This window comes from Enterococcus columbae DSM 7374 = ATCC 51263 (genome assembly GCF_000406925.1).
Lineage (GTDB): Bacteria > Bacillota > Bacilli > Lactobacillales > Enterococcaceae > Enterococcus_E > Enterococcus_E columbae.
The window spans coordinates 794,913-852,583 of record NZ_KE136347.1; the positions used below are offsets into that span (position 1 = coordinate 794,913).

General features: G+C 36.7%; 53 protein-coding genes and 1 pseudogene (1 of these 54 only partly in view). 10 read left to right on the plus strand and 44 right to left on the minus strand.

Annotated features, from left to right (window positions below; all coding sequences use genetic code 11):
* The 7 genes from RK02_RS12435 to RK02_RS03795 all read right to left on the minus strand — a co-directional run.
* A partial coding sequence (locus RK02_RS12435; RefSeq protein ID WP_211211262.1) for a hypothetical protein occupies positions 1–205 on the minus strand: 205 nt, incomplete at its 3' end.
* Between the two features lie 154 nt (positions 206–359).
* A complete protein-coding gene (locus RK02_RS03775; RefSeq protein WP_016182926.1) occupies positions 360–947 on the minus strand; it encodes a hypothetical protein in 588 nt (195 codons plus the stop codon).
* Between the two features lie 11 nt (positions 948–958).
* Positions 959–1,450: a hypothetical protein gene (locus RK02_RS03780; RefSeq protein ID WP_016182927.1), complete on the minus strand. Its 492-nt coding sequence runs from the start codon at positions 1,448–1,450 to the stop codon at positions 959–961.
* A gap of 185 nt (positions 1,451–1,635) precedes the next feature.
* Positions 1,636–2,373 carry an exonuclease/endonuclease/phosphatase family protein gene (locus RK02_RS03785; RefSeq protein WP_016182928.1) on the minus strand — a complete coding sequence of 246 codons (738 nt, stop codon included), beginning with the start codon at positions 2,371–2,373 and terminating at the stop codon, positions 1,636–1,638.
* Between the two features lie 71 nt (positions 2,374–2,444).
* Positions 2,445–2,570 carry a hypothetical protein gene (locus RK02_RS12490; RefSeq protein ID WP_016182929.1) on the minus strand — a complete coding sequence of 42 codons (126 nt, stop codon included), beginning with the start codon at positions 2,568–2,570 and terminating at the stop codon, positions 2,445–2,447.
* 18 nt (positions 2,571–2,588) lie between these two features.
* Positions 2,589–3,041 (minus strand): hypothetical protein, encoded by a 453-nt coding sequence (locus RK02_RS03790; protein WP_016182930.1) that lies wholly within the window; start codon positions 3,039–3,041, stop codon positions 2,589–2,591.
* Between the two features lie 59 nt (positions 3,042–3,100).
* Positions 3,101–3,283 (minus strand): hypothetical protein, encoded by a 183-nt coding sequence (locus tag RK02_RS03795; RefSeq protein WP_016182931.1) that lies wholly within the window; start codon positions 3,281–3,283, stop codon positions 3,101–3,103.
* Positions 3,284–3,468: 185 nt separating this feature from the next.
* Here RK02_RS03795 and RK02_RS03800 point away from each other — a divergent pair, with 185 nt between their 5' ends.
* Together RK02_RS03800 and RK02_RS03805 are read left to right on the plus strand one after the other, a co-directional pair.
* The gene (locus RK02_RS03800) at positions 3,469–3,891 is read left to right on the plus strand and encodes a hypothetical protein (RefSeq protein ID WP_016182932.1); all 423 of its coding nucleotides are present in this window, start codon (positions 3,469–3,471) and stop codon (positions 3,889–3,891) included.
* A 171-nt stretch (positions 3,892–4,062) separates the two neighbouring features.
* Positions 4,063–5,422, plus strand: a pseudogene (locus RK02_RS03805) (ISL3 family transposase).
* A gap of 336 nt (positions 5,423–5,758) precedes the next feature.
* On the opposite strand, the gene RK02_RS03810 reads toward RK02_RS03805, so the two are convergent.
* The 14 genes from RK02_RS03810 to pcrA all read right to left on the minus strand — a co-directional run bounded on the left by RK02_RS03810 (position 5,759) and on the right by pcrA (position 22,081).
* A complete protein-coding gene (locus tag RK02_RS03810; RefSeq protein WP_016182935.1) occupies positions 5,759–6,256 on the minus strand; it encodes a TIR domain-containing protein in 498 nt (165 codons plus the stop codon).
* Entirely contained in the window at positions 6,257–7,678 is a 1,422-nt protein-coding gene (locus RK02_RS03815; protein WP_016182936.1) for an SIR2 family protein, read from the minus strand.
* A gap of 8 nt (positions 7,679–7,686) precedes the next feature.
* Entirely contained in the window at positions 7,687–8,022 is a 336-nt protein-coding gene (locus RK02_RS03820) for a BsuBI/PstI family type II restriction endonuclease (RefSeq protein ID WP_016182937.1), read from the minus strand.
* A 479-nt stretch (positions 8,023–8,501) separates the two neighbouring features.
* Entirely contained in the window at positions 8,502–8,804 is a 303-nt protein-coding gene (locus RK02_RS03825) for a hypothetical protein (protein WP_245555649.1), read from the minus strand.
* 373 nt (positions 8,805–9,177) lie between these two features.
* On the minus strand, positions 9,178–10,545 hold the full coding sequence (gene rlmD, locus RK02_RS03830; RefSeq protein WP_016182939.1) for a 23S rRNA (uracil(1939)-C(5))-methyltransferase RlmD: 1,368 nt from the start codon (positions 10,543–10,545) through the stop codon (positions 9,178–9,180).
* 129 nt (positions 10,546–10,674) lie between these two features.
* On the minus strand, positions 10,675–11,433 hold the full coding sequence (locus RK02_RS03835) for a hypothetical protein (protein ID WP_016182940.1): 759 nt from the start codon (positions 11,431–11,433) through the stop codon (positions 10,675–10,677).
* Between the two features lie 90 nt (positions 11,434–11,523).
* Positions 11,524–12,294: a hypothetical protein gene (locus RK02_RS03840; protein WP_016182941.1), complete on the minus strand. Its 771-nt coding sequence runs from the start codon at positions 12,292–12,294 to the stop codon at positions 11,524–11,526.
* 2 nt (positions 12,295–12,296) lie between these two features.
* The gene (locus tag RK02_RS03845) at positions 12,297–12,950 is read right to left on the minus strand and encodes a GntR family transcriptional regulator (protein ID WP_016182942.1); all 654 of its coding nucleotides are present in this window, start codon (positions 12,948–12,950) and stop codon (positions 12,297–12,299) included.
* 325 nt (positions 12,951–13,275) lie between these two features.
* Positions 13,276–14,298 (minus strand): diacylglycerol kinase, encoded by a 1,023-nt coding sequence (locus RK02_RS03850; protein ID WP_016182943.1) that lies wholly within the window; start codon positions 14,296–14,298, stop codon positions 13,276–13,278.
* 16 nt (positions 14,299–14,314) lie between these two features.
* Positions 14,315–15,745: an Asp-tRNA(Asn)/Glu-tRNA(Gln) amidotransferase subunit GatB gene (gene gatB / locus RK02_RS03855; protein ID WP_016182944.1), complete on the minus strand. Its 1,431-nt coding sequence runs from the start codon at positions 15,743–15,745 to the stop codon at positions 14,315–14,317.
* The gene (gatA, locus tag RK02_RS03860) at positions 15,745–17,214 is read right to left on the minus strand and encodes an Asp-tRNA(Asn)/Glu-tRNA(Gln) amidotransferase subunit GatA (protein ID WP_016182945.1); all 1,470 of its coding nucleotides are present in this window, start codon (positions 17,212–17,214) and stop codon (positions 15,745–15,747) included. Before gatA ends, gatB begins: the two co-directional genes overlap by 1 nt.
* Entirely contained in the window at positions 17,214–17,519 is a 306-nt protein-coding gene (gene gatC, locus RK02_RS03865) for an Asp-tRNA(Asn)/Glu-tRNA(Gln) amidotransferase subunit GatC (RefSeq protein WP_016182946.1), read from the minus strand. Before gatC ends, gatA begins: the two co-directional genes overlap by 1 nt.
* Before the next feature lie 155 nt (positions 17,520–17,674).
* On the minus strand, positions 17,675–19,690 hold the full coding sequence (gene ligA, locus RK02_RS03870) for an NAD-dependent DNA ligase LigA (RefSeq protein ID WP_016182947.1): 2,016 nt from the start codon (positions 19,688–19,690) through the stop codon (positions 17,675–17,677).
* Positions 19,691–19,714: 24 nt separating this feature from the next.
* Positions 19,715–22,081 (minus strand): DNA helicase PcrA, encoded by a 2,367-nt coding sequence (gene pcrA, locus RK02_RS03875; RefSeq protein WP_016182948.1) that lies wholly within the window; start codon positions 22,079–22,081, stop codon positions 19,715–19,717.
* Between the two features lie 334 nt (positions 22,082–22,415).
* Between pcrA and RK02_RS03880 the strand changes: the two genes are divergently transcribed.
* Complete coding sequence (locus RK02_RS03880; protein WP_016182949.1) at positions 22,416–23,228, plus strand: hypothetical protein; 813 nt, start codon at positions 22,416–22,418, stop codon at positions 23,226–23,228.
* A gap of 51 nt (positions 23,229–23,279) precedes the next feature.
* On the opposite strand, the gene RK02_RS03885 is transcribed toward RK02_RS03880, so the two are convergent.
* Entirely contained in the window at positions 23,280–25,046 is a 1,767-nt protein-coding gene (locus RK02_RS03885; protein ID WP_016182950.1) for a DUF2075 domain-containing protein, read from the minus strand.
* A 294-nt stretch (positions 25,047–25,340) separates the two neighbouring features.
* Between RK02_RS03885 and RK02_RS03890 the strand changes: the two genes are divergently transcribed.
* The 5 genes from RK02_RS03890 to RK02_RS12325 all read left to right on the plus strand — a co-directional run bounded on the left by RK02_RS03890 (position 25,341) and on the right by RK02_RS12325 (position 30,287).
* Positions 25,341–26,090, plus strand: a complete 750-nt coding sequence (locus tag RK02_RS03890; protein ID WP_016182951.1) for a DeoR/GlpR family DNA-binding transcription regulator — start codon at positions 25,341–25,343, stop codon at positions 26,088–26,090.
* Positions 26,091–26,098: 8 nt separating this feature from the next.
* The gene (pfkB, locus tag RK02_RS03895; protein WP_016182952.1) at positions 26,099–27,010 is read left to right on the plus strand and encodes a 1-phosphofructokinase; all 912 of its coding nucleotides are present in this window, start codon (positions 26,099–26,101) and stop codon (positions 27,008–27,010) included.
* Between the two features lie 45 nt (positions 27,011–27,055).
* Entirely contained in the window at positions 27,056–29,011 is a 1,956-nt protein-coding gene (locus RK02_RS03900; protein ID WP_016182953.1) for a PTS fructose transporter subunit IIABC, read from the plus strand.
* Positions 29,012–29,144: 133 nt separating this feature from the next.
* Complete coding sequence (locus RK02_RS03905) at positions 29,145–30,062, plus strand: magnesium transporter CorA family protein (RefSeq protein WP_016182954.1); 918 nt, start codon at positions 29,145–29,147, stop codon at positions 30,060–30,062.
* 63 nt (positions 30,063–30,125) lie between these two features.
* Entirely contained in the window at positions 30,126–30,287 is a 162-nt protein-coding gene (locus RK02_RS12325) for an SPJ_0845 family protein (RefSeq protein ID WP_016182955.1), read from the plus strand.
* A 59-nt stretch (positions 30,288–30,346) separates the two neighbouring features.
* Here RK02_RS12325 and yihA read toward each other — a convergent pair whose 3' ends face one another.
* The 10 genes from yihA to RK02_RS03955 all read right to left on the minus strand — a co-directional run bounded on the left by yihA (position 30,347) and on the right by RK02_RS03955 (position 39,651).
* Entirely contained in the window at positions 30,347–30,934 is a 588-nt protein-coding gene (yihA, locus tag RK02_RS03910; RefSeq protein ID WP_016182956.1) for a ribosome biogenesis GTP-binding protein YihA/YsxC, read from the minus strand.
* 73 nt (positions 30,935–31,007) lie between these two features.
* Positions 31,008–32,249, minus strand: coding sequence for an ATP-dependent Clp protease ATP-binding subunit ClpX (gene clpX, locus RK02_RS03915; protein ID WP_016182957.1), 1,242 nt, complete (start codon positions 32,247–32,249; stop codon positions 31,008–31,010).
* 548 nt (positions 32,250–32,797) lie between these two features.
* Entirely contained in the window at positions 32,798–33,301 is a 504-nt protein-coding gene (locus tag RK02_RS03920) for a COG2426 family protein (protein ID WP_016182958.1), read from the minus strand.
* 240 nt (positions 33,302–33,541) lie between these two features.
* Positions 33,542–34,684: an IS200/IS605 family element RNA-guided endonuclease TnpB gene (gene tnpB, locus RK02_RS03925; RefSeq protein WP_016182959.1), complete on the minus strand. Its 1,143-nt coding sequence runs from the start codon at positions 34,682–34,684 to the stop codon at positions 33,542–33,544.
* 16 nt (positions 34,685–34,700) lie between these two features.
* A complete protein-coding gene (tnpA, locus tag RK02_RS03930; RefSeq protein WP_016182587.1) occupies positions 34,701–35,105 on the minus strand; it encodes an IS200/IS605 family transposase in 405 nt (134 codons plus the stop codon).
* A 268-nt stretch (positions 35,106–35,373) separates the two neighbouring features.
* Positions 35,374–36,654 (minus strand): trigger factor, encoded by a 1,281-nt coding sequence (gene tig / locus RK02_RS03935; RefSeq protein WP_016182960.1) that lies wholly within the window; start codon positions 36,652–36,654, stop codon positions 35,374–35,376.
* Positions 36,655–36,830: 176 nt separating this feature from the next.
* Positions 36,831–37,766, minus strand: a complete 936-nt coding sequence (locus RK02_RS03940; protein WP_016182961.1) for a hypothetical protein — start codon at positions 37,764–37,766, stop codon at positions 36,831–36,833.
* The gene (locus RK02_RS03945; RefSeq protein ID WP_016182962.1) at positions 37,759–38,334 is read right to left on the minus strand and encodes an RDD family protein; all 576 of its coding nucleotides are present in this window, start codon (positions 38,332–38,334) and stop codon (positions 37,759–37,761) included. Before RK02_RS03945 ends, RK02_RS03940 begins: the two co-directional genes overlap by 8 nt.
* A gap of 4 nt (positions 38,335–38,338) precedes the next feature.
* Entirely contained in the window at positions 38,339–39,358 is a 1,020-nt protein-coding gene (gene sppA, locus RK02_RS03950; RefSeq protein WP_016182963.1) for a signal peptide peptidase SppA, read from the minus strand.
* A 20-nt stretch (positions 39,359–39,378) separates the two neighbouring features.
* Positions 39,379–39,651 (minus strand): hypothetical protein, encoded by a 273-nt coding sequence (locus RK02_RS03955; RefSeq protein WP_016182964.1) that lies wholly within the window; start codon positions 39,649–39,651, stop codon positions 39,379–39,381.
* 253 nt (positions 39,652–39,904) lie between these two features.
* Between RK02_RS03955 and glmS the strand changes: the two genes are divergently transcribed.
* On the plus strand, positions 39,905–41,716 hold the full coding sequence (gene glmS / locus RK02_RS03960; protein ID WP_016182965.1) for a glutamine--fructose-6-phosphate transaminase (isomerizing): 1,812 nt from the start codon (positions 39,905–39,907) through the stop codon (positions 41,714–41,716).
* 59 nt (positions 41,717–41,775) lie between these two features.
* Here glmS and lplA read toward each other — a convergent pair whose 3' ends face one another.
* From lplA to nifJ, 7 genes are all read right to left on the minus strand, one after another.
* A complete protein-coding gene (gene lplA / locus RK02_RS03965; protein WP_016182966.1) occupies positions 41,776–42,756 on the minus strand; it encodes a lipoate--protein ligase in 981 nt (326 codons plus the stop codon).
* Positions 42,753–43,610, minus strand: a complete 858-nt coding sequence (gene lipA / locus RK02_RS03970; protein ID WP_016182967.1) for a lipoyl synthase — start codon at positions 43,608–43,610, stop codon at positions 42,753–42,755. The genes lplA and lipA overlap by 4 nt, the downstream gene beginning before the upstream one ends.
* 3 nt (positions 43,611–43,613) lie before the next feature.
* Positions 43,614–43,856: a biotin/lipoyl-containing protein gene (locus tag RK02_RS12235; protein ID WP_016182968.1), complete on the minus strand. Its 243-nt coding sequence runs from the start codon at positions 43,854–43,856 to the stop codon at positions 43,614–43,616.
* Positions 43,857–44,467: 611 nt separating this feature from the next.
* The gene (glmM, locus tag RK02_RS03980; protein ID WP_016182969.1) at positions 44,468–45,829 is read right to left on the minus strand and encodes a phosphoglucosamine mutase; all 1,362 of its coding nucleotides are present in this window, start codon (positions 45,827–45,829) and stop codon (positions 44,468–44,470) included.
* Positions 45,830–45,851: 22 nt separating this feature from the next.
* Positions 45,852–46,997: a CdaR family protein gene (locus tag RK02_RS03985; protein WP_016182970.1), complete on the minus strand. Its 1,146-nt coding sequence runs from the start codon at positions 46,995–46,997 to the stop codon at positions 45,852–45,854.
* Positions 46,998–47,891: a diadenylate cyclase CdaA gene (gene cdaA, locus RK02_RS03990; protein ID WP_016182971.1), complete on the minus strand. Its 894-nt coding sequence runs from the start codon at positions 47,889–47,891 to the stop codon at positions 46,998–47,000.
* 139 nt (positions 47,892–48,030) lie between these two features.
* Positions 48,031–51,723, minus strand: coding sequence for a pyruvate:ferredoxin (flavodoxin) oxidoreductase (nifJ, locus tag RK02_RS03995; protein ID WP_016182972.1), 3,693 nt, complete (start codon positions 51,721–51,723; stop codon positions 48,031–48,033).
* 248 nt (positions 51,724–51,971) lie between these two features.
* Between nifJ and RK02_RS04000 the strand changes: the two genes are divergently transcribed.
* Complete coding sequence (locus RK02_RS04000; RefSeq protein WP_016182973.1) at positions 51,972–52,493, plus strand: DsbA family protein; 522 nt, start codon at positions 51,972–51,974, stop codon at positions 52,491–52,493.
* 338 nt (positions 52,494–52,831) lie between these two features.
* Here RK02_RS04000 and whiA read toward each other — a convergent pair whose 3' ends face one another.
* The 5 genes from whiA to RK02_RS04025 form a co-directional block, all read right to left on the minus strand.
* Positions 52,832–53,764: a DNA-binding protein WhiA gene (gene whiA, locus RK02_RS04005; protein WP_016182974.1), complete on the minus strand. Its 933-nt coding sequence runs from the start codon at positions 53,762–53,764 to the stop codon at positions 52,832–52,834.
* Between the two features lies 1 nt (position 53,765).
* Positions 53,766–54,776: a gluconeogenesis factor YvcK family protein gene (locus RK02_RS04010; RefSeq protein ID WP_016182975.1), complete on the minus strand. Its 1,011-nt coding sequence runs from the start codon at positions 54,774–54,776 to the stop codon at positions 53,766–53,768.
* Positions 54,773–55,660, minus strand: a complete 888-nt coding sequence (gene rapZ, locus RK02_RS04015) for an RNase adapter RapZ (RefSeq protein WP_016182976.1) — start codon at positions 55,658–55,660, stop codon at positions 54,773–54,775. The genes RK02_RS04010 and rapZ overlap by 4 nt, the downstream gene beginning before the upstream one ends.
* A 214-nt stretch (positions 55,661–55,874) precedes the next feature.
* Positions 55,875–56,600 carry an amino acid racemase gene (locus RK02_RS04020; protein ID WP_016182977.1) on the minus strand — a complete coding sequence of 242 codons (726 nt, stop codon included), beginning with the start codon at positions 56,598–56,600 and terminating at the stop codon, positions 55,875–55,877.
* Positions 56,600–57,671 carry the 3' portion of a carboxylate--amine ligase gene (locus RK02_RS04025; protein ID WP_016182978.1) on the minus strand. Its footprint extends 185 nt past the window's final position, so 1,072 of the gene's 1,257 nt are visible here — the last part of the coding sequence; the start codon falls outside the window, past its right edge — the gene reads right to left on this strand; it ends in the stop codon at positions 56,600–56,602. The genes RK02_RS04020 and RK02_RS04025 overlap by 1 nt, the downstream gene beginning before the upstream one ends.

A 57,671-nucleotide genomic window follows, 5' to 3' on the forward strand; every position in this document is an offset into this window, starting at 1 on the left:
AAAAAACCAAAGAAACGAAAATGTAGAAGAAAATCTGCTTAAAACCTTTCCTCAATCGCCCACACATTGTAACAGATGGCTTTATCAGCTGTGCAAGGGCTACGCAAGTGGACAAGTCCACCCTTGCACAGCTCCAGCCACCTGTTCGTGTATAAGCGTCGATTGAAAAAAGAAAAGAAAATAAAAAAAGAGAGAAAGCATTCATAAAATAACTTTCTCTCTAATCGACTTAATTGCCAACAACACTACTTGACAAAGAGCCCCCTTTTGAGGCTAAATCACTTTGCCCTATAACATAGTAAAGACCTTGTAGTATTGATAGTATATCCAAAATATATTATTACTACAAGATAAATTTACTATTCATCGATAATATCTTTCTTGAAGATTGGCTTCCTATTTTTCTTCTCTTCTTCGTATTTTTTTATTTTCTCTAATTGTTCTTCATAGCAATCATCACACAAAACTATTCTCCATCTTAATGGTCTTGTTTCACCTTTTGATCCACAATGGCAACATACTTCTAAAGACTTCCTTTCGTACCTTTTAACAATATCCGATATTTCAGACGCAATGGTATTATCATCAGATGGATATAAACGTATACCTTCACCACCTATACCATCAATACCATGAATTGCTTGCCTATGATTTTTATCGATACTGAAATAAAACTTCAAAGCACTCCATTTTTCTTTGCACTGCTCGACAATTAAACCAGGTTCTTCTCCATGTTCTTCATAGCATTTATAGATTTCTTGCATCATAGGTTCAATAAGTAATTTTAACCATATCAGTGAAATTCCTTCAAATCCCCAGTTCTCATATATGGTCAAGTTATTGTCCCACTCATGAAACTTCGATTTAAACTTTGGCCTTTTTAATATTGGATACTTTTCTTGAAGCATGGTATCATATTCTTCATATTCTTTTTCTTTATTGTCCAAATTAATCCTCCTTAAAGCTTCCACATTTCAGTTATAAATGTTTTAGCCTCATAATAATCTTTCTTACCATTAGCTACATCTAATATTATAGTAAATAAATCCTCATAATATTGAATCGTTGTTTCAAATTCACTAATAACTATATCTGGATATTTTTCTACCCAATCATATGTAAAGCGAAGTGATATTGCTATGTCCTCATAGTCATCCAGGTACATTCTTCCACAAGAACTCTTTGAAACCCAATTTATAAAATTAATGGTTTTAAGAATATCTATATATTCTAATTCATCATAATCAAGCTTTACTACTCTTGGTGAGATAAATGTAAGTATATCCAGCCAATTTTCTTCAAAAAGCATTGAACTTTGTAATTCATAGCAATTTGAATCCATTTTGAACGTTAAATGTATCTCATTTATCTGTGTTCTCTCTTCTTTATAAATATATCTGAAGTTTCTTAATCGTTCTTTGATTTTTTTCATAGCAGTAGCTCTATTCATATATGGTATGCCCTCCTATAAAAATGAACATATAAGCAGTAATACAAGATCCACCCCTAACAAAATAAAAGCAAAGTGAATTTTTCTATTTATCTCACAATATTTTGGATCGGATTTCAATAATTTGTTGAACTGCTTTTTCTTATAATCCTTAATGCTAATAATATTATTTGTCATATCTTTTATCATGCTACTTCTACAGATATATATGGATGATCTGAGTAAGAAAGAGCATCATTATTTACAGAATAGTTTCTAGGTTTTAAGATCTCACGTGCCTCTCGTGAAAAGAGAACATGATCTATCGTCTTATTATCAAATGTACTTACAGGAGCAAATCCCTCTACAAGCTCATAATATCCTAGTGTTTCAGTTAAATATTTAATATTTTCACCACTACTAAGCTCCTGGAGATCCCCCATAACAATAGTAGGTATTCTTCTATATTCTTCAGATTCAAGTAACTCTTTTATCTCTTTCCATAATTTTCTTGAAAGATTTTCTCTATTTTCACGCAAATGCGGTTTTAAGATAGCTGTTTGCACCATATATACATTAATTATTCGAATAGGAGTTTTATCTTCATCTTCTCCCAACAAATAGACATCAACAACATTTAATCTATTAGGCAAGCAACAATTTACATTTTGAATCGTATATTTTATTCCATCTTTGATAATAAGAAGATTCTGTAAACTGCGTGGGTGACTAACGTTGTCAAAGTTTGGTTTTACTACTGAGTATTCCCCGCCTAACATTTTATCCAAGTTAGAAATCAAGGTTTGATGTGATGCATGCTCATTTATAGCCAAAATTACGGGTTCTTCATTTTTAACCTTTTCAACTAAATATTCTTGCTTTTCACTGAATTTCATGTCATATACTGGTTTCCAAAAATTCATATTACAAAATCCTATGTTCATATTTGATCTCTCCTTCAACTCTTTATAATAATTCCAGGAAGCTTTATATGCTTCCTGGAAACAACCATTATTTAATCCCAATAACAATCAATAGCCTCTTCTAAGTCTGCGGCTGCATCTGGAGCATTTGGGTCAATTCCAAACATTTCGAATAAAATAAATTCTTTCTCATCTTCTTCAAACATAAAATCTTCCATAAACAATTTCCACCTTTCTTAATCTGCTAATGTTTTCGTATATTTTTTAATTTTCTTTGGCTCCGTAAGATAAGGACCTATTTCATTTATATTTGTCATAAAAGAACTAAATAACTTTCTCATACCAGCTTTTTCCTTCATTCCGAAACCATAAAGGACATCATCTTCGCCAGAATAAACTGTGCCCAATGCAGTTGTTGACTCGTATCCAAGAATAATAGCATCTACTATCTTGTTATCGGAATCAATCTTTAAGTTAAGGGTAAACATTGGGTCAAAGACAATATCATCATTAATAGTCGAACATATTCCTATTAAAATTCTTTTATCCTCACCATCTATATATTCAACTTCTAAATCTAGCTTCCACCAATTTCTAGGGTTAGAAGTTGTTATAGTTCCACCATATTCCCCTAAAACATTAAATATCTTCTGTAGCTGATTTATAGACTTTTTTGTTGCTAAAACCATACTCTTATTCTCCTCTAAATATTGCTGGGATATTCCCCTCCCAGCTGGGGTGATTCATATTAGCGAATCCTAGTTACTACACCATTAGATATATCAATAAATGAATGCGTTTTTGCACCCCCAAGGCTCCCACACGCTTTCTGCACTGCATATGGATCATTTGGCATACTTGCCACCATTGCACTGATGACATCTGCTACACTCATTGACATACCCTTAGCTGTTAGAACTTTACCGATCATAAAAAGATCCTCCTTAAATAATTTTGATATCTAGATATCGTATTAATATCTTCATATCGTTATAATAGCTCCATTCTTCCTTATTGTCAATACTATTTTTATATCTAGTTATCCTTTTAATATCTGTTGATTTTTTCTCAGCTAACTACTATAATAATATCTAGATATTAAACGGAGGAATTGATATGCAGATAAACATAAAAATGTCAAAAGAACTTTTAGACTATGCTCCAATATTAAGAAATAATTATTTCGGAAACAGCTCTTCAAAAGAATATAGGGATTCTTTTGTATTTGCACGTGCTATAGATGATTTTAATTCATCACCTCAAGTACTAACAGACTACATAAACTCAGATGACAACTTAACTATTCAAAAAATGATTAGTTTACGCCAAAACACATATGACAAATTGCTGTCTTTATCAAAAACACTAGACTGTTCCGTAGCCAGCATCTACAGAGCAATTATTCAATATACCAATGATAACTTGGAAGCAAAAAAAGATGATACAACTAATCAAGAACTACTTCTTAAAATTTCATTACTAGAAAAACAACTATTTGATTGTCAGCAAACGCTTGCAGCTATAAAAGAATATATGTAGCCCTCAAAAATAATAATTATTAATAATCAAAATCTAGGGTCTATGATATTTAGTGTTGTTACTCAAATGGAGGATAACACTAAATATCTTTTTTTATAATCATAATAATAGAAAAAGACATCTGTTTCCTCTATAATTAAGTCGCTTAAAACCATTAAGGAGTGAAACAAGATGTCTTTACTAAATAATATCAAAAAAAACTGTCCAAGTACAACTACTTTTATCAAAAAACTTCTTTCTATTAAAGATGATAATATTACTTTCCCTACTTATACGGATGCACTTTCTGAAGAGGAAGTACATGGTGTTCCTTCTAAAGTCTTTTCCGGCTTACTCTCATACCCTGAAAATCCATACTGTTGCCCTAAATATGGGGGAATTGGTTCCGTCATTAAACATACGCCCAAAGCTAGCCTAATTCAAATGATTCCCTATCAAAATGTTCCCACTTATCTTCGTTTATACAAGCAGCGATACCGTTGTAAAGATTGCGAGCATACTTTCAGCGCTACGACAAAGATCGTTGATGAAAATTGCTACATTTCAAAAGCGTTGAAATTCGCTATTCTTAATGATTTAAAGCAGAAATGTTCTATGACCGATATTGCTAATCGTTACTTCGTTTCCACTAAAACGGTTGAACGTATCCTGAAGTCCTACACTTATGAGGTGAACCCTTATACCTACCAACTACCTGAATGCCTATTGGTTGATGAATTCAAAGGAACGAGAGATTATCATACAAAATTATGCTTTATTTTTAGTGATGGAGAAACTGGGAAAATCATTGATATTCTCAATGATCGTAGGAATTTTGCGATTAAAGACTATTTTCTGCACTTTAGCTTGGAAAACCGATGCCGTGTGAAATATGTGGTAATGGATATGAATGCCTCTTATCCTTATGCTATCAAAGAAATATTTCCTAATGCAGAAATTATCATTGATCGTTTCCATATTGTCCAACAATTGACTCGTGCTTTGAATAATAAACGAATTCAAGTAATGAATGAACAAAAAAAATAAGGAATCTCGTCACTATACGAAATTAAAAAGATATTGGAAATTCGTTTTAACCTACGAGGATAATCTGGATTACGAGAAACGTTCACAGTACCCATTATTCGATAAAAAATTCGTCACTCAAACAGAAGTCGTAGATACCTTACTTTCATTTGACGAAGGCTTCAAGCAATGTTACGAGATTTATCAAAGTCTGCTTGGACACTTTCATAAAAAAGAATACAACAAATTTTTTGATATACTCTATAACTTACCTCAAAACTTAGATAAAAAATTTAAAAAGTCAATTAAATACTTAACCAAACAAACTCGTAATGTAAAGAATGCTCTAAAACTACCTTATTCAAACGGAAAACTAGAAGGTAAAAATAATTTAATCAAAGTCTTTCAACGAGTTGCTTTTGGATTTAGAAACTTTGGAAATATGCGAAGAAGAATCTTTTTATACGAAGAAAATTGGCAAACGAAAAAACCAAAGAAACGAAAATGTAGAAGAAAAACTGCTTAAAACCTTTCCTCAATCGCCCACACATTGTAACAGATGGCTTTATCAGCTGTGCAAGGGCTACGCAAGTGGACAAGTCCACCCTTGAACACCTCCAGCCACCTGTTCGTACATAAGCGTCGATTGAAAAAAGAAAAGAAAATAAAAAAAGAGAGAAAGCATTCATAAAATAACTTCCTCTCCAATTGACTTAATTGCCAACAACACTACTTGACAAAGAGCCAGTATTATTCTACCAAATCTACTATGGACGAACTTTATCAAATACGAAAGAACTATGGAATTTATATGGATAAGGAGATGGAGAGATAAAATAATTTTTCTCTCCATTCTCATTTATTACCAAGTAGACGGTTTGTGCTCAATGCCATATTCGATCAAATCTTCTATGTTATCCTTAATATCATTGTAAACATATTTACTTGATGCATAACTCGAATCAAAACATTTAACATACTTAGAAAGTTTCTCTCCTTCTAATGTCAAATAATCAAATGGATTATTCCCCTTATCATCTTGTTCACCTGATGAATTCTCTAATTTATGAATATAGATTCCTACAATTCCTTTATTTAACTCATATGCTTTTTTTATTTCATAATTTATCCATTTTCTATTTGCAGTCTTTTCTCCGATTAAAACCACTAAACATGAACGCTTATTTAATTGTTCATCAATCCATTCTTTGATTTTACTGTCTGTTTTTTCTTTTACTTCCTCCCAATCATTATCAGAAAAAGTAGAGCTGCTATCCACCTTTCCCATATTGCGTACCTGTCCTGCTCTCCAATTATCATTGTCATAATGAAAACTGAAAAATACTTGCCTTTTTGACATTTAAAAATCCTCCTTATTTAATATTTTAACTGCTTGCACTATATTTTTAACAGATATATCAATATCTCCATCGCATTGTTTATTTGCCTGGTCAATTGCACTTATTGTATTTTTATCTAAAATTTCTTGAGTTATTTTGTCATATATTTCTTTAGCTGCCCCACCAGTACGTTCAATAGGCAAACATACTAATCCATGCTCTTTAGATAACTCATATTCGTCCATAACCCCACTTGCAATGTCTTCTGCTTCCTTATTACCAAAAAGAAATATAGCTATACCACAATTTTCAATCATCTGCTCTCTATTTTCTTTATACAGCTGATCTAAATCAATCCCTAATGAACTATTTTGAGGAAAAGGCATAAACGTCAAAAAATCATTTATTTTTGCTTTGTGATTCAAACAAAAATCTGCAACACCATTTAATATAAATTCTCCTACACCTTTTCCATATCCATTAACAATGCGATAACCATTCTTCGATAGTTCAAAAGATAATTTATGAATAAAATTTTGAGCGGTTTCATGAGAATAACCCGGATAATTGTATGCACTGCCTGAAATAAATATTGTTTTCCTTCTAAATCTATCGACAAGAGTGCTTAATAATTCGGTAATTTCATCATATCTATTTACTAAATATGTAAAAATACCATATCTATTTAAATCTTCAATTTGTAGCTCCTGTTTTGCTTTTTTGTATTCATAATCCTCATCAGTATTTTGGACTCTTTTCATAATACAATAATGCTTTCTCGTATTCTTTTCATCGAGCAATACCCTTAATCTTCCAATTACATAGTTAAAGTTTGGATCTTCAAAACTAAATCCTAAAAATAGAAATGTCTTGGTAAGCAAATCTCCTTCTAAAACTTCTCTGAATAATTTTCTTTTGTTATATCCAAATTCTTCATAATCACTTCTTGTTAGTACTGCGTCTTCAGGAGATTCTACATCGCCATGCAATTTATATACTATTGCATCAAAATCATGATTTGTACCTCTTAATTGTTCATCCTTTGTTTTTATATAAGGCTTTTTCATATTATCTTCTAAAGCTTTTTCAATTAACTTATCATAATTAGTTGTCCAAAAAGTGTAAATCGGTAACTGTGATAATAATTTATGGTTTTCAGTAGGTTTTACTAATTGAGAAAATTGACCTTTGATCAAGTCATCTATCGATGTTCTTTTTTTTGAATTAGAATAATACTGAGCCAAGTTAACCAAATCATTTTCTTTTTCAACATCTAGTCCAATTTCTTCTGCAGGTTCTTTTAGAAGTTCTTTCCAACTACAAAATCCGGCAGGAATTGATAGTCCTGCTCCAATAAATGCTCCTAATTCATCACTTTTAATAGCTTTTTCAATTTCTCTAATCAAATCTTTTTTTGATACTTCACCTTTAATAATGAGCACCTCCTCCTTTATTTTCTCGGTCCTAAGAATTTATCACCATTTAGATGAATCATATGGTCCGGCATATCCGCAATCCATACTTCCGTTTCCCAAGCTAAAGACTCTGAAAATTTCTTAAATGTTTTAAAGTCTAAAAATGCTGTTACATATATTTTCCCAGCAGAAACATTTTCTGTCATTTCTTCAATTTCTTTTATTCGCTTTGGCACCATTGCAGATATACGTGTAATTATCTCTTTCACTGCTTTTTCTGTAAACGTGACCATCATTATATTTTTCGGCTTTCTGTATGAAATTTTTCGAACACAGCATTTATTACAACATATTATTACACTAATTCTCATGTAGCACCTTCCTTAAACATTGAGTAATCACGTAGTTGACTGCCAAACACCTAAAAGGTTCTTTTCATTCAATTAAAGCAATGTTAGCATTATCACTGGATGGTCAGAAAATCCAATATGGCTAATCTCTATTTCTACATCCGCTGTTTTGATAGTTTCTGATACGAAAGCATAATCCCCAGGAACAGAGATCGGTTTATAATTACCTTTCTTAAGCCATACATCTATTAATCCAGTTTTCAGAAGAGCCTCAAGTCTGCTTTTATTGCGTTTATTAATTGTATTGAAATCACCAATTAGAACCAGCTTATGATTTCTATATGTTTCTACAAAACAATCAAGTTCATTCCAAAAGACCTCATCATATTTTGGGGGTACATGCGTTCCATATACAACTAAGTCATTACATAATTTTACTGCATATGCTCTTAAATTCCTTTCATGTATTTGTTCAATGTGTTCGTAATCAATTCCCTCTGCTATAAAAAAACTGTCATTGATGGTCTTTTTGATGGATTTTCTGATGCTAATTTATATCCTAATCCTTCCATTTTCCCTTTAAAGTATGTTGCTTCTTTTGAATTAATATCGAATTCTTGAAGAACAATTATATCCGGTTTAGAAGTTAAATCTTCAATATATTGGAAAATACCATCGACATTAGGTGATTTATATAATTTATCCCATTCTACAAGATACTTATTATTAAAATTTTTCTTGTATTCTTCCCGGTGATTAGCAGTACCACCAAAATCATTAATATTCAAATTCATTATTTTCATTTTGTAACACAAATATGATCTTCTCCTCCCCAAAAACAATTAAGTTAATTATTTTCTACATTATTATGAGTATACCGCTTATCTTCCGGCTTCATGGCACTAATAGGCAAAGCCAAGACGCATTGCTCCTTGAATCCATCCCTGCGCACATAAAACCTGTTATTATTCTCCATCATAATCTTTACATCTATCCTGTCTACTCAACCCTATGAAAAAATGCCCGTTATCTATTCTGTCAACTCAACCCTACCTTTTTTTAGCTCAAATTTCGCCCCAAAAGTATCCCCTCGATTTGTTTCCGCGTACGCATTATGGCACTTTAGGTTGAGTAGACAACTTGGATGTAATCTCGGAAACCCGCTTAAATAAAGGCTTACAGCCTCGTAATCAATACTACCGTCTCAACATGGTTTGTCATCGGGAATAGATCCACGGGTTGGACTTGTTGGGCGGCGTAGCCTAGTTCATTAAATAGGGCTAGGTCGCGGGCCATGGTGGCTGGGTTGCAGGAAATATAGACGATCTTTTCTGGATTCATTTCACAGCTAGCTTTAATGAAGCTTGGTGTTAGGCCTTTTCGTGGTGGGTCAACGAAAATGACAGTTGGTTGAATACCGTCTTTTACCCATTGTGCCATGACAGTTTCAGCGTTTCCTGTTACATAGGTAGTGTTGGTTAGGCCGTTTAATTTAGCATTTTTGATTGCATCCTGGACGGCATCGGCAACGACTTCCATGCCATAGACGTGCTTCACTTTATCCGCCACTGATAAGCCAATGGTTCCAATGCCAGAATATGCATCAATGATTATGTCTTTTGCTGTTAATTTGGCAAAGTCATAAGCCGTTTGATAAAGGCGTTCAGCTTGGATCGTATTCACTTGATAGAACGATTTAGCCGAGATTTGATAGGTTTTACCTAGGAGTTGATCTTCAATGGTACTGCTACCATATAGGACTTGTTCGTGTTCGCCTAAGATGACGTTGGTTTTTTCTTCGTTTATATTTTGAATAATCGATACTACTTCTGGTAAGGCTTTGGCAATTTCTTGAGCGATTTGTGTTCCTTTAAAGAATTTGGTTTTGCGAGTAACCAAGACCACCATCATTTGGTGTGTGTAATGACCGCGCCGAATCACAATATGTCTTAAAAAGCCTTCGTGGGTCGTTTCGTTATAAGCTTTGACTTGGTATTTTTGTAAGATCTCGCGAATCGTTACAATCGCTTGGTCAATAGCTGGATCTTGGATGTAGAAGTTTTCGATTGGCATCAAGTCATGACTGTTTTTACGATAAAAGCCGGTTTGTAATTGACCATCAATTCTTCTAACTGGAATTTGGGCTTTGTTACGGTAGCCAGTCGGGTTGGTCATACCGATTGTTGGCAAGACAGCAACGTCTGGCATTTTGGCAACTTTCTTCATTACGTTTTCGACCTGTTGTTGTTTGAAAAGCAGTTGTTTTTCATAGCTTAAATGGGCTAAAGGGGCAATTCCCGTTCGAATATAGCGCTCATCTGCGTTTTCAATACGATCAGGACTTTTCTTTAAAAAGTCTTTTACTTTAGCAAAGCCAAATTTATTGCCCACCTTAAGTACGTGAATGGTCACTTTTTCTCCAGGTAAGGCATTTTCAATAAACAGTGGATAACCATCAACTTTAGCAATGCCCATTCCCTCATGCGTAAGGTCGATAATGTCCACGGTTAGTTCTTGATTTTTCGTTACAGGATATTGATTCATATTTCCTCCTCAATTCGATAAAAAGATTGTTAAAAGTTTTTTGTTGATAAATTATTTAGGCTGCCAATAAATTCAATCAATTACTTGCCCATAGCATCAATACAAAAACTTTTAAAAGTCTTATACAGTTTAATAGCTGACAAAGCCTGTTTGCATCGCTTCGTTGTAAATACCATAAAAGCCTAGCGTTGTTGCGCCATTTGGGACCATCCCAGCGGCAATCCAGTTTTTATATTCTTCTGGAATTTCACTAAGTGGCGTAGTTGGTAAGTACAGGTATAGCTGATTGGCTCCAGCTAAGCCATGTGCATTCGTGTAGATGCGTTTGATACCATCAACAATTTCTTGACTGTCAACTGGATTGGCGTAGGTTAATTCTTTGATTTTTAATACGTAAACGTTCGCGTTAAGCTGTTGAACTTGTTCAAAACTGCCAGCAAAAGTCGATAGATATTGCGTGCCATTAGGGTTGTCAGTCCCCACATCGCCCATATCCATATCGCTATACTGTCCGGTAAAGCGACCATCTGGCATTATTTTTAGGCCAGTTGACCAAGCACCGGCGCCACTTGAGAAAATGAATTGCTTGCCTTCAATTGATGCAAAGATTGTTTTAGCCGCAGGTGTTGAACTTTTTTCAGTGTTTGATGTCGTTTGTTCACTAGCACTAGCTGAAGATGATGTTACTTGTTTCTTGTTTTGACTACTGGTTGTCGTAGCCGTTTTTTCTCGTTGTTGCTTCGTCTTTTTCGTAATAGCCTTTTTAGGTGTTGTTGATATTGTTTGAGAAGTTGATTGTTCTGAATTACTACCAACAAGATATAGCCCCCCTACAAAGAGCACTCCCATGCCAATTAATGCAATAATGATTTTGCTTATTTTTTTCATTTTTTTCACCTTATCATTTTTCATCAATATGCTTAGATTAATCGTAAATTTAAGTTGTTAAATTAGTCACCGTTAATCAACTAAAATTTATTAGTATTCAACAAAAATACCTTCCATATCTCCTTGAATAACGTAAATTGGCAAAGTGCTGCTTCCTTCAGGCACTCGACCATTAGCAAAGCCAGCAAATGATTGTGGCAAACTAGAAATTGGCGTTCCAGGAAGATAAATTGCCATCCGATTATTCTTAGAGATTCCATAAGTTTCGGTATAATCATATTTCTGGTTTTCTTTAATTTCTGAGCTACCAATTGGATTTGCATATTGTAAGTTTGTAATGTCAACTTGATAAACATATTCATTTAATTGGTATAAATTGGTAAATTGTCCTGATACTTGACTATACGAGACAGTACCACCTGGATAACCCGGACCCGTTACTCCCAGATCTGAGTCATGAAACACACTAGAAAAAGTACCATTTGCCTTAATTGATAATGTCGTTGACCAACCACCAGCACCACTTGAAAAAATAAAATTCTTTCCATTCAATTCATCTAAAATCGTTGGTTGAACTGCAGGTTGCGTTTGTGTTGAAGTGGTTGTTTGTTTAGCTTCTGTTGCTTGGCTTGTACTTGTTTTTGTTTGTGTTGTTTGTGTTTTACTTTCACTGGTCGTACTAGTACTAGTCTTTGTTTTCTTTTTGCTTTTTTCTTTTGTTTGTGCTTTGGCTTTCTTTTTCACCACTTCGCTCGTTGAACTTGACTTCGCTTCCGTTTTTTTGTTTTGTTGACAGCCAGCAAGACCCAAGCTAGTCACTAAAAGAATAGTCATCATCCCATTTAAAACACTTTTTTTCATATTTACCCCTCTTTTCCGGTTTCACCCGTAAATAATAATTCCATCATTTGTTTGGCTTGTTCGTTACCGACATAATAGATTACATCGCCTACCTCTAGTGTAAAAATTGGCCCTGGCGAAAGATGCATTTCATCCTCGCGTTTGATAGCCATAATCGTCGCCTGGGTTCGATGCCAAAGATTTAATTGACCGATTGTACTGCCTTGTTCAGCAAAGGCTTCACTGACTACCAATTCATAGGGCACCAAGGATAAGCTGTCTTGTGTGCGTCTAGTTTCATTTTCTAATTTGGTTAATAATTCTAAGGTATGTTCCAAGGCTTCTTGTTGGTTTTTGATGCTATCTCGTAAATCATTTTTGGTTTGAGAGATGAGCTGTAAATTTTTAGAGCGCGCCAAAAAAGCCTGAGCCTTTTCTTTAGAACGGACATACACTCCACTACCATGGCGGACTTCAACGATTTCTAAATCGGCTAATAAGTTGACCGCTTTACGGGCGGTTTCTGGCGAGACCCCAAAATTACTAGCGATAGTGGTGCGTGCGCGGATCTTTTCTTCTTTTTGATATTTTCCATCAGCAATTCGTTGGGCCATCAACAAGGCAATCTCATGATAGCGTGATTCGCTGCGTTTATTTTTCGTTTTTATTTCTTCCATGTAGCTTCCTCGAATTCTAATATTCTGTCATTCATTGTTTTATTGTACCATTTTTTTCATTTTTTCGGGGTATTTTCCTGGCAAATATTCGCTGTTTTGTCATTTTTAATGATGGATGAATGGCTAAGTATTGCAAAAATTTGTGACCGTCTTGAATCGATTTTTTACTTTTCTTCATCGCTTCAATATTGCACAACAGGATTTTCGCGTCTATGTAGGCTGGGGTATACTCCTAAATCCTCTTAAGCACTCCTAAGCATCTCTAAACGGCGAAAAGGGCTTCTCCTAATTTGGAAAAGCCCTTTTACTATCCGTATGCTTTAAATTAGCCGATCTTTTCATCGCCATCAATGTCTTCATCACTTAGTTTTTCTACTTCTTTGATGAAGTCTTGACTAATTTCTTGATAGTTTTCTTCACCTACAACGGCCTGATCTGGAATTTCATCTAGATTAGCAAAAAATTCAATATGGTTATTTAAATTTTTAAAGGTCATCGGCGCATCGCCACCGTATTCCCCATCTAAATTAATCATTAATCGTTTGCCGTCTTCTGGTTCATGTACTCGTAAAAAACTAGTCTTTGTATAAATGACTCTAGGATCTTTAATATGTTTTCCACCATTCATCATCAAAGCTAATAAATGCAATATTTCTAATACATTGGCCGTTTTGACAATGATTAAGGTAAAGCGACCGTCATCTAGCTTGGCATCAGGAACGATTTGTTCAAAGCCCCCTACCGAATTGGTTAAGGCTAAGAAGAACATAGAGGCATTGCCAATATACTCGCCTTCATCGTATTCAAGATGCATTTTGATTGGTTTAATTTGTGGTAATAATTCGGCGCCTTTAGCTAAATATGCTAGGTAACCGAAGATACTTTTTAGCTCAGATGGGACTTCATAAGTTAATTCTGTAAGATGTCCCCCAGCTGCGATATTGATAAAATAGGATTGGTCGGTTTGGCCGATATCCATGCGAATCGTTTGGTTTTTGGTAATAACCTCGGCAGCTTTGCGAATGTTATCGCGCGGAACCTTTAAGGCTCGTGCATAATCATTGGTTGTACCTGCTGGGATGATTGCCATTTTAGGTCGTTGTTCTAATTGTGCGATTCCATTAACGACTTCATTAATTGTACCATCGCCACCTGCTGCAACAACTAGGTCAAAACCTGCTTTGCCAGCACGTAAGGCTTCGTTTTTAGCAGAGTCAGGTTCTGGCGTGGTTGCATAGGCACTTGCTTCGTATCCAGCTTGCTCTAAAACATCTAAAATATCCGCTAAATTGCGTTTTAGTGTTTCTTTACCAGAAGTTGGATTATATATGACACGTGCTCTTTTCATTTCTTGCCCTCTAACTTTAGCGTTTTGCTAATTCTTGTTGTAATAATTGGTTAACGACACCTGGGTTGGCTTGACCTTTTGTCGCTTTCATGATTTGGCCGACTAAGAAGCCAACTGCGCGATCTTTTCCGTTTTTGAAGTCTTCTACTGATTGTGCATTGTTGTCTAAGACTTCATTAATCATTGGTAACAATTGCGCTGGATCAGATAATTGAATCAAGCCTTTTTCTTTAACGATTACTTTTGGATCGCCACCGTTTTTGATTAATTCTTGGAAGACTTTTTTGGCAATCTTCGAAGAAATAGTGCCATCAACGATTAATTGAATCATGCCAGCTAAGTTTTCAGGAGTTAGTTTAACTTGGTCTAAGGTTAATTTTTCACTGTTTAAGTAAGCGGAAACCTCACCCATCAACCAGTTAGAGGCTAATTTAGCATCTGCTCCGTTTGCGATAGTTGCATCAAAGAAATCAGACATTTCTTTGGTTTGGGTTAAGACCATCGCATCATATTCTGGTAAATCCAATTCGTTAATATAACGTTCGCGACGTTTAGCAGGCATTTCTGGCAAGCTTTGGCGAACCTCTTCAATCCAAGCATCATCAATGACAAAGCGTGGAATATCTGGCTCTGGGAAGTAACGGTAGTCTGATGAACCTTCTTTTACCCGCATAAGAATTGTTTGATTCGTCTTTTCATCAAAGCGGCGAGTTTCTTGTTTGATTTCGCCTCCAGATAATAAGACACGCGCTTGACGTTTTTCTTCATAAGCTAAGCCTTTTTTAACGAAGGTCATTGAGTTTAAGTTCTTTAATTCGGTCTTTGTACCAAAGGCTTCTTGACCGTATGGGCGTAAAGAGATATTCGCATCACAGCGCATTGAGCCTTCTTCCATCTTCACGTCAGAAACTTCGGTAAATTGGATGATTGAGCGTAAAGCTTCTAAATATGCATAGGCTTCTTCTGGCGAACGCATATCGGCTTCAGAAACAATTTCAATTAATGGGGTGCCTTGACGGTTTAAGTCGACATAGGAATAGCCTTCATTACCGTGCATGTTTTTCCCAGCATCTTCTTCTAGGTGCACCCGTTCAATGCGGATTTTTTTCTTCTTACCTTCTACTTCAATTTCAATCCAGCCGTCATGTCCGATTGGTTGGTCAAATTGTGAAATTTGGTAGGCTTTTGGATTATCAGGATAGAAGTAGTTTTTACGGTCAAAGTGCGTGTCTTTAGAAATTTGGCAGTTTAAAGCTAGTGCTGCTTTCATCCCAAATTCTAAGGCACGTTTATTCATTACAGGTAAAACACCTGGATATCCCCAGTCAATTACGTTGGTATTGCTATTTGGCTCAGCACCAAAATGCGCAGGAGCTGGAGAAAAGATTTTTGAATCTGTTTTTAATTCAACGTGGACTTCAAGCCCGATGACTGTTTCAAAATTCATTATTCTGCTCCTCCTAAAATAACAGGTTTTTTCGTATGGAAGTCAGTTGCTTGTTCAAAGGCAGCAGCTGCTTGATACATGGTTTGTTCATCGAAGTGTTTACCGATGATTTGTAAGCCGACTGGTAAGCCTTCGCTAAAGCCACATGGTATAGACATCCCTGGTAGACCAGCAAGGTTCACTGGAATGGTTAAAATATCGCTTAAATACATCGTAATTGGATCATTGATATTTTCGCCGATACCATAAGCGACAGTTGGTGAGGCAGGGCCGATAATTAAATCATAATCTGCAAATACTTGATCAAAGTCTTGCTTGATTAAGGTACGAACTTGTCCTGCTTTTTTGAAGTAGGCATCGTAGTAACCTGCTGAAAGTGAGAAAGTACCCAGCATGATCCGACGTTTTACCTCTGTACCAAAGCCTTCACTTCTAGAATTTACATAAACATCTTCAAGATTAGAGATATTTTCTGAACGATAACCGTAGCGGATACCATCAAAACGTTGTAGGTTTGAGCTAGCTTCAGATGAGGCGATAATGTAATAAACAGCTACCCCATATTTAGAATGTGGTAAGCTGACCTCTTCTACCGTAGCTCCTAAAGCACGGAAGGTTTCGGCTGCTTTTAAGACTGCTTCTTTGACCCCAGCTTCAATTCCTTCACCAAGATATTCTTTTGGTAAAGCAATCTTCATGCCTTTCACTGATTGACCGATTTTACTTGCAAAGTCCGGAACCTTCACACCAGCAGACGTGCCATCTTTTGGATCATAGCCACTGATAGCATTTAATGCTAAGGCGTTATCCTTCACGTTACGAGTCAATGGGCCAATTTGGTCTAATGAAGAGGCAAAGGCAATTAAACCAAAACGTGAAACACGACCATAAGTTGGTTTCATCCCCACGATACCGTTGAAGGCTGCTGGTTGGCGAATAGAACCACCTGTATCAGAGCCTAATGAAACTGGGACTTGACCAGCAGCCACTGCCGCTGCAGAACCACCTGAAGAACCACCTGGTACTTTAGTGAAATCCCATGCATTTTTGGTCTTTTTGAAGTAAGAGGTTTCGGTACTTCCGCCCATCGCAAATTCATCCATGTTTAATTTACCCACAGGAATCATATCTGCTTGATAGACTTTATCCATAACCGTTGCATCATAGATTGGCTCAAAGTTATAAAGGATTTTTGAAGCCGCTGTTGTGCGGATATCCTTGGTTACGATATTATCTTTAATCCCGATTGGAATACCGGCTAAGACATTGTTTGCATCGATTCCTTTTGCATCAATTCCTTTAGCCACTTCTAAAGCTTTTTCTTCGCTTACAGTAATAAACGCTTCTACTTGATCATCTGTTGCCTTAATGCGTGCTAAGGTTTCTTTGGTTAAGTCAGTTGCACTGATTTCTTTAGACACTAATAAGGCGTGTAATTGTTCTAAAGATTGATCATATAATTTAGTCATTATGCGCCAGCCTCCCCATTATCAATAATTGCTGGTACCTTGATAAATCCATTTTCAGATTCTGGTACATTCTTTAATAATTCATTACGGTCAAAACCAGCTTGTGCCTTGTCTTCACGTAAGACATTGATACTTTCCACCACGTTAGAAGTAAATGGAACACCTGTTGTATCAACTTCTTCTAATAATTCAACCATATCAATAATTTTTCCTAATTGAGTGGTAAATTCATGCAATTCTGCTTCTGGAAAGGATAATTTCGCTAATTTTGCGACATGCTTTACCTGTTGTTCACTAATTGCCATAAGCTCCTCCTTATTTTTCACGTATGCTCATACTTTTCACTGTTGTATTGTAACATTTTATTGAAAATCATCAAAGATAATTCAGAAATCTTTTTTAAATTTCATAAAAAAAATCAACTTTTGCCAAATGAAATGAAGGGAAAAACGTTTTTTTACTAGTTTTCTTCTGCTGAAAAGGCGGCAATCATCTCTGCTTCGCTCCAAACGGGAATACCTAGCTGCTGCGCCTTGGTTAGCTTGCTACCTGCGTCTTCGCCTGCGATGACTAAATGGGTCTTTTTAGAAACACTGCCGGTCACCTTACCACCCAGCGCTTCGATTTTAGCCTTGGCTTCCTCTCTTGTATAGGTAGTTAGCTTGCCGGTTAAGACAATGGTTTGATCTTTAAAGGCTGAATCAATGCTTGCTAATTGATCGTTGGTCATCCCTAGATAAGTTAGGTTGACACCGGCTTGTCGTAATTCTTCAATCAAGGCATGAACCTCTTGATTGCTAAAGTAGGTGGTCACACTATTTGCAATGGTCTCTCCCATCGTATGTAGCTGTAAGATTTCTTCAGCCGAAGCTTGCGCAAGCTGATCAATCGAGCCATAATGGGCCAGTAAAATTTGGGCAGCCTTTGCGCCGACATGACGGATGCCTAGCCCAAATAAGAGCCGTTCTGCTGAGTTAGCCTTACTTGCTTCAATGGCTTGTAATAAATTATTGGCTGATTTCTCCTTAATCTTATCTAAGGTCAAGAGCTGTTCTTGAGTTAAATAATAGAGATCAGCCACATCTTGAACCAATTCCTTTTCATACATTTGTTCAATCACTCTTGGTCCTAAGCCATCGATATTCATCGCCTGTCTAGAAACAAAGTGACTCAACCCTTCTTTGATTTGGGCAGGACATTTAGGGTTAATACAACGCAAGGCGACTTCTTCTTCCAAATGGACCAATTCACTTGCACAAATCGGACAATGAGTGGGCTTTGGATAAGGCTGACTAGCTGCATCCCGTTTGTCTTCTAATGCCTTGGCAACCTCTGGGATAATGTCGCCAGCTTTATAAATGATTACATGGTCGTTTAAACGCAAGTCCTTCATTTGAATATAATCCATATTATGCAAGCTAGCTCGGCTAACTGTCGTCCCCGCTACAACTACCGGATCCATTACGGCAGTTGGCGTAACGACACCGGTTCGACCTACCGTCCATTCAATATCGCGAATAATGGTTTCGGCTTCTTCTGGTGGAAATTTATAAGCAATCGCCCATCTTGGTGCTTTAACGGTAAAACCTAGCTCATCTTGTAAAGCCAATTGGTTGACCTTAATTACAATCCCATCTATTTCATAAGGGAGGCTGCTACGTTTTTCGTGATATTCTTCGATGTAGGCCCAGATTTCATCCACGCTATGACAAACTCGGCGATGCGGATTGATCTTAAAGCCTAAAGCCTCCAAGGATTGTAAGGCTGCTTCTTGTGTAGACACTTCTAATGGACCAAATTCAGCCACCGTATATAAGAAGGTGCTTAAATTACGTTGTGCTGTGATTTTGGTATCTAGCTGACGTAAGCTACCTGCTGCCGCATTTCTCGGATTGGCAAAGGTCTCTAAACCTGCTTCTTCCCGTTTTTCATTTAATTGTTGGAAGGATTGCTTAGGCATATAACATTCGCCACGGACTTCAATACTGATGGGCTCTGCTAAAGTCATCGGAATGGAACGAACGGTTTTTAGATTTTCTGTGATATTTTCGCCGACAGAACCATCGCCACGAGTTGCCCCACGAACAAATTGCCCATTTTCATATTTTAATGAAATCGACAAGCCATCTATTTTAAGCTCACATTCATAAGAAACACTGTGCCCTAAAGCCTTTTGTACGCGCTGATCAAAGACGATTAATTCCTCCTTGCTAAAGGCATCATTTAAGCTGTATAAAGGAATTTCATGCACCGCCTTTTCAAAGCCAGCCAATACTACTCCTCCTACTCGCTGGGTCGGTGATTGACTGCGAATATAGGCTGGATAATCCTTTTCGAGCTGAATTAATTCTTGATATAAGCGATCATATTCGGCATCCGTAATGATAGGTGCATCTTTGACATAATAGGCATGGGCATATTCATTTAATTGATCTTGTAACGCATAAATCTTCTCTTCAATTGCTCGATCGCTCATTTTCTTCATCCTTTTCTTAATTTATTAGATTTTTTCAATTGGGGCAAAGCTAGCTAACAAGCGTTTGATGCCTTGACCGTTAAATGCTACGTCTAATTCCACCGAATCCTTGGCACCACTGACTTTAACGATGGTTCCTACGCCCCATTTTTTATGGTTCACCTTGTCACCTACTTGCCAATTGCTACTAGCACTAGACTGATTCGTTGGTGCATTATTGGCCATTAAACGTGAGAAACGATGGTTTTCTCTAGCATTGGCCGCTGATTTGGCGGGATTGCCTTTGGTCTGTGCATAAGCGTTGTTTTGTGTATAAGCTGTGCCTTTAGACTTTCTGGCCATAAAATCAGCTGCTGATAAGCCTTGGCCTAAATTTTGCGCAAATGAAGGTGACGTGCTTTCTGTTTGTAATTGACGTTTGGCAAAGGTCCCAATTGGTTCAATTAACTGCTCATCAATCTCTTCAATAAAACGCGATGGCTTATTATACTGTGTACGTCCATAAATGGTTCTTGAAAACGCATTGGTTAAAAAGAGCTGTTCTTCTGCTCTAGTAATCCCTACATAAGCTAAACGTCGCTCTTCTTCTAGCTCAGCTTCTTCTTGTAACGCTCGTGAAATAGGGAAAATATTTTCTTCTAAGCCAATTAAAAAGACCGTTGGAAACTCTAAGCCCTTAGCAGCATGCAGCGTCATCAAGGTGACTTGGGTGCTCGCTTCTTCGTAACTATCGACATCTGAAACTAAAGCCAAGTCATTTAAAAAGAGACTTAATTTTTCGCTAGCCTCTGCTTCAGCATACTCTGCTTGGGTTACGAACTGCTCATCGAAGGCTTTGGTTACCGTTAAGAATTCTTGCAGGTTTTCAATTCTAGCATTGGCTTCAATGGTATTTTCTGCCTTCAAACTATCTAAATATCCTGTCTTTGCTAATACCTCTTCAGTTAGTTCGGTCAAGGTTAAAAACTCCTGCATCGTAGCAAAATCTTCAATCTGCTGACCAAAAGAGGCAAGCTCTTTGCTGGCTTTTGCTGAAACACTAGATAAAGCAACATTGGCACAGGCTTCTAATAAAGAAAAACCATGTAAATTCGCAAAGTCACGTAAGCGTTCAACCGATGTTGCGCCAATGCCTCGTTTAGGTACATTCACAATCCGTTCAAAGCTAATCGAATCTTTAGGATTGGCGATAATGGTCAAATAGGCCAAAATATCACGAATTTCCTTGCGATCATAGAACTTTTGGCCGCCGACCATTTTATAAGGAATATTTGATTTTAACAGCATTTCTTCAATAACCCGCGATTGTGCATTGGTCCGATAAAGAATGGCAAAATCGCCATAATTTTTCTGCTTTTGCTCTATTTGATCTAAAATCTGACTAACGATAAAGCGTGCTTCTTGCCGTTCATCATCCCCACGATAATAACTAATCTTCTCACCGGTGGCATTTTCAGTCCACAGCGCTTTTTTCTTCCGATTGATGTTATTTTCAATCACTTGATTGGCTGCTTGTAAAATATTTTTAGTCGAACGATAATTTTGCTCAAGTAAAATCACTTGTGCTTGTGGATAGTCTTTTTCAAAATCCAAAATATTTTGCATATCTGCTCCACGCCAGCCATAAATACTTTGGTCCGCATCCCCAACGACACAAATATTTTGAAATCCCTTGGCTAACAGCTGCACTAACAGGTATTGTGCATGGTTGGTATCTTGATACTCATCCACATGAATATATTGAAATTTATTTTGGTAGTATTGCAATACTTCTGGCACTTGTCTGAATAATTCAATGGTATTCATAATCAAATCGTCAAAGTCCATACATTGATTTTGACGCAATTCACTTTGATAGCGCTGATAACACTTGGCTACAATCTCTTCATAATAATTGCCCGCTAATTGGCTATAATCATCGGCCGTTTGCATCGCATTTTTCGCATTGGAGATAGCGGATAGTATCCCTCTGGCTTCGTATTTTTTCGGATCTAGATTCAGCTCTTTGATAATCCGCTTCAATAAACTAATCTGCTCAGAGCTATCTAAAATCGTGAAATTACGCGTATAGCCGATCGCTTCGACCTCGCGTCTTAAAATCCGTACGCACATCGAGTGAAAAGTCGACACCCACACTGCCTCTGCCTTATCGCCAAGCAATTGCGCAACCCGCTCTTTCATCTCTCTGGCAGCTTTATTCGTAAACGTAATCGCTAAAATATTCCACGGATTTACCCCACACTCTTCGATTAAATAGGCAACCCGGTGAGTCAACACTCTCGTCTTCCCACTTCCAGCACCTGCCATTAATAAAAGCGGACCTTGAGTAGTTTCCACCGCTTCTTTTTGACGTGGATTCATCCCTTGAATTAAGCGTTCTTTAAAAGACATGTAAAATCTTCCTTTTAATTCAAATTTAGGTTCATAGCACCTAGCAGCTTGGCATCGAAACAACGCTCAATGCCTCATTCAATCTTTTCAATTATACCACGAATATATGTTCTGTTCATAGAAAAAAGGAAAAAAGGAGACGGAAACTGCCATTCATACTTAAAAAATGAGCAATCGCAAGCCAAGAAATTATTTACGTAGATTGCCTACTAATAGTAACTAAATTATTCATTGATAAAATAAAATAATGCTATTTTTATTAATAACTAATCTTGTATGAAAATATGCTCAAATGTTAAAATAGATATTGTCAATGACAAAGGAGGACAACACAATGAAGAAGTTTTTGAAATATGTATTATTATTAGGGATTGTATTAAGTATGATTGCAGGATGCACAAATAAAGAGAAAGAAAAAGCTACGCAGAGTTTTAATCACACTGTTACACAAATCAAACAAAATAATAAAAAATTAAAAGAAAGTATCGCGGATGTACAAGAAACAATTAGTTCAAAGAAAAAACCACTGGATCCAAATACTTTAACTGCTGCTACTACCGCGATTACTAAAGCGCGTGTAAAAATTGTAAAAATTCCAAATATACCTTCAAAAACTGAAGAAATTAAAACAACTACCAAAAAACTAAATTCAAAACTAGATATTACAACTTGTTTATCAGATTTACAAAATTCACATACTAATTTGCAAAATAGCATTAAACAATTAACTCAAGTAACCAATCCATCTGAAGCTTTTGTTGTAGAACGATTAACTGGACTACCTAATATCACAGGTATGGAAGCTGTCACTGAGGGAAATGACCCCAATGGCAATCTTAATAAACAAGGTGGTTATACATCAACTGTTTATTTTTCTTCTGATTTGGTAAATCAAGAGGATGTATTTGGATCAACGATTGTTGACAAAGGAACAGAAGCTGGTGGTGCTATAGAAGTCTATCGCACAGAAAAAGATGCTCAAAAAAGAGAAACTTATTTAGCTGCTTTTGATGGAGCAGGACCTTTCAATAGTGGTTCACATAAAGTTCTTGGAACAATTGTTATACGTACCTCTGATAAATTAGCTGCCTCTCAACAAAAAACATTAGAACAAAATATCACAAACAGTTTTATTACCTTAAAATAGACCAAATTCCTCACACCAATCCATACTAAAATTGGTGTGAGGAATGATTTTTTATATAGAGTTTGTTCTTAATTTTTGCATTTCCAATAATTTTTCTTGTAACGCAGGATCAACGGCATATAAATACAAACCATTGACACCTCTAGTTAGTAAAACATTTAATTCATTTTTCAGTAAGGTATCAGACAGATAAACCTTCTCTCCATTTTTAAGTTCTCTTCGTTGAGTTGCTTTTTTATTTTTACTAGCCTCACGGTCAAAAACAATTTTACCATCGCGATATTTTACTGACGGACCAATAATTACGCCAGCATAGTTCAAATCAAACCCCTGAATAGTAAAGGTTGAGCCAACTTCATCGATTGTTTGCTCTTGCTCCGCCCATGCCAAGGATCGATTACGTCGCTTTTGGGCTGCGCTTGTTGGCAATTGTAAATTCCATGGCAAATGAAAATCACCTACAGATACATTCCAATATGCACCATCTTTTGGTTTCTTTTTATCAATATAATCCCAATCAAAGGTCGCTAACATTCGTGACAAACCATATTCTTGATTCTCTGCTTTAGACTTGATTGCCGCAAACATCTCTGCTGGATTATTAAATATTCGCAAATCATAATTTTCATCGTTAGGTATTGGCAATATTTCACGATTATCTGTAAACTGACGAATCCAATTGACCGTTTCGGCACTTGCATTAATCCTCATTTGATTTTTTAATTCAATGTAACGATTATTTTGGATAGCATCATGCTTTAAATAGGCTAAATCCTTACTTTCCCAATGTTGCTCACGAGATAAGATTTGATTTTCATCAAAAACTACAACGACAATACGCGCACGCTGTAAAATATCAAATAATTGGTTTTTACCACGATAAGCCTGCTTACCTTGCGTCCATAATAGATGGGCTTCATCAATAACCACGACATCAACAGGATGATCTATCGGAGTACGATCAATAAATCTTGTTGGTTTAGACACTATAGGGATATCCTCATCCAGCGAGTAGCCCAATTTTTTTACAATTTGTTCATAAACCTTTAATTGCTGATCATGGTTTACCAATAAATGAATACTTCGGTCAGTAAATAATGGATATTCTTCTTGTGCAGACAGCTCAAGTAAATCACAAAACAGGCTACTCATTAATACTGTTTTACCCGTTCCAGCTTGACCATTAACTAAAATCAACTGACCTATACTGTCTTTAGTAAGCGCAGATTCTATTTTTTGAATGATTAAATCTTTTGCTGCAAGCTGCTCTTGGGTTAACTTATGAAATGGCGAAGCTTTAAAAATTGCTGAATCTTTAATCACTCGCTCTAAAGGAAATAACTCTTTATTTTTTTGACGTAATTTTCGCCATATTTTGGAAAAAATTGGTTCTAATTCTTCTGATGTATAATAGTCACTTTGTGGATTCGTTCGACGATTATAAACATGTTTAATTCCTTCAACACTAGATAAGAAATGCATTAAGCGATTCTCAATATCTAATGTAAGTGATTTATTAAAATGCTTGTGACCAATTACATACATTTGAGAAGTTTGAGAATGCTTTAAGGCATACCAATCTTCACGAATTTGGTCATCTGTTTTTAGATGTTCTAATGTGCGACGGACAATATCATTAGTTTCACCAACGTAAACAGTATAACTTTGTCTTTCATCTTTATCATTGACAATATAAACAGTAGGATAATTCAATAAATATTTACTATCTTTGTTGGGAGCAAAATGCTCTTTAAATTCTTTTAGCGCTTCTTCATTATAAGCTAGGTTATATACAATAGGTGATTCTACTTCAACCAAAACAATTCACCTCTATATTAAATTTATCTTCCTATTATTTTATGAATTCAATTATACCTTGAAATAGCTATAAAAACCATATTGCTTTGATTTAAATATTATCGTAAAAACAAACACCTAACTTTCTTCTCTAATTCCCCTTTTTCTGCTCACTTCCTCTCATTTATGACCGAATTTGAATGTTTTCTGACAGTTAAGCGATTTATTTTTGAATTATTTTGAAGTTTTTTGACAGAAACTGATTGATTTATGATTTTCGATATGATACTATACATTCGTGGGAGGTGATTGTAAATGCTTACAGATGAAAGACACCAACGAATTTTAGCTAGTTTGGAAGAAAATGACATCATCACTATTGCTGAATTACTTGATCCATTGGAAGCCTCTGAATCAACTATTCGTCGTGATTTACAACATTTGGAGAATCAAGGTCTTTTAATTCGTATCCATGGTGGTGCCAAGAAAAAACAACAGCTAAACTTCGAAGCCAACATGTCTGAGAAGCAAGGGAAACATCACGAAGAAAAATTATTAATTGGTAAGTATGCTGCTGAGTTGATCAAACCCAATGATGTCGTTTATATCGATGCGGGAACTTCGACAATGGCGATGATTCCTTTTATCGATGCAAATCTAAATATCAAGGTGGTCACCAATTCAGTCAAACACGCCGCTTTATTAGTGGAAAAAGAGATTGATACAGTCATTCTCGGTGGCTCGATTAAGTTATCAACCAATGCGATTACTGGTTTTTCTACTGCGCAACAATTGCAGCAGTTTCGGTTTAACAAGGCTTTTATGGGGATGAATGGTGCGCATTTAGAAAACGGCTTTACAACACCTGATCCTGAAGAAGCAATGATTAAAAAACTGGCAATTGCACAAAGTCAAATGGTCTTTGCCCTACTCGATGCGTCGAAATTACAACAAACGGCTTTTACCCATGTCGCTGATTTATCACAAGCTGAAATTATTACTAGCAAATGTCCAAAAGACTTGTTAAAAAAATTGCAGTTGCAAACTAGAATTACGGAGGTTTAATTTTAATCATGATTTATACTATGACTTTAAATCCATCAATTGACTACATCGTTCATGTGGATGAATTAACGATTGGTAGTGTTAATCGAATGTCACATGATGCCAAATTCCCTGGTGGTAAAGGAATCAACGTTTCTCGTATTTTAAAACGTGTCGATGCCTCTTCTACTGCTTTAGGCTTTATTGGTGGTTTTACAGGTAAGTTTATCGAGGATCATTTGAAGGCAGAAGCAATTGATACCCAATTTACAGCTATTCAATCTGATACTCGTATTAATATTAAATTGAAAGCAGGTGAAGAAACCGAAATCAACGGTCAAGGCCCTACTCTTTCTGATGATGAAATCAATCAATTGAAGGCTTCATTAAATCAAGTGAAGGCTGGCGATATCGTTGTTTTAGCTGGTAGCTTACCAGCAGGACTTTCTCAAGGTTTTTATCAAGAACTCATTGAGATTATCAAAGACAAAGGTGCGGATTTCGTCATTGACACAACCGGTAAAGATTTATTAGCTGCTCTACCAAAACAACCATTATTAGTAAAACCGAATAATCATGAGTTAGCGGATCTTTATCAAACAAGCTTTGCATCGATTGCAGATATCTTGCCTTATGGCCAAAAAATGTTAGCTGACGGCGCGAAAAATGTCATCATTTCGATGGCTGGCGATGGCGCATTATTATTTACTGAATCAGGCATTTATCAATCTAATGTATTAAAACGTGAGCTAAAAAATTCTGTCGGTGCTGGAGATTCAATGATTGCTGGGTTTATCGGTCATTATGCCAAAACCAACGATCCAATTGAAGCCTTCAAATGGGGGGTTGCTTGTGGTAGTGCGACTGCCTTTTCTGATGATTTAGCAACAAAAGCATTTATTCAAGAACTATTGCCTGAAGTTGTTATAACAAAATTATAAAAAAGAATGATGGAAAAAAATTACGGAAAACTAAGGAGGATAAAGATGAATATCACTGATTTATTAATCAAAGATGCGATGATTATGGATTTAAAAGCAACTGATAAAAAAGCTGCGATTGATGAAATGGTCAATAAATTATATCAAGCTGGACGCATCTCAGACGTACAAGTTTTCAAAGATGGTATTTTAGCTCGTGAAGCACAAACTTCTACTGGCTTAGGCGATGGTGTAGCCATGCCTCACGCCAAAAATGCAGCAGTTAAAGAAGCAACGGTTTTATTTGCTAAAAGTACAAATGGTGTTGATTATGAAGCCTTAGATGGTCAACCTACTTACCTATTCTTCATGATTGCAGCTCCAGAAGGCGCAAATGACACCCATTTACAAGCCTTGGCTGCTTTATCTCGTAAATTAATCGATGCAGATTTTGTCGGTAAATTAAAAGCGGCTAATACGCCAGATGAAGTCCATGCATTATTTGCTGAAGCTGAAGAAGACACACCTAAGGAAGTGACAAATATGCCAAAAGATCGTCCATTTATCGTTGCTGTTACTGCTTGTCCTACTGGTATTGCTCACACTTACATGGCTGAAGATGCTTTGAAAAAAGCGGCTAGCGAAATGGGTGTAGATATTAAAGTCGAAACCAATGGCGCTTCTGGAGTAGCCAATCGTTTGACTGCTGATGAAATCAAACGTGCCAAAGGAGTTATCATCGCTGCAGATAAGTCAGTTGAAATGCCGCGCTTCAGTGGTAAACCATTACTTTCTCGTCCAGTTGCTGACGGCATTAAAAAATCACATGATTTAATCCAAACAATTTTAGATGGTAAAGCGGAAGTTTATGTTGGTAAATCAGAAACAACACAAGCTGATGCAGCTAGCCAAGAAAAATCAGGTCTTGGCAGTGCCTTTTATAAACACTTGATGGCTGGGGTATCACAAATGTTACCTTTCGTTATCGGTGGCGGGATTATGATTGCCATTGCCTTTTTAATTGATAACTTTATGGGTGTGCCAAAAGATCAATTATCAAGCTTAGGTTCCTATCATGAAATGGCTGCGCTATTTAAGAGTATCGGTGGCGTCGCATTTGGCTTCATGTTACCAATCTTAGCTGGATATATCGCTTATTCTATCGCTGAAAAACCAGGTTTAGTAGCTGGTTTCGTTGCTGGTTCTATCGCTTCTAGCGGTTTAGCTTGGGGTAAAGTGCCATTTGCTGCTGGTGGTGAAAAAACGCTTGCTTTAGCTGGGGTGCCTTCTGGTTTCCTTGGTGCTTTAGTTGGTGGTTTCCTAGCTGGTGGTGTAATCTTACTACTTAGAAAATTATTAGCGGGTCTACCTCGTTCATTAGAAGGAATCAAATCAATCTTACTTTATCCATTACTTGGTGTATTGTTAACTGGTTTCTTAATGTTGTTTGTTAACATTCCTATGGCTGCTATCAATACTGGCTTAAACAACTTCTTACAAGGTCTATCTGGTAGCTCTGCTGTCTTACTAGGTTTAATCTTAGGTGCAATGATGGCTATTGATATGGGTGGTCCTTTCAACAAGGCTGCTTATGTATTTGGTACAGGTACTTTAGCTGCTTCAGTTGCAACTGGTGGTTCTGTAGTAATGGCATCTGTAATGGCTGGTGGGATGGTTCCTCCAATCGCAGTATTTGTTGCTACTTTATTATTCAAAGATAAATTTACTCAAGAAGAACGCGAATCTGGTTTAACAAACATTATCATGGGCTTATCCTTCATTACTGAAGGTGCGATTCCATTTGCAGCTTCTGACCCTGCTCGTGCAATTCCAAGCTTCATGGTTGGTTCAGGTATCGCTGGTGCGCTAGTTGGTTTAATGGGAATCAAATTAATGGCACCACACGGAGGTATTTTCGTTATCTTGTTAGTTTCAAACCCATTATTATACTTAGCTTTCATCTTCATCGGTGCAATCGTTTCTGGCGTATTGTTCGGTGCGTTGAAAAAGAAAGTTGCTTAATTTTAAGTAACCAATATACATTTCATTTCACTTATGCCTAGAGCCTGTTCCCGCTCTAGGCATTTTTACTTTCATTGACAGCGTGCAAATTCCATGTTACGGTTACAGAGCAGAATGTAAAGAAGGTGAAGGAATGATTCAAAAAACTAGATTTGGCATCGATAATGAATGGATTGCCATTAATTCTGATGAGCTCTCCGCTACTAGCTCTGATTACGTTTTAAAGGCTTATGAAATCGATCAAGAAACCTTAGAATATGCCCTTGATAAAAATGAACGTGCGCATACCGAGTATCATTGGAGCAGCGGTCGCTTTACCATCATCTATAATGTTTTAAAACAAACCAAAGAAGATAATCACTACGAAACCATTCCGATGACCTTTGTCGTTAAAGAAAATCAGTTGATTACCATTTATAATCATGATAATGCCTATATTGTTGATTTGATGCAACGCTATTTGAAAAAACAAACGAACGCGATTTCTATTTTGAAATTTTTATTTGTAGCCTTATATATTATCTCAGATGCTTATTTCCCTTATCTCGAGCAATTAGATAGTCATAAGGATGCGATTAATCACCAATTACGTAAAAAAATTACTAAGGCCAGTCTATTAGCTTTATCTGATATTTCTACTGGGATGATTTATTTAGTGGCCGCGACTAACCAAAATACGATTTTGTTAGAGCAATTTAAAAGCCAACCCATTTATAAACAATTAGATGAAATTGAGCGTGAGCAATTTGAGGATTCGATTATCGAGGCCAAGCAATTATCCAGTATGACGCAATTAAACGCTCAAGTTTTGCAGCAACTATATAGTACCTATGATAATATCTTAAATAATAATCTAAATGACCATATGACCGCATTGACTATTATTTCGATCTTTTTAGCTATTAGCGCTACTGTGACCGGCTTTTTTGGGATGAATGTCACCTTACCAATCAAGGATTCCCCCTATGCTTGGCTAATCATTATCGGAATTAGTTTGATACTATGTTTGATTTATGCGTTGTTATTGCGTTTTAGTATTTGGAAAAAATAAGTTTTACTACTTTTCATCTAGCAAGAATCTGCTACAATAAAAGTACCTACGGAGGTGATTTGAATGGGCCTAAAATTTCAAAAAGATGATTTTCTAGAAAAGAAATTAGAAGAATTCGTCATTTTACCCACTGATTTAAAACCAAAGAAAGAAACGGTTGATATTGAACGTTTTTTAAAACCTGAGGATAAACAAGAATCTGAAGAACCTAAAAAAGAAAAATAAAAAGACTCAATCTAGTAAGTTAGCTTTAAGTTAGCAATTCTAGATTGAGTCTTTTATTCTTATATTCCTGCCAAGCTTTCGATTGCTTGCCAAGCCTCTTCTTTTCCTTGTTTTGTCACGGATGAGAAAATAATAAAATCGTCTTCTTTTTCAAAGCCTAGTGCTTTTTTAATCATGCTTTCATGCTTATTCCACTTGCCACGAGGAATTTTATCCGCTTTAGTCGCAACGACGATGACTGGAATTTCATAATATTTTAAGAACTGATACATTTGCACATCATCTTGCGTTGGCTCATGGCGCATATCTACTAACGAAACGACTGCTTTTAGTTGTTGACGATCAGTTAGGTAGGTTTCAATCATTTTGCCCCACTTTGCCCGTTCAGTTTTAGAAACTTTGGCATAACCATAGCCAGGAACGTCCACAAAGTGTAAGACATTTTCAATTAGATAAAAATTAAGGGTTTGGGTTTTTCCTGGCTTAGATGAGGTTCTAGCAAGATTCTTGCGATCAATTAATGTATTAATAAACGAAGATTTCCCTACATTTGAACGTCCAGCTAAGGCAATTTCAGGCAATTGTGAATCAGGATATTGTGCTTTAGAGACTGCACTGATGACAATTTCAGCTGAATGTACTTTCATCAAATCTCCTCCCTTTCTATTAGTAAAAAAGAGGATTGGTTTACGCCAAATCCTCCTTATGTCTTTGGTTAAGCTAGCCAGCCTTCTTTTCAGTGTAAACCAAGATTGGCTTATCTTCTTCCAAAACAGCGGCCTTCGTGATGATTACTTTTTCAATTGTGTCATCAGAAGGAATTTCAAACATCACATCTAGCATGATTCCTTCAATAATTGAACGTAATCCACGCGCACCAGTATTCCGATCGATGGCTTTTTGGGCAATCGCTTCTAAGGCTGCTTGTTCAAATTCTAACTCGGTATGATCTAAGGCAAGTAAACGTTGGTATTGTTTTACCAAGGCATTACGTGGCTCAGTTAAAATACGAACCAAATCATCCACCGTTAATTTTTCTAATGCAGTCATCACTGGTAAGCGCCCAATGAATTCAGGAATTAGACCAAATTTAAGTAGGTCTTCTGGAATGATGTGTTGCATGATACTTTCATCATCTGCTAGACGTTTATTCGCTGCTCCAAAACCAATTGTTTTTTCGCCTAAACGATTTTTTACAATGGTTTCGATACCATCAAAGGCACCCCCAACGATAAATAAGATATTGGTGGTATCAATTTGAATCATTTCTTGATGAGGATGTTTGCGTCCGCCTTGTGGAGGAACTGAAGCAACCGTCCCTTCTAAAATCTTAAGTAAGGCTTGTTGTACCCCTTCACCTGAAACATCACGAGTAATCGAAACATTTTCGCTCTTCTTAGCAATTTTATCAATTTCATCAATATAAATAATCCCACGTTCGGCACGTTCAACGTTAAAATCAGCTGCTTGCAATAGTTTCAATAGAATGTTTTCTACATCCTCACCAACATAACCTGCTTCAGTTAAGCTAGTAGCATCAGCAATGGCAAATGGTACGTCGATAGTTCGCGCTAAGGTTTGTGCTAAAAAGGTTTTCCCTGAACCAGTTGGCCCGATGAGACAGATATTACTTTTTTGTAATTCTACGTCATCATTTTCATCTACGAGTGCATTGATTCGTTTGTAGTGATTGTATACAGCCACTGATAATGCACGCTTAGCATAATCTTGACCAATGACATATTCATTTAACACTTCAAGAATTTCTTTTGGTTTTGGCACCTCTGTAAACTCTTGAACTAATTCTTCATAATAGCCTTCATCAATAATATCTTTACACAAATCCACACATTCGTTACAAATGTATACACCTGGACCTGCGACAACTTTTCTTACTTCTGCTTGGGATTTACCACAAAATGAACAACGGACTGTTTCATTTCCTTGTTGATTATCATACATAGTGGTCCTTCTCCTCCTCTTCTAACAATCAATATTGCCAGTAAAACACAATTTGGTTTTACGCTTCCAATACCCATCTCTTATTATCCTATATCGACTGCAAATTCTCAATAGCTATTCTTCATCATAACATATTTATATTTAAATAAAAAGCAAAACGCAAAGAAAAGCACGGACTAAAGCTTGATAGCCATGACTTTCAGCTTACATAATCGTCTTTACGGCTGAGTAAACTCGAATTTTCTTATGTCTGAGCAAGTCGCTTCACATCCTTGATACAATCTGTGTTCAGCAAGTAACTCCTTCGGCAAATAAGCCTGTCTGGCTAGGAAATCTTTATAACTATGAATTTCCACGCCAGACCGAAGCTTATTTGCTCGGAGTTAACCGACTTGCTTCACATCCTTATTATAATCTGTGTTCAGCAGCTAGACACTTCGGCGGATAAGCCAGAATGGTAGGAAAGTCTTCACACTATTTTGAACTTTCCTGCCATTCTGGAAAACTTATCCGCTCGTGTCTGAGCAAGCTGCTTCACATCCTTATTATTAAAAGCCGAAGACGCCTGGTAGTAGGTAAGTTAAGCCGAGCATGATGGCACAGGCTGTTAGGATGCCTAGTCCGATTGGTAGGATACATTTTTTAGGTGATAAGCCGAGTAAGGCAGCAATTAAGGCTCCGGTCCATGCGCCAGTACCTGGTAATGGGATAGCTACAAATAGGTATAAACCAAGCAATACGCTGTTCGGATATTTTTCTTGTAATTCTTGGCCTTTTTTTCGACCTTTTTCAGTAATCGCTTTGGCAAACTTCTTAATAGGTCCTTTTATCGATAGGAAATCTAAAATCTTTTCGATAAATAAAATGATAAAAGGAATCGGAATAAAGTTAGCGATAATACAAATTAAACTCGCTTGTAACCAAGGGACATGCAGTAGTGAAGCAGCGATTAAGCCGCCACGTAATTCTAAAATCGGCAATAGTGAAATAATAAAAATGATCAGTTGAGGACTTAATATCCCCTTCATTGTTTCAATAACTGTTTCGACCATGTAAGGCTCCCTTCAATTTTGTTTACAATCATTATTATGCCTAAAATAAGCCAAATGACCTACCTTTTTATAATGGATTAAGTGAACTACTCTCCACTTAGCTAAACCTAACGGTTCTTAACGCTTGAAGTGGGAGCTTCTTGGGAATAGAGCATACTTGATAGCTTATTTCTTCACTAACAGCGGTTTCTCTTATTTACCAAGCTATCCCCGTAGTTCCTACGGTTTTTTTGATTGTGCTTAAGCTGAAGTTTGTATTCTTAGACCTTCAATCAATATATTGATACTAGCAATGATATCACGGTCATGATGAGTATGACAAATAGGGCAAGTCCATTCTCGAATATCGAGCGATTTCTTGCCATCTTTATGTCCGCACTCTGAACAAATCTGACTAGACGGAAACCACGTATCCACTTTGATGATTTCACGTCCATACCAGTCCGCTTTGTATTGCAACTTAGCCACAAAGCTAGACCAAGATACATCAGAAATACTTCTTGCTAATTTATGATTACGCAACATACCTTTTACGTTTAAGTCTTCAATACAGATAATATCGTGATTTTTGATAATTTCTGTACTCAGTTTATTCAGAAAATCAGTACGTTGATTTTTTACTTTTTCGTAGAGACGTGCCACTTTTTGTCTTTGTTTCTGATAGTTTCGAGCCTCATAGAGTTTAACACCTCGTTTTTTAGCTAATAATGCACGCCTAGAAAACTTACGTTGTTCACGTTTAAGCTTTTTCTCCATTTTTGAAGTGAATTTATTATTATCAATTTTTTGTCCATCTGAAAGAATCGCAAAGTCTGTAATACCTAAGTCAATACCAATGGCAGAATTGGTTTCAGGTAACTCGCTAATTTCTTCTTTACATAACAAAGAAATATAGTATTTACCGCTAGAATGGCGTGATATTGTAGCAGATTTAATCATCCCTTTTGGTTGTCTATGAAGCTTAATTCTTACTAATGATTTCAATTTAGGAACTTTTATGAATTTACTATCAATCAAAGCAACTGTACCATTTTGATTATTCGTTGTATAACTCTGAACAGGATTTTTCTTACTTTTGAAACGTGGAAAGCCAACAGATTTATCCCGAAAAAAATTCTTGTATGCTTTATCTAAATGAAGTTGGGCATTGGCCAAAGCGAGGCTATCGACTTCTTTCAGAAATGGAAATTCTTTCTTATATTTAGCCGGTGTTGGAAAAGTCATTTTTTTAGAAGGATCATTTTTAACTTCTTCATATGCTTTTTTTCGGTCATTAAGCATTAGATTGTAGACCTTACGAACGCAGCCGAAAGTTTTGGCAAAGAAGATTTCTTGTTCCTCTGTTGGATAGATTCTGAATTTGTACGCTTTTAGTCGTTCCACAAAGTTCACCTGCTTTCTATTTATGATTGTTTCCTTGATTTTGGATGTATTTCTTTATCACATCAATTGGTGCTCCACCAGTCGTCAACAGACAAAAACTTTTAGACCAAAACATTTCTTTCCAAAGAAACTGTTTGACTCTTGGAAAATCACGTTTTATCAATCTTGAACTAGCGCTTTTATAGGCGTTGATGAATTTTGTCAATTCTGTTTTAGGATGAGCTTTGAACATAATATGAACGTGGTCTTTATCATGATTCCACTCCACTAAAGTAATGTGATACGATTCTGAAATTCTTTCAAAAGTAGCTTTAGCATAATCAGATATTTCATCATCAATCACTTGTCTACGGTATTTCGTTACTAAAATAAGATGGTAATAAAGAAGAAAGACTGAATGTTTATTTGTATCTAATTCCATTTTATATCAACTCATTTCTAATATATACTGATTATAACATAGAACGAAATAAAAAGACAATATACTGTATTGTCGGTCTTCGAGTTACCAACAGTAACCCTCATACCGAATGGCGTTCATCACCCACCTATAGAGGATGGGCAACTTCTGCCTGAATTACGTTAAAAATTAAGATTCTTCGACTAATTTGTCAGCCTACATTGAAAGAAGGCGAAAAAACCGGAAAATATCCAGCATTCTCGCCTTCATCATTATTTCATTCGATAAATTAAGCTTCAACAGCAGAAGTTGTAATTAAATCGATGGCTTTTTTCATTGTAATATCGTGAGCTAACATGTCAGTTGTTAATAAACGTTTTACTTGTTCAACAGGCATGTTGTAAGTTTCTGCTAAGTCAGCAACTTCTTTTTCTAATTCAGCTTCTGTTGCTTCTAATCCTTCAGCTTTCACAACTGCTTCAATGACTAAGTTTGTTTTCACACGTAATTCAGCATCTTGTTCGAATTGTTTGTGTAAGTCAGCTTCTGTTGTGTTTGTTAATTGGTAGTACATTTCTGGTGAAATACCTTGACGTTGCATGTTGTTTAGGAATTCATCCATTGCACGGTGTACTTCATCGTGAACCATTACATGTGGTAATTCAACGATTTCAGCATTTTCAACTGCTTGACGTAAAGCAGCATCGTGAACAGCTTCTTCAGCCGCAGCTAATTTTGATGAAGTTAATTCTTCACGGATTTTTGCTTTTAATTCGTCTAAAGTTTCAACTTCTTCGTCTGCATCTTTAGCAAATTCATCGTCTAATTCAGGTAATTCTTTAACTTTTACTTCATGTACTTTTACTTTGAAGACAGCAGGTTGACCAGCTAAGTCTTGTGCTTGGTATTCTTCAGGGAAAGTTACGTTTACTTCTACTTCATCGCCAGCTTTTGCACCAACTAATTGGTCTTCAAAACCAGGAATGAATGAACCTGAACCTAATTCTAATGCGTAGTTTTCACCTTTTCCGCCGTCAAAAGCAACACCTTCTTTGAAACCTTCAAAGTCGATTACTACTGTGTCGCCTTCTTTAGCAGCTTCTTCAACCACTACTAATTCAGCTAGTTGGTTACGTTTTTGGTTCAAACGTTCTTCAACATCAGCATCTGTTACTTCACGGTCTTGTTTAGCAACGGTTAAGTTTTTGTAATCCCCTAATTTTACTTCAGGTTTTACAGTTACTTCTGCTTTAATTGTCCAGTCTTGACCTTTTTCCATGCTTTCAACATCGATTTTTGGTTGTGCAACTGGCTCGATGCCTGCTTCGCTTACTGCTTGATCATAAGCTTTTGGTAATACTGCATTTAAAGCATCTTCATATAATGCTTCTTCACCAAACATACGGTTGAATACTTGGCGAGTTACTTTACCTTTACGGAATCCTGGAACGTTAATTTTTCCTTTTACTTTATTAAAAGCAATTGTTAATCCTTGTTGAATTTCTTCTTGAGGAATTGAAAACTTAAGCACGCCTTCATTTGTGCCTGTTTTTTCCCATGTTGCAGTCATATATTTCCCTCCGATTTAATATTTCATAATTGATGAATTAAATTCATGCATACTCACTTATCTTACACTAAGCTAGAAAAATTGTAAATAACTTTAGTCTAGTAAAATGGCGCTAGCCTGTGTTTTTAAGTAATATTTTTGGTTTTTTTTAGTTGATTTTTGCTATCGCCCATTCACTAAAATTGAAATTGGGCAAAGGATAGTTGTATTTGTTGAAATATTTGCTTCTCTTTTTCGCTAATCGCCTCTTTTTCGCTTTGGAAATCACCTATTTCATACGCTTGGATAAGTAGGCGCGCATATTTTTCTGGTGCTAACGGTGGCGTGAAAGGATAGGATAACGCCATTTGGATTTGAATTTCTTGTAACAGTAGTTCATAGTGACCAACTTGATTATTCGCTAACGCAGTTGTTAAATAGGCACCTACCTTTTGCCAATAAGGCTGATCATTCGGTAAGGTTAATGCTTTCGTATGAATTGTTTCAACCCCGCCAAAACAGCTGGGTAAGGATAGCGTTAGTTCAAAATGCAGACGATAGCACAATTCCATACAGCGTGCAATCAGCCATTGATTCTTGGCAATTGGCAAGGTATCTTTCATGATTTCAAGCAACGTTTGGCTAGTGATTTGATGACAAAGTGCTTGCCATTGCTCAGTAAAAATCGGGGTACTATCCATCAAGCAAACCTGCCAGCTTTGTTTTTTCTCCTGTAATTGCTTTTGAAAAAAGGTTGCATAATAATGCTCCGCTGTCGCAAGTAATGCTAAAATCTCTTCTTGTTCTTCTTTAGTTAAGAACTTTTGATAGGCAATTTCTCGAACTAACAAGAATGCGTGTTGCTTTAGCGCAAGATCAACAAATTGCCGATAAAAAGCTGGACTCTGACAATAGGCTTCTTGTTCTTCCTGGAGTAATTGCCAAGCAGTCTTTTCGTCGTGTTGTGCTAGATAAATTTCGACTAATCGATAGTGATTGGCTAATGACGGATATTCTTGATAAAAAGCTTCTGCCAAAGCGAGGGCTTGCAAATAGTCACCTTTTTGTTTGGCTACTTCAATTTTCGTTAAGAGTTCCTGGTGTTCAAAAGGAAATGGCAATTGGTTATCCATGGACAAATTCTTCCTTTGGTTGTGCAGTTTTTTCACTAGTCAGTTTTAAATAATTCAGTGTTACGACCCCAGTATTACTAAAAAAATCACCAATATGACTTTTTCGTTTTGAAAAAGCAGCTGGTAAGTAACCAAAGTAGCAAAGAATAAAGGCTTGTAGCATAAATCGACAGGCACCTTCCCTAGTAAGGACAGTCGCCCAGCTTAATTGGTCTTCAGAAAAACAGACAACTTTTAAGCCAAAAATCATTTTACCAATCGTTTGACCATGATTCCATTTAGTCATTAAGATAAAATAGGCCAAATAAATGATTAGATAACTTATTTTATCAATTACTGGTTGATCAAAAATAGTCGTAAACCAGCTAAACCAACCGATAATGATAGTTTTTAAACAACCAACCGCTATCAAGTCAACTAGATAAGCCCACATGCGCATCCAAAAACCAGCAAAATATTCTTGTGGATACTGATGAAAGGTATTTTGCTGCTGTTTTTGAGCAAGAAATTTGGGTAAGGAAGTTGCTGGTTGATTCGTTGGTTGTTGTTCATTTGGATTTTGCATCATTGAATCAACCTCCATAATAATACATTGCCTTTGGTGCTTTAGGCGTGCCGATTGCTTCAAGAACAGATTTTGCTAGCGCAGCTTGGCTTTCACTTTTTGTGCTAAGATTACTTGTGACTGAGCTAAAGAATTTACTGAATGGATTATTGTTGGCAGCAGAATAAGTAAAGACTTCTGCATCCACTAAATCATAATCCTCACGTAAGGCAGCTAATGCTTCATCGCTATAACCAATTTCATCGACTAAACCAAGCTCCTTTGCTTGTGAGCCATCATAAATTCGACCATCGGCAAGCTGTTTAACTTTTGACTTATCCATATGGCGACCTTTTGCGACTACATCGACAAAACGTTCATACATTCGATTTATATATTCTTGTAAGACCTTTTGTTCTTGTTCAGTTTGTTCACGGGTACTAGAGCCTATATCCTTTAGCGCCCCACTTTTAACCGTTTGATCTTTAATGCCTAATTTTGCTAAAAGATCAGCATAATTAAGGCTTGACATAATCACCCCAATCGAGCCAGTTGTGGTTTCTTCACTAGCAAAAATTTTATCCGCATTTGCAGAAATATAATATCCACCACTAGCCGCCATGTTTTGCATAGAGACATAAATTGGTAATTTGGCTTCTTTTTTTAGATTAGTTAAGGCCCGAGCTAGTTCGCTACTTTCATAAGTGCCCCCACCAGGAGAATTCACCTTTAAAAATACAGCCTTGACCGTATCATCTTGACTAATTTTTTGAATCATCTCTAAGGTCTGTTGGTGATTATAGCCATCTTGTGAAAGTAAGCTTGATGTATCGCTATTAAGGATGGTACCATCTACCGTAATTTGCGCGATTCGCTTGGTACTATCCCCTTTTTCTACAATTGTTTCTTTCAATGCATGATCATTTAGTAAACTTTCTAGATTTAACTCCTCATCGTTCGTTTGATTGGCTTGTAAACCTAGACTAAATAAGCTGACTACGCATAGACCAAGCGCTATGATAACAGCAATCCATCTTCTTTGATTCATCTTTTTCCCTCCAAATTTCACTAGACATTTTGTCTAATAATAATTGCTTGTTGCTTTATCGTGTCATCCTCTTTAGCGAGCTGATAGCCTTGAAATACTTCTTGGCTAATGATATCGGTAATTTGATAGTGCTGAATCTGTTCGACTGATAAATCTGCGTTGCTAATTTCTTGTAAACTATCCCAGCCTGTATCTAAAAAGATAGGCGTTTGATCATCTAATTGATAGCGCTCTTGTAATTTGGCCAAGCACTTTTTCAATTCACCTAATGATAACGTCTGTGTCTCGTTCATTCATTATTCACTCCTTTCATCCCTTACACTTTCCACAAAATTACCATGACAACTCTATTCTAACAGAAAACAGGAAAAGAATACAGCCTGCCTAGACCAATTATCTAGACCAATTATTTTTTTGAGTTTTTTATTGACATATTTTAACGCTTAGATTATGATTGCATTAGCTTTTGTTAAAAGCTAAACAAAACAAAAGACATCTATACCAATTTAGATAGAATAATAAAAAAATAAAGGTAGGTTAATTTTTATGTGTGGAATCGTCGGAATCGTTGGAAAAAATCAAGCAGAACGGGTCATTTTAAATGGATTGCATCGCTTAGAATATCGTGGTTATGATTCAGCTGGCTTATTTGTCGCTGATGAATCCCATCATCATTTGGTTAAATCACCTGGTCGCATTAAAAATCTAGAAGATAAAGTAACTGCCGAAGTGACTGGCAATATCGGTATCGGTCATACACGTTGGGCGACTCACGGTGAACCAACTGAAGAAAATGCCCATCCACATACTTCTCAAAGTGGTCAATTAGTCTTAGTGCATAACGGGGTAATTGAAAACTTTGAAGAAATCCAACAAAATTACTTAAGTGAACACACCTTCTTAGGCCAAACAGATACAGAAATCGCGGTACACTTAGTAGAAGAATTAAAAGTGAAAGAAAATCTTTCTACTAAAGAGGCTTTTCGTAAAGCCCTAAGTATCATCAAAGGTTCTTATGCATTTGGTTTAATTGATTTAACTGATTTACAAACAATCTATGTTGCTAAAAACAAAAGTCCATTATTAATTGGTCTTGGAGATGGCTTTAATGTGATTTGTTCTGATGCATTAGCTGTATTAGATCAAACAGATACCTTCGTTGAAATCGAAGACGGTGAAATGGTCACTGTTACTGCAGATAGTGTTGTAATTGAAAAACAAGACGGTCAAGTGGTTACTCGTGACAGTTTCAAAACCCAAGTCGATCTTACTGATATCGAAAAAGGAACTTATCCATTTTATATGTTAAAAGAAATCGACGAACAACCAACTGTCATGCGCCGATTAGTTCAAGAATATCAAGGTGACAACCATCAAGTAAACATCGATCCAGCATTAGTTGCTGAATTTGCTCAAAGTGACCGAATTTATATCGTTGCTTGCGGAACTAGTAACAATGCCGGTTGGAGTGCTAAAACATTAATTGAAAAATTAACAAACATTCCAGTTGAAGTGCATTTATCTAGTGAATTTGCTTATGATATGCCTTTGTTATCAGCCAAACCATTCTTCATCTACTTAAGCCAAAGTGGCGAAACTGCTGATAGCCGCCAAGTATTAGTGACCACCAATAAATTAGGTCATCCAGCGTTAACGATTACTAACGTTGCGGGTTCAACGCTTTCTCGTGAAGCGAAGCATACTTTATTACTATATGCCGGACCTGAGATTGCCGTAGCTTCTACCAAGGCGTATACTGGTCAAATCGCCGTAATGTCTATTTTAGCTAAAGCAGTGGGTGAATATAAACAAATTCAAGCAGCTAAAGAATTTGATGTCTTCCATGAATTATCTATCGTTGCCAGTGCAATGGATAGCTTAATCAATGACAAACAACATATCAAAGATTTAGCCGATGAATTCTTAGCAACGACTCGTAATGCCTTTTACATTGGTCGTTCAAATGACTACTATGTTTCCATGGAAGCTGCCTTGAAGCTAAAAGAAATCTCTTATGTCCAAGCAGAAGGTTTCGCTGCTGGTGAATTAAAACACGGGACAATCGCATTGATTGAAGAAGGTACTCCAGTGATGGCGATTATTACTGAAGAAGTAACTGGCTCACACACACGCGGAAATATCAAAGAGGTTGAAAGTCGTGGGGCTAAAACTTTGGTCATCGTTACTGAAAAATTAGCAAAACCAACTGACCAAATCGTTTTACCAACAGTGCATCCATTATTATCTAGCTTAGTTTCTGTTGTGCCTACTCAATTATTAGCTTATAACGCAACCATTCAACGTGGTTACGATGTAGATAAACCTCGTAACTTGGCTAAATCAGTAACCGTTGAATAACACTAAATATCATAGAACCAAAAGACGTAAGGATAAACGCCCCTTACGTCTTTTTTTGATCAGGCAAATAAGCAGGCTAATATTTCTTCATTACTAATCTGGTAAAAAAGTTGACTCGCTTTTTGTTTGGCTAGTACCCTTTCAACGGCCTCATAAGTAAAGGGTTGATTAACCAAAGCCTGCTCCAATTGATCTAATTCCCCATAACTAAAAAAATCTCCACGAAACGCACAATTTTGAATTCTGCCTTTTTGAATATTTAAAGCTATCTCTAGATAACCAGCTGGGAATTTTTGCGCTTTGATCATTGAAAATGGTGGATTTTTCCCAAAAGTCCACTCCCAGCTTCTAAATTTGTCTTGTGCAAGCTGCTCAATAGCTAGCTGATCAGCAGAGGTTAATGCATACAATTGATAAGCATCACTTAATATTTCAGCTAAAAGCTTTTGTCTAAAAAGGGCTATTGGCCATTGCTCGCTTAAAAACGCTTGAATATTGCCCGTGCGATCACGAACGGATTTGATGCCTTTAGATGCTATTTTATACTTTGGTGGATTGAGATATTTAGTCATTTTAGTAAAATCCATGTTGTAAAGTAAGGATCCATGATGAATGGTATACTCGCCTTTATTACATTGCGCATTGCCAGAAATTTTTTTACCAGCAAGTGCCAAGTCATTACGGCTATTATAGTCTACATCCACTCCTAGTGCATGCAAAGCAACAATAATCTTATCCATGTATGTTTTAAAGTCAATCATTTCACTGGCAGATTTTACGATAAAACTATATTGTAGACTTCCTTCATCAGTGTAAATCGTGCCACCGCCCGTATTCCGTCGAACCAAATCAATCTGATCAGCCTTTATTTGCGACAATATTATCTCACTAAAGCTATTTTGAAAATTCCCTAGCATGACAGTTGGTCGCGTTTGCCAAAGCATAAATACCCCATCGCTAAAGCGTTTATTCATACAAAGATATTCCTCCAAGGCAAAATATTGCGCCGCCTGTTGATAATTTGCGTCAATAAATATCACTTCGCACCGCCTCCAGCTGCCAAAGCTTCATGCGCTTTATATGAGCTTCTAACCTGTGGCGAGCTAGCAACAAATTTAAAGCCTTTTTGCATACCAAGCCGACGATAAACACCGAATTGATGCATAGAAACATACTCTTGTAAGGGATAGTGTTTTGGTGAGGGTTGTAAATATTGGCCAATGGTAAAGAAATCAACTTTACTAGCCAAGCAATCATCCATCGCTTGTTCTACCTCTGCTTGTGTCTCACCTAAGCCCAGCATGATACCCGTCTTAGTAAAAATATCAGGTGCTTGCTCTTTAATATAAGCTAGGACTTCTAAGGAACGTTGATAAGTAGCTCGATGGCGAATTTTAGGTGAAATACGAGCTACGGTTTCAATATTATGATTAATGATTTCTGGCTTAGCAGCAATCACTATATCTAAGCTAGCCTTATCCCCTTGAAAATCAGGAATTAGCACTTCGACGGTTGTAGCTGGATTATATTTACGAACGGCCTCGATACATTTAACAAATTGGCTTGCCCCACCATCAGCTAAATCATCACGAGCAACGCTAGTAATAACCACATGCTTCAACCCCATTTGTTTGGTCGCTAAGGCTAAATGTTCTGGTTCTAACGTGTCAACTGCCTCCATATGACCAAAACTGACATCACAAAAACGGCAATTCCTAGAACAATGCTTGCCTAAAATCATAAAGGTAGCCGTACCACTACTAAAGCATTCACCTAAATTTGGACAGGTCGCCTCTGCACATACGGTATTTAGCTTTAAATCATGTAGCAGGCCATTCATTTGACCAACAGCTTTTTGGTTAAAGCGAATTTTAGGCTTGACTCTTTTTTCCATGCTTTATCCCTCCACTTCCATCACCGCTAAAACATCATCAACAAACACTTCATCACCTATTGATACTTTAACGTCTACTACCTGTCCAGCAAATAAAGCTTCAACCTCATGAACTGCTTTTTCTGTTTCGACTTCGTAGAGAATTTCACCTATTGCTACCTTACTGCCCACAGGTTTTAACCATTCCGTAATTACGCCTTGATCAGTTTTCGTGCTCAATTTAGGAAATAATACTTCACGCTTCATTACATAACACCTCATTTTATATCAACTATTATTGTATTCGCTTTCCATCTTACACCTAGTCTCGCTACAATTCAAGTCATTTCACATATTTCGTGTTATTTTTGTTGTATCACTCTTCAATCAGAATGCTTTGTTTTACAGATGTAATTAGCATTTTCAATTAGATTATTTGTTTTTTTGTGATTTTTTTATTTGTTTTGATGATCGAAGAATGAATATTTAGCAAAATCAGCTATATGTATTTTTTCACAAAAAGCTATCCTTGTCATTGTATTCTCAATTAGCAGCAAGTTACTTAGTTCTCCACCCAAATTTGCCTCTCCACTATGGTAATCTTTCTATTCTTTCTGATTTTCATAGTGGAGAGTATCACTCAAATTTTCTCGGGGCTGTTCAATTCACTTTACATCCTTATAATCTGTGTTCAGTAGCTAGACACTTCGGCGTATAAGCCAGAATATTAGGAAAGTTTTAACACCCTTTTCGAACTTTTCTAATATTCTGGAAACTTATCCGCTCGTGTCTAATCAAGCTACTTTACAACCTTAAAATAAAACAGACTCAGAGATGCCAATTAAACGGCACTTTTGAGTCTGTTCATCATTTAATCTTTATTCACTTAGTAAGCCTACTTTTTGTTTGACAACTTGAGCAATCTTATCTACATAATTATTGACTAATTCATCAGTTGGGGCTTCTGCCATGATGCGTAATAGTGGCTCAGTTCCAGAAGGACGAACCAAGACGCGACCTGTATCACCCATTTCATGCTCAACTTCCGCAATAACTGCCAATACATCCGGATGAGTCATCGCCAAGTTTTTATCCACTACTCGTAAATTAACCAGTTTTTGTGGATAGATGGCAACTTCACTAGCAAGTTCAGATAATTTTTTACCTGTTTCTTTCATAATGTGGAGTAATTGAATTCCTGAAAGCATCCCATCACCAGTCGTATTGAAATCCAAGAAAATCATATGACCAGATTGTTCTCCACCAAAATTGTAACCATTTTTCTTCATTTCTTCAACTACGTAACGGTCACCCACTTGTGTGATTACATCACTTAAACCAATTGCTTCGATTGCCTTTCTAAAACCTAGATTGCTCATAACAGTGGTTACAACCGTATTTTGTTTTAGACGACGTTTTTCAGCTAAATATTTTGCACAAATATACATAATTTTATCGCCATCAACAATATTTCCTAACTCATCCACTGCAATCACACGGTCTCCATCACCATCAAAGGCCAAACCAACATCTGCTTGTTTTTCAACTACAAATGCTGCAAGTTTTTCAGGATGCGTTGAACCAACCCCTGCATTAATGTTTAAGCCATCTGGTGAAGTTCCCATAGTATAAAAATCAGTTTCTAAATCAGCAAATAGACGGTTCACAATTGGAGCAGCCGCACCATTAGCAGCATCTAAACAAACCGTCATTCCCGATAAATCATTTGGAATTGTTTCAGTTAAGAAAGCTGCATATTTGATTAGCCCTTCTGGAAACTCTTCAACTGTACCTAAGCCTTCTGCTGATGGGCGAGGCAAGGTATCCTCTTTTGCATCCAATAATGCTTCAATTTCTAATTCTTGGGCATCTTCCAATTTAAAACCATCATTACCAAAAAATTTAATTCCATTATCTTCGGCTGGATTATGTGAAGCTGAAATCATTACACCAGCACTGGCTTGTTGAATACGTGTTAGATAAGCTACGCCTGGTGTAGTTATAACACCTAGCTGAAATACTTCAATCCCCACAGACAGTAAACCAGCAATTAAGGCACTTTCTAATAGTTGACCAGAGATACGCGTATCCCGTCCAACTAAGACTCGAGGTCGACGTTTGCCTTCTTCATGTTGACTTAGGACATACCCTCCACAGCGACCTAATTTAAAGGCTAACTCCGGTGTTAATTCAATATTTGCCGTTCCTCTCACACCGTCTGTACCAAAATATTTTCCCATGATTTAATTCTCCCTTAACTCATTAACTTTTTGCTTTATCTGTATTGACTTCTTCTTTTGATGGAGTAGATTCTACTGTTGATTCAGTTGTTTCTGTTTTCTCCTCGCTCTTTGAAGAACTCTCACTTGTTGATGAACTATTCTCTGCCACCTGATTATTATTATTTTGCTTAGATGGTGTAATCGTTGTTGTCGCTTGATTTGACTGAGTTGTTGATGCTTTTAATGTCGGTGTGATAGTTACCGTCACATTTTTTTGATCAGTTTCATAACGACTAGCGATTGGTATATTATATACCTTTGAAACCTTTTCTGCAATCCCTGTGATATCTACTGATAACTCAATTTCATTTAGCTTAGCCAATTCATTTGGGTAACCAGTAAGACTTACCTGTGCAGGCTCCACACTAAAGCTATAACTACTTACTGTATCTGGTATAGTACCAGTTTGTTTAATTTTAACTGGTACAAGCTTGGTTTGGGGCTTCAATTTAACATGGACCTCAACTTTAGGCTGCGAAAAGGTTACATCAAGCTGTTCACCTTTTTTGTTAATCGCAAATAATTTAACCGATTTAGTCATATTTTCTTCAATTGGAGTAGTGCTTGTAACAATTGCTCGCACCGCACTAATTTCTTTCATCGTTTCTTCACCGGTAGTTACCACTATTCGCTCAGGTGTCGTCGTTACACTCTCAATTTCAACACCTGATTTGAGGCTATTCTCGGCAACTGCTGCTTCAACGTTGAAAGTTTTAGATTGCTTATTCTCAATTGTAAGCAACATTTTCTTTGGTGTCAATTTAGCTTTTACACCACTTTTCAAATTCTCAACTTCCAAACTAACTTCATGCGTTCCAGGTTTTAATTTTTTTAAATGTGCAACCACACGGAAGGTACGCGTATCTTCATTGCTTTCAGCCAAGAGCTGCACCCGGTTCACACTGGTTAATTTAACGCTAACAGTTGGTTCATAGCCTTGAATATAATATTTTTCATCATCATAATCAAATACGATTGGTACCGATTTAATCGTCTCGGAATAGGAATAATTTGACTTTTGTAAATTATTCTGAATAGTTGGGTTATTAGCATTATAGAATAAAACAATCGTAAGCAAAAAAGCAAAGAAAGCTGTTATCAACTTACCTTTTTGGATAAAATTCATTTACTTCGCTCCTTTCCGACGTTTTTTGGAATCATCTTTTGAAAAGAGACTAAACAAATTCCTTTTTTTCTTCATTTGGTTATCATAGGATAATTCACTAGATAAGATTTCTAAATATTCTTCTTTACTTAAATCAGTAATTAATTGATTATTTAAGGTAATACTCACTCCACCAGTTTCTTCAGAGACAACAATGGTCACAGCATCACTTACTTCAGATACCCCCACAGCAGCTCGATGACGTGTCCCATATTCTTTAGGAATCAAGACGCTATCTGATAAAGGTAAATACGCACAAGCAACTGCTACTTTACCCTCACGAATAATGACCGCTCCATCGTGTAAAGGGGTATTGGGAATAAAGATATTGGTGAGCAGTTCACCTGAAATGTCTGCATCTAAAGGAATCCCCGTTTCGATATATTCTTCCAAGCCTGTATTACGTTCAATGGTGATTAAAGCACCGATTTTACGTTTTGACATATATTGAACTGCCTTATCTAAAGACTGGATCATTTGCTTTTCTTCACGCTCTTGAACATTTTGTGGCGTAAAAAATTTCGTACGTCCTAAATGCTCCAAACCTCTTCGGATTTCCGGCTGAAAAATAACAACTGCTGCAATCGCTCCATAAGTGATGACTTGATCCATCAACCACGAAAGCGTGTGTAACCCCAAAAACTCAGCAACAAAGCGAATCAATATAAAAACCAAGACACCCTTTAACAGCTGAATCGCCTTTGTGCCTTTGACTAATTGCAATAATTTATATAATAAAAACCAAACAACTATAATATCTAAAATGTTTATCAAAAATCCATACGATAAGATATTTTCAGAAAAAAGTTGCTTCCAATAATCTAATTGGAAAAAATTACCGTTTTGAAAAAACATAAAACAACCTTCTTTCAATCAATACTACCATTTTAGTATAGCATACTCCCTTTATTTCTTGCAGTATATTAAGCATTTTTAAAAAATTTTTTGCATAAAACAACAAAATAAGGCAGATTACTCCGCCTTATTTTGTCAATTATTCTTTTTCCTTTTCCATTCGTTTAGCTTGTCGTTGTGCGCGACGTGCTAAGCGACGAGCTTCTCTTTCCGGATCAACGACTCTTTCTCGTGTTTTTCTAGGTTTTGCTTCTTCGGCTGAATTACTTTCATTTGATTTGGCTTCTGTGCTTGGTTCTAATTTTTGACGAATTTTTTCCTCTAAACCAGCCATTCTTGCATAATTGTAAAAGCGTCGTTTGGCATCATTGACCGTTTTTTCAAATAATTCATTGGCATATTCAGGATGTTCACGTTCTAACGAAGCAAAACGGACTTGCGTACGCATAAAATCAGGCATCGTTGCAAAATCAGGTTTCTTATAATCCAAAGTCATTGGGGTTTTCCCTTGCGCTTTTAATGCTGGATTATAGCGATATAATGACCAATAACCTGAGCTGACTGCGTCTTTCGCTTCTTGAATCGATTGACGCATCCCACCGGCTAAGCCGTGTACGATACATGGGGTGTAGGCAATGATCACTGACGGTCCAGGAAATTTCTCGGCTTCTTCAAAGGCCTTCATCGTTTGAATTGCATTGGCACCAGACGCAATTTGGGCAACATAGACATTTCCGTAAGTCATCGCCATCATCCCTAAATCTTTTTTCGCAGCATTCTTGCCACTCGCAGCAAATTTAACAATGGCTGAAGCAGGTGTTGCTTTCGAGATTTGACCACCTGTATTAGAATAAACTTCATTATCTAAGATCAACATATTTACATCTGCACCGGTAGCAATTACATGGTCAATGCCTCCAAAGCCGATGTCATAAGCCCAACCATCGCCACCAATCATCCATTGACTTGGCTTCACAAACAAATCATCTTCTTTAAGAATCTCTGCCAAGGCAGGTACTTGCGCGACCTCAGCTTGCATGGCCGCCTTTAATTTTTTCGCTCTTTGTTGGGTTCCTTCGCTAACACTTAAATGGGCTTGCCAGTCTTTAATCAATGCCTGTAATTCAGCAGAAACGCTTGGCAAGACTTCATTCATTTTATTCGCCAAGGCTTCACGGCGAGTTTGGTTAGCAATCATCATCCCATAACCAAATTCAGCGTTATCTTCTAATAATGAATTGGACCAGGCCGGACCTTGCCCTTCATCATTTGTAGTATATGGCGTAACCGGTGCTGCAGCTCCCCAAATGGACGAACAACCAGTCGCATTAGCGATCATCATCCGATCCCCAAACATTTGCGTCAGTAGCTTCACATATGGTGTTTCACCACATCCAGAACACGCACCAGAAAATTCTAATAAAGGTTTATTGAATTGGCTGTGCATGATGCTACCTGGACGCGTTGGATTTTCTTTTTGTTTTAAGGTCATTGAAAAGGCCCAATTAATGGCTTCTTCTTTCATTTCCTCATAAGGACGCATTTTGAGCGCCTTACCTTTTGCTGGGCAAGCCTCAACACATAAACCACAACCCGTACAATCTTCAACGGATACTTGAATTCGATATTTCAAACCATCCGCGCCACGCATATCGCGAACAATATAACCTTCTGGTGCTTCTTGCATTTCTTCTTCATCAGCTAAGAATGGGCGAATCGCCGCATGCGGACAAACAAAAGCACATTCATTACACATGGTACAACGATCACTAATCCACTCTGGAACCTCTAGAGCTATTCCACGTTTTTCAACAGCGGTGGTTCCTAAAGGCATCTCACCAGCAACCATATTGTTATTAACAAAAGCACTAACTGGAATTTGATCTCCTTTTTGTGCATTCACTGGTTCAACAATTTCTTCTACAAATTTTGAAGCTCGACTCAACCGTTTTTGTGTTGGATCTAAATCGGCCCATTCTTTAGGGACCTCCACCTTACGTAAATATGCTAAGGTTTGATCCATCGCTTGCTGATTTAACTGGACAATTTTTTCTGATTTATGGCCATAAGCTTTGCGTACCTGTTCTTTTAATAAGGACAAAGCTTCTTCAAACGGCATCACATCTGTTAATTTAAAGAAGGCCGTTTGCATAATGGTGTTGATCCGATTGCGCAAGCCAATTTCTTGGGCTAGACCAACTGCATTAATCGTGTAAAATTGAATGTCATTTTCTGCAAGATATTTTTTCAAATGTTTTGGTAAGAAGCGTTGAATTTGCTCATCATTCCAGGTGGTATTTAATAAAAAGGTTCCACCTTTTTTCAACCCTTGCACTAATTCATATTTATGAACGTAGGCCGGTGTGTGACAAGCAATAAAATCAGCGTTTTCTACCAAATAGGTTGAACGAATGGGTTCATCCCCAAACCGTAAATGCGAAACGGTTAAGCCACCTGATTTTTTCGAATCATAGTAAAAATATCCTTGAACAAACTTATCAGTATTGTCTCCAATAATTTTAATCGAGGATTTATTCGCGCCTACTGTTCCGTCTGAACCAAAGCCCCAGAATTTTGCTTGGAAAGTACCAGGTTGAGTTAAATCTAAAACCTCACCTAGCTCTAAAGATAAATGCGTAACATCATCAGTAATACCGATTGTAAAGCGTCGTTTTTGTTCTTTTCTCGGCTTTTGTAATTCATTAAAGACAGCTAACATTTGCGCAGGTGTCACATCTTTTGAACCTAAACCATAACGTCCACCAATGACACTAGGGCGAATTTCAGCATCATATAAAGCTGACTGTACATCTAAAAATAATGGTTCACCACCAGCACCGGGTTCTTTTGTGCGATCTAAAACCGCAATCGATTGAACCGTCTGTGGCAACTTCTCTAAGAATACTTCATTTGGAAATGGTCGGTACAAATGAATATTGATAAAACCAACTTTACGCCCTTGAGCATTGAGATAGTCAACAGTTTGTTCAATCGCTTGTGCTGCCGAGCCCATCACGACGATGACTTCCGTTGCATCAGGCGCACCATAATAATTAACCAAATCATAATTGGTTCCACGAATTTCATTAATTTCCTGCATATAATGCTGGATTATAGCGGGTACTTGATCATAATATGTATTAATCGTTTCTCTTTGTTGGAAATGAATATCTGGATTTTGATTCATCCCACTTACCGTTGGATGGTTCGGATTCATTGCACGTTTACGAAAAGCATTCAGTTCCGTCCAAGGAATCAACTTTTCTAAATCAGCATAATCAATGACTTCAATTTTTTGTAATTCATGACTCGTTCTAAAACCATCAAAAAAGTTTAAAATCGGTAAGCTAGCTTTTAAACTAGTTAAGTGAGCAACTGCAGCTAAATCCATTACTTCCTGGACACTGCTTTCAGCCAACATCACAAAGCCGGTTTGACGTGTCGCCATTACGTCTGTTTGATCACCAAAAATATTTAACGCATTGGTAGTCACTGCTCGACTGGCAACATGAAACACCGTCGGCAAAAGCTCACCGGCAATTTTATACATATTAGGAATCATCAATAATAAGCCCTGAGAAGCAGTGTAAGTGGTAGTCAAGGCCCCCGTTTTTAAGGAACCATGCACTGCACCCGCAGCACCAGCCTCGGATTGCATCTCAATAACTTTTACGCGTTCACCAAATAAATTCTTGCGACCAGTAGCCGACCATTGATCAACTAACTCAGCCATTGGTGAACTAGGCGTAATCGGATAAATCGCCGCCACTTCTGAAAAGGCATAGGAAATATAGGCCGCAGCTGTATTTCCATCCATTGTTTTTTTCTTCATTAATCTATTGCACCTCAGTGATTGTTCAAATTTTTGACATGGGGGATTTGCGTCAAAAAAATTGACTGTCCAATACTTCATTATAAATAAAATAAAGGAAATAGGTAAGGCTTTTTACTTATTTTTTTAGGAGAAGTCAACTTTTTTTAATTATCAACTCTAATCATAGCGAATAAATGCTAATTTGCCAAACAAATGATTTTGCAATCTAACTCAAATCAGCTAAACTAACAATTGAGGTGATAAAAATGGATATTTCAGTAATTAAACCAGAACATACCAATGAAAATACTGGACTAACAATTGGTAAGCAGACTGCAAATAAAGTCAGTCTTGAATTTATGAATTTACGTTGCCCTTATTGTAAAAAATGGTTCTTCGATTCAAAAGAGACGTTAAATCGTGCCGTCGCTGAAGGTAAATTACGTCGAGTGATTAAGCTATTTGACAAAGAAAAACCAAGCTTACAACGTGGCAATGTGATGCATCAATATGTGGATACAACTAATGAAGCAACCATTTTACAAAGCATCGAAACGATTTATCAGCATCAAGATGAATGGGGCAACCTATCCCTTGAAGAAGTGGCTACTTATGCTGAAGAAGTGTTACATTTAAAACGCAATACGAGCCATGCTGCTGTAAAAGAAGCAATTGTTAACGAAGCCAATCAAGCCAATATTGTCTTTGTGCCAACGATTATCTTAGGAAATCACATTTTCGATGAAAACATCACAGAAGATGAATTAACCCAATACATCAATGAATAATTTTGATCGGGACTGACCCAAAAGTCGTCAAATAGAAAATTTAAAAATTATTCCTTAATATTTTCAACAAAAGATGAAAATCCGAATGTTCAACTTAATTTTTTTTATAAAATTATTGTTGAACATTCGGATGTTTTTATTATTCAGTTTTTATATTGGACATTTGGCTCAGCTTCAAGTCGATGCACATCCTTGTAATCTGTGTTCAGTAGCTAGACACTTCGGCGGATAAGCCAGAATGGTAGGAAAGTCTTCACACTATTTTGAACTTTCCTGCCATTCTGGAAAACTTATCCGCTCGTGTCTAAGCAAGCTACTTCACATCCTTGTAGTCTGGTTTAGGCTTCTTTGCGTAATTTTTCAGCAAAGTCATTAATTTTACGGATTCGGTGATTAATTCCTGATTTTGAAATCACACCAGAAGGCACCATTTCCCCTAATTCTTTTAGGCTAACCTCAGGATGCTGCAAGCGTAATTCTGCAATCTCTTGTAATTTTTCAGGCAAAGCTTTAATACCAACCTTTTCTTTAATAAATTGGATATTTTCGATTTGCTTAGAAGCTGCATCAATCGTTTTATTCAAATTAGCCGTCTCGCAGTTAACCAAACGATTGACTGAGTTACGCATATCGCGAACAATCCGAACATCTTCAAATTTTAACATCGAATTGGTCGCACCAATCAATACCAAAAAGTCAGCAATTTTTTCGGCACCTTTGAGATAGGTAATATAACCATTGCGACGTTCTAAGGTACGCGCATTTAAATCAAAATAATTTAACATATTACAAATATCTTGATTATGCTCTTCATAGATTGAAAAGATTTCTAAATGGTAGCGACTCGTTTCAGGATTATTAATCGAACCTGAAGCCATAAAAGCCCCGCGCAAATATGAACGCATTTTCTGGCTGTTACCCATCAATTCATCAGAAACATGGGTATCAAACATTAGCCCATCCATTATCCCTAAATCGTTGAGTACGGTTTGTGTTTCATGCTTTAAACGAACGATGTATACATTATTTTTCTTCAGCTTCATCTTTCGGCGAACTAATAATTCACTGCGAACGTCATAGTGATCCTTTAATAGGCTATAAATTCGGCGAGCAATGGCGGCATTTTCAGTTTGAACGTTTAACACAAACTGTTGATTAGCAATACTCAATGAACCATTCATCCGAATTAGGGCTGCTAATTCAGCCTTAGCGTGCTCACGATGAACTTCTAAAGCAGTTAATTCTTTTTTTACTTCAGCCGCAAACGACATTTCATCGCTCCCTTTCTAATGATTTTGGACCATAAACAATGCGCAATAATTCATCGACTACTTTATCTCCATCATGGAAAACGCCCCCATCACGTAAGGCCAAAAAGTCATTGGAAACAACTCGACAGCCTTGTTCACGTAAGCCATTAAAATCATGGGTAACTTGAACAAGATACTCATCATATTTTTCATAATCCATATAGTCTTCAGGCACCTTTTCAATATTGACTAAAATCGTGTCAACAAAATTGGTCTTAAGATGACGATGTAAAACTTTAATATGTTGCGCATCGGTAAAATGCTCGGTCTCCCCTTTTTGGGTCATGATATTACAAATATAGACAATTTCAGCCTTCGTTTGTAAAATTGCCTGGGTTATCTCTGGAATCAACAAATTAGGTAAAATACTAGTATAGAGGCTACCCGGTCCTAAAACAATCATATCTGCTTCTAAAATTGCGCGCACAACATTGCGACTAGCTTTCGGTGCTTGTTCTTCTTGATGACTGTGCACACTAATTTCTTTAATGGTCTTACGTTCTAAAGCAATTTTTGATTCACCTACTGCTTGCGTACCGTCATCAAAAGTCGCATGCAAAACTAACGGTTCTTCTGATGAAGGATAGACATTTCCTTCTACGTGCATCATTTTATTTAGGATGCGGATCGCTTCATAAGTACTACCGCGCATTTCCGCAATCGCTGCAATAATTAGATTTCCTAGTGCATGATTGGCTAAAAATTTATCTTCTTTATTAAAACGATATTGAAAAATATCTGAATATAATTTTGGCATATCAGATAAAGAGACTAAAACATTACGTAAATCACCTGGTGGTACCATGTGCTTGACCGAATCCCGCAACACACCACTACTACCTCCATCATCAGCGACTGTTACAATAGCGGTAATGTCCACTCCTTGATTGCGTAAACTCTTTAAAATGACTGGTAATCCAGTGCCTCCACCCATGACAACAATTTTGGGTTTTCTAATTCGATAAGTTTTCATGAACGATTCACCGTCTCCTTACGCTTATCTTTATCACGGTGCGTAATGTTCACAGGATAATTGGCTTCTTTAATAAATTTACCAATCCGTTCGGTCAATGCAACTGAACGGTGTTGTCCACCCGTACAGCCAATACCAATCGTCAAGCTACTTTTGCCTTCTTTGACATAGCCTGGTAAAATTTGTAATAATAACTGACTAAAGGATTGGAAAAATTGCTCTGTTTCAGCAAAATTCATTACATAATCATAAACTTCCTTATCACAACCAGTTAACGGGCGTAATTCAGGAACATAATGAGGATTAGGTAGGAAACGTACATCCATAACAATATCCGCATCGATAGGCAAACCATATTTAAATCCAAACGAAACCATCTCTACTCTAAAGCCTGTATCGTGACTATTTCTGAATTCTTGATTAATTTTTTCACGTAACTGTCTTGGGGTAAGCGTTGTGGTATCGATGACTAGCGTTGCCTTCACCTTTAAATCTTCCAAAATCGCGCGCTCTTTACGAATTCCTTCTGTTACTAAACCATCCATCGCCATTGGATGAACACGTCTTGTTTCTTTATAACGTGAAACCAATTCAACATCGGAAGCATCTAAAAACAAAATTTGTGTATCGATTAAATGCGTATTTTCAATCTCAACTAACATACTTTGAATTTCTTCAAAAAATGATCTTGAACGTAAATCTACCACTAACGCAATTTTTGTTACTTTACCGGATTCCTTGATTAATTCCCAAAATTTAGGGATTAGGCTAGGAGGCATATTATCTACGCAAAAATAACCCATATCTTCAAAACTTTGGATGGCGACTGTTTTTCCTGCACCACTCATCCCTGTAATAATTACCAAGCTTAATTGATCAGCCATATTTATCTCCTCCATTCTACTTAATAAACTGTTATTCGCTTTATTATATCATTCCGGGCGTATCATTGCGAATATTTTATTGTTTTTTTTTATGTTATGAATCCATAAAATTATTCACTTAGTAAAAACTAAGAATAGGCATGTTTTAATGACTTAGCCTAGGCATTAAGCAGACAAAAAGAAAAATCGAAGCAAAGCCACGATTTTTCACGATTTATTCATTTTCAGTAAGTGCGTGCTTACGTAATTCGAGCGCCTTTTCAATTGTTCGATCAACAAGTATCGACTGGGCATCGATAATGGTGTAGTCATGCTCTTTGGTAATGTACTCAGCCACTAAGGATAGTTCCGTACAACCTAAAATAACTGCACTACAGCCTTTTTGATAACAATCATCAATGATTTCAAAAAATAAGTCTAAATTGATATAATCTCGTTCTTTGACATCATGATAGATTAAATGATTGATTTTTTGTTGAATGGCCTCTTCTGGAATATAGTAAGCCACATTTTGTTTTTCCAATTCAGCAGCATAAACGCCAGCTTTTACACTACCTTCAGTACCTAGAAAGGCTACCGTACCTTGAATATTTTGGCGTTTAATTTCATTAACAGCCTCTTTAGGCATATGCATAATTGGAATCTTCGTAGCCGCTTGTAATTCATCAAAAAAATAATGGGCGGTATTACAGGTTAAAACGATAAAAGCAGGCTGCAATAGATTTTGTTGCGCTAAATCCTCAACTAAGTAAGTAACCGGACTTTCATTTGATTCCCCGAGAATATACGCTGTCCGATCAGGGACGCTTGCATGATTGAAAAGTACGTAATTCAAATAATCCTGGTCCTTAGTCGTTGGTGTACGCTTATTCAACAAACGAACAAAGCTCTCTGTTGCCATTGTTCCCATACCACCTAGAATGCTAAAAAAATTGCGCATTATAGACCTTCTTTCGTTTGGAAATATTTTTGGTAATCCTCTTCATATTTTTTATAGACATATCTCATCAAAAGATGGTGTCTTATAGAACGGTCCTTCTTATAAAATAAGGTTGAACCATATTTACCTTGCTTTAATAAGGCCAACGCCTCATCTTTAGCCGGTGATGCTTTTGTATATTTTTTAAAAATAGAAACTGGTACATTTAACCATAATTTCGCATGTTCACCTTTAGCTTTACCATAGACCGTTTGAGTGAATGGTTGATTAAAAATTAAATCTTCGGTAATAAATTTCGCTAAATTTAGACCATTTAGAGTAACAAAGAAGCTACTTCTTCCTTGACGAAGATTGATTTCAAATAATTTATAAATACCATCACGTGGGTCGTACTTCATATCAAAGTTAGCAAATCCAACGTAATTAATTCGTTTTAAAAATTGAGCGACATCGTGATATATCTGTTCATTTTCATCCGGTAAAATAACTGTATAGTTACCTACTGAACCAGGTGCTGGATCTTCCAGTAAAGGATGGCCTAAACACATCATACGGACATTATGGTTATGGTCAACATAGACATTTAACACGCGCATATTACTATCATCACCAGGGATAAAATCTTGAACAATCATTTCACTAGTATAGCCAGCCTGATAAATGCGGGCAACAATTGTTTCAAATTCCTGGCGATTATCAATGATAAAAGCTTTTTTACGACCTTCAAAATCAATTGATAGCCATTCTACACTATTGGCCGGTTTGAGGGCAACCGGAAATGCGAACGGTAATTCTTGTTTAAATTGACCATCTTCCAAATGATTTTTATTTAAAATAAACGTCTTAGGATAAGGAAGGCCATATTGTTCACAGGTTTCATAAAATGTTACCTTATTAATTAGCACCTTAAACAAATCATAGTCATTGGCAATAAAAGTATAATAAGGCGCTAATTTTTCTTTATTTTGTGAAAGTAATTCAGCATAGCCATCCCCACAAGGAATCAATAAATATTTTTTATCTGTATGATTAAATTCCGTTTTCGCTAATTCAATTAATTTTTCAGAAAAT

What these genes read in the sequence shown, in the direction of transcription:
- RK02_RS03780 (WP_016182927.1), bottom strand. Translation starts at nt 1,450, where the DNA reads ATGAATAGAGCTACTGCTATGAAAAAAATCAAAGAACGATTAAGAAAC.
- RK02_RS03785 (WP_016182928.1), bottom strand. Translation starts at nt 2,373, where the DNA reads ATGAACATAGGATTTTGTAATATGAATTTTTGGAAACCAGTATATGAC.
- RK02_RS12490 (WP_016182929.1), bottom strand. Translation starts at nt 2,570, where the DNA reads ATGGAAGATTTTATGTTTGAAGAAGATGAGAAAGAATTTATTTTATTC.
- RK02_RS03790 (WP_016182930.1), bottom strand. Translation starts at nt 3,041, where the DNA reads ATGGTTTTAGCAACAAAAAAGTCTATAAATCAGCTACAGAAGATATTT.
- RK02_RS03795 (WP_016182931.1), bottom strand. Translation starts at nt 3,283, where the DNA reads ATGATCGGTAAAGTTCTAACAGCTAAGGGTATGTCAATGAGTGTAGCA.
- RK02_RS03800 (WP_016182932.1), top strand. Translation starts at nt 3,469, where the DNA reads ATGCAGATAAACATAAAAATGTCAAAAGAACTTTTAGACTATGCTCCA.
- RK02_RS03810 (WP_016182935.1), bottom strand. Translation starts at nt 6,256, where the DNA reads ATGTCAAAAAGGCAAGTATTTTTCAGTTTTCATTATGACAATGATAAT.
- RK02_RS03820 (WP_016182937.1), bottom strand. Translation starts at nt 8,022, where the DNA reads ATGAGAATTAGTGTAATAATATGTTGTAATAAATGCTGTGTTCGAAAA.
- RK02_RS03825 (WP_245555649.1), bottom strand. Translation starts at nt 8,804, where the DNA reads ATGAAAATAATGAATTTGAATATTAATGATTTTGGTGGTACTGCTAAT.
- rlmD (WP_016182939.1), bottom strand. Translation starts at nt 10,545, where the DNA reads ATGAATCAATATCCTGTAACGAAAAATCAAGAACTAACCGTGGACATT.
- RK02_RS03835 (WP_016182940.1), bottom strand. Translation starts at nt 11,433, where the DNA reads ATGAAAAAAATAAGCAAAATCATTATTGCATTAATTGGCATGGGAGTG.
- RK02_RS03840 (WP_016182941.1), bottom strand. Translation starts at nt 12,294, where the DNA reads ATGAAAAAAAGTGTTTTAAATGGGATGATGACTATTCTTTTAGTGACT.
- RK02_RS03845 (WP_016182942.1), bottom strand. Translation starts at nt 12,950, where the DNA reads ATGGAAGAAATAAAAACGAAAAATAAACGCAGCGAATCACGCTATCAT.
- RK02_RS03850 (WP_016182943.1), bottom strand. Translation starts at nt 14,298, where the DNA reads ATGAAAAGAGCACGTGTCATATATAATCCAACTTCTGGTAAAGAAACA.
- gatB (WP_016182944.1), bottom strand. Translation starts at nt 15,745, where the DNA reads ATGAATTTTGAAACAGTCATCGGGCTTGAAGTCCACGTTGAATTAAAA.
- gatA (WP_016182945.1), bottom strand. Translation starts at nt 17,214, where the DNA reads ATGACTAAATTATATGATCAATCTTTAGAACAATTACACGCCTTATTA.
- gatC (WP_016182946.1), bottom strand. Translation starts at nt 17,519, where the DNA reads ATGGCAATTAGTGAACAACAGGTAAAGCATGTCGCAAAATTAGCGAAA.
- ligA (WP_016182947.1), bottom strand. Translation starts at nt 19,690, where the DNA reads ATGAGCGATCGAGCAATTGAAGAGAAGATTTATGCGTTACAAGATCAA.
- pcrA (WP_016182948.1), bottom strand. Translation starts at nt 22,081, where the DNA reads ATGTCTTTTAAAGAACGCTTAATTCAAGGGATGAATCCACGTCAAAAA.
- RK02_RS03880 (WP_016182949.1), top strand. Translation starts at nt 22,416, where the DNA reads ATGAAGAAGTTTTTGAAATATGTATTATTATTAGGGATTGTATTAAGT.
- RK02_RS03890 (WP_016182951.1), top strand. Translation starts at nt 25,341, where the DNA reads ATGCTTACAGATGAAAGACACCAACGAATTTTAGCTAGTTTGGAAGAA.
- pfkB (WP_016182952.1), top strand. Translation starts at nt 26,099, where the DNA reads ATGATTTATACTATGACTTTAAATCCATCAATTGACTACATCGTTCAT.
- RK02_RS03900 (WP_016182953.1), top strand. Translation starts at nt 27,056, where the DNA reads ATGAATATCACTGATTTATTAATCAAAGATGCGATGATTATGGATTTA.
- RK02_RS03905 (WP_016182954.1), top strand. Translation starts at nt 29,145, where the DNA reads ATGATTCAAAAAACTAGATTTGGCATCGATAATGAATGGATTGCCATT.
- RK02_RS12325 (WP_016182955.1), top strand. Translation starts at nt 30,126, where the DNA reads ATGGGCCTAAAATTTCAAAAAGATGATTTTCTAGAAAAGAAATTAGAA.
- yihA (WP_016182956.1), bottom strand. Translation starts at nt 30,934, where the DNA reads ATGAAAGTACATTCAGCTGAAATTGTCATCAGTGCAGTCTCTAAAGCA.
- clpX (WP_016182957.1), bottom strand. Translation starts at nt 32,249, where the DNA reads ATGTATGATAATCAACAAGGAAATGAAACAGTCCGTTGTTCATTTTGT.
- RK02_RS03920 (WP_016182958.1), bottom strand. Translation starts at nt 33,301, where the DNA reads ATGGTCGAAACAGTTATTGAAACAATGAAGGGGATATTAAGTCCTCAA.
- tnpA (WP_016182587.1), bottom strand. Translation starts at nt 35,105, where the DNA reads ATGGAATTAGATACAAATAAACATTCAGTCTTTCTTCTTTATTACCAT.
- tig (WP_016182960.1), bottom strand. Translation starts at nt 36,654, where the DNA reads ATGACTGCAACATGGGAAAAAACAGGCACAAATGAAGGCGTGCTTAAG.
- RK02_RS03940 (WP_016182961.1), bottom strand. Translation starts at nt 37,766, where the DNA reads ATGGATAACCAATTGCCATTTCCTTTTGAACACCAGGAACTCTTAACG.
- RK02_RS03945 (WP_016182962.1), bottom strand. Translation starts at nt 38,334, where the DNA reads ATGATGCAAAATCCAAATGAACAACAACCAACGAATCAACCAGCAACT.
- sppA (WP_016182963.1), bottom strand. Translation starts at nt 39,358, where the DNA reads ATGAATCAAAGAAGATGGATTGCTGTTATCATAGCGCTTGGTCTATGC.
- RK02_RS03955 (WP_016182964.1), bottom strand. Translation starts at nt 39,651, where the DNA reads ATGAACGAGACACAGACGTTATCATTAGGTGAATTGAAAAAGTGCTTG.
- glmS (WP_016182965.1), top strand. Translation starts at nt 39,905, where the DNA reads ATGTGTGGAATCGTCGGAATCGTTGGAAAAAATCAAGCAGAACGGGTC.
- lipA (WP_016182967.1), bottom strand. Translation starts at nt 43,610, where the DNA reads ATGGAAAAAAGAGTCAAGCCTAAAATTCGCTTTAACCAAAAAGCTGTT.
- RK02_RS12235 (WP_016182968.1), bottom strand. Translation starts at nt 43,856, where the DNA reads ATGAAGCGTGAAGTATTATTTCCTAAATTGAGCACGAAAACTGATCAA.
- glmM (WP_016182969.1), bottom strand. Translation starts at nt 45,829, where the DNA reads ATGGGAAAATATTTTGGTACAGACGGTGTGAGAGGAACGGCAAATATT.
- RK02_RS03985 (WP_016182970.1), bottom strand. Translation starts at nt 46,997, where the DNA reads ATGAATTTTATCCAAAAAGGTAAGTTGATAACAGCTTTCTTTGCTTTT.
- cdaA (WP_016182971.1), bottom strand. Translation starts at nt 47,891, where the DNA reads ATGTTTTTTCAAAACGGTAATTTTTTCCAATTAGATTATTGGAAGCAA.
- nifJ (WP_016182972.1), bottom strand. Translation starts at nt 51,723, where the DNA reads ATGAAGAAAAAAACAATGGATGGAAATACAGCTGCGGCCTATATTTCC.
- RK02_RS04000 (WP_016182973.1), top strand. Translation starts at nt 51,972, where the DNA reads ATGGATATTTCAGTAATTAAACCAGAACATACCAATGAAAATACTGGA.
- whiA (WP_016182974.1), bottom strand. Translation starts at nt 53,764, where the DNA reads ATGTCGTTTGCGGCTGAAGTAAAAAAAGAATTAACTGCTTTAGAAGTT.
- RK02_RS04010 (WP_016182975.1), bottom strand. Translation starts at nt 54,776, where the DNA reads ATGAAAACTTATCGAATTAGAAAACCCAAAATTGTTGTCATGGGTGGA.
- rapZ (WP_016182976.1), bottom strand. Translation starts at nt 55,660, where the DNA reads ATGGCTGATCAATTAAGCTTGGTAATTATTACAGGGATGAGTGGTGCA.
- RK02_RS04020 (WP_016182977.1), bottom strand. Translation starts at nt 56,600, where the DNA reads ATGCGCAATTTTTTTAGCATTCTAGGTGGTATGGGAACAATGGCAACA.